54 protein-coding genes and 1 pseudogene (1 of these 55 running past the window's edge) are annotated in these 57671 nt (G+C 58.2%); 45 read left to right on the top strand and 10 right to left on the bottom strand.

Annotated elements, in window-relative coordinates; all coding sequences use genetic code 11:
• From J2D75_RS06780 to wrbA, 22 genes are all read left to right on the top strand, one after another.
• Positions 1-673, top strand: the 3' portion of a protein-coding gene (locus J2D75_RS06780; protein WP_207854022.1) for a hydrogenase small subunit. It extends 407 nt beyond the left edge of the window; only the last 673 of its 1080 coding nucleotides appear in the window; the start codon falls outside the window, past its left edge; the stop codon is at positions 671-673.
• Positions 670-2490: a nickel-dependent hydrogenase large subunit gene (locus J2D75_RS06775; RefSeq protein WP_207854021.1), complete on the top strand. Its 1821-nt coding sequence runs from the start codon at positions 670-672 to the stop codon at positions 2488-2490. Before J2D75_RS06780 ends, J2D75_RS06775 begins: the two co-directional genes overlap by 4 nt.
• A 12-nt stretch (positions 2491-2502) precedes the next feature.
• Positions 2503-3267 carry a Ni/Fe-hydrogenase, b-type cytochrome subunit gene (gene cybH / locus J2D75_RS06770; RefSeq protein ID WP_207854020.1) on the top strand — a complete coding sequence of 255 codons (765 nt, stop codon included), beginning with the start codon at positions 2503-2505 and terminating at the stop codon, positions 3265-3267.
• Between the two features lie 240 nt (positions 3268-3507).
• Positions 3508-4182 carry a HyaD/HybD family hydrogenase maturation endopeptidase gene (locus J2D75_RS06765; protein WP_207854019.1) on the top strand — a complete coding sequence of 225 codons (675 nt, stop codon included), beginning with the start codon at positions 3508-3510 and terminating at the stop codon, positions 4180-4182.
• A 6-nt stretch (positions 4183-4188) separates the two neighbouring features.
• A complete protein-coding gene (locus J2D75_RS06760) occupies positions 4189-4545 on the top strand; it encodes a HypC/HybG/HupF family hydrogenase formation chaperone (RefSeq protein ID WP_207854018.1) in 357 nt (118 codons plus the stop codon).
• Positions 4545-5033 carry a thioredoxin domain-containing protein gene (locus J2D75_RS06755; RefSeq protein ID WP_207854017.1) on the top strand — a complete coding sequence of 163 codons (489 nt, stop codon included), beginning with the start codon at positions 4545-4547 and terminating at the stop codon, positions 5031-5033. The genes J2D75_RS06760 and J2D75_RS06755 overlap by 1 nt, the downstream gene beginning before the upstream one ends.
• A complete protein-coding gene (locus tag J2D75_RS06750) occupies positions 5030-5905 on the top strand; it encodes a hydrogenase expression/formation protein (protein WP_207854016.1) in 876 nt (291 codons plus the stop codon). Before J2D75_RS06755 ends, J2D75_RS06750 begins: the two co-directional genes overlap by 4 nt.
• The gene (gene hybE, locus J2D75_RS06745; protein WP_207854015.1) at positions 5902-6789 is read left to right on the top strand and encodes a [NiFe]-hydrogenase assembly chaperone HybE; all 888 of its coding nucleotides are present in this window, start codon (positions 5902-5904) and stop codon (positions 6787-6789) included. Before J2D75_RS06750 ends, hybE begins: the two co-directional genes overlap by 4 nt.
• Entirely contained in the window at positions 6786-7808 is a 1023-nt protein-coding gene (locus J2D75_RS06740) for a hypothetical protein (protein ID WP_207854014.1), read from the top strand. The genes hybE and J2D75_RS06740 overlap by 4 nt, the downstream gene beginning before the upstream one ends.
• Positions 7809-7811: 3 nt before the next feature.
• The gene (hypA, locus tag J2D75_RS06735) at positions 7812-8153 is read left to right on the top strand and encodes a hydrogenase maturation nickel metallochaperone HypA (protein ID WP_207854013.1); all 342 of its coding nucleotides are present in this window, start codon (positions 7812-7814) and stop codon (positions 8151-8153) included.
• Positions 8154-9194, top strand: a complete 1041-nt coding sequence (gene hypB / locus J2D75_RS06730) for a hydrogenase nickel incorporation protein HypB (RefSeq protein WP_207854012.1) — start codon at positions 8154-8156, stop codon at positions 9192-9194.
• Positions 9194-10705, top strand: a complete 1512-nt coding sequence (locus J2D75_RS06725) for a sigma-54-dependent transcriptional regulator (RefSeq protein WP_207854011.1) — start codon at positions 9194-9196, stop codon at positions 10703-10705. The genes hypB and J2D75_RS06725 overlap by 1 nt, the downstream gene beginning before the upstream one ends.
• A 12-nt stretch (positions 10706-10717) precedes the next feature.
• Positions 10718-11020, top strand: coding sequence for a HypC/HybG/HupF family hydrogenase formation chaperone (locus tag J2D75_RS06720; RefSeq protein ID WP_207854010.1), 303 nt, complete (start codon positions 10718-10720; stop codon positions 11018-11020).
• Positions 11007-12128 (top strand): hydrogenase formation protein HypD, encoded by a 1122-nt coding sequence (gene hypD / locus J2D75_RS06715; protein WP_207854009.1) that lies wholly within the window; start codon positions 11007-11009, stop codon positions 12126-12128. Before J2D75_RS06720 ends, hypD begins: the two co-directional genes overlap by 14 nt.
• Positions 12125-13177 carry a hydrogenase expression/formation protein HypE gene (gene hypE, locus J2D75_RS06710; protein WP_207854008.1) on the top strand — a complete coding sequence of 351 codons (1053 nt, stop codon included), beginning with the start codon at positions 12125-12127 and terminating at the stop codon, positions 13175-13177. Before hypD ends, hypE begins: the two co-directional genes overlap by 4 nt.
• A gap of 1 nt (position 13178) precedes the next feature.
• Positions 13179-14162: a HoxN/HupN/NixA family nickel/cobalt transporter gene (locus J2D75_RS06705; protein WP_207854007.1), complete on the top strand. Its 984-nt coding sequence runs from the start codon at positions 13179-13181 to the stop codon at positions 14160-14162.
• 9 nt (positions 14163-14171) lie between these two features.
• Positions 14172-15536: an RNA polymerase factor sigma-54 gene (rpoN, locus tag J2D75_RS06700; protein WP_207854006.1), complete on the top strand. Its 1365-nt coding sequence runs from the start codon at positions 14172-14174 to the stop codon at positions 15534-15536.
• A gap of 163 nt (positions 15537-15699) precedes the next feature.
• The gene (locus tag J2D75_RS06695) at positions 15700-16317 is read left to right on the top strand and encodes a YceI family protein (RefSeq protein WP_207854005.1); all 618 of its coding nucleotides are present in this window, start codon (positions 15700-15702) and stop codon (positions 16315-16317) included.
• A gap of 4 nt (positions 16318-16321) precedes the next feature.
• Positions 16322-16942 carry a cytochrome b gene (locus J2D75_RS06690; RefSeq protein ID WP_207854004.1) on the top strand — a complete coding sequence of 207 codons (621 nt, stop codon included), beginning with the start codon at positions 16322-16324 and terminating at the stop codon, positions 16940-16942.
• Positions 16939-17505 (top strand): YceI family protein, encoded by a 567-nt coding sequence (locus J2D75_RS06685; protein ID WP_207854003.1) that lies wholly within the window; start codon positions 16939-16941, stop codon positions 17503-17505. The genes J2D75_RS06690 and J2D75_RS06685 overlap by 4 nt, the downstream gene beginning before the upstream one ends.
• Before the next feature lie 298 nt (positions 17506-17803).
• Complete coding sequence (locus J2D75_RS06680) at positions 17804-18238, top strand: DoxX family protein (protein ID WP_207854002.1); 435 nt, start codon at positions 17804-17806, stop codon at positions 18236-18238.
• A gap of 141 nt (positions 18239-18379) precedes the next feature.
• Positions 18380-18979, top strand: a complete 600-nt coding sequence (gene wrbA / locus J2D75_RS06675; RefSeq protein ID WP_141375228.1) for an NAD(P)H:quinone oxidoreductase — start codon at positions 18380-18382, stop codon at positions 18977-18979.
• A 145-nt stretch (positions 18980-19124) separates the two neighbouring features.
• Here wrbA and J2D75_RS06670 read toward each other — a convergent pair whose 3' ends face one another.
• Positions 19125-19559: a hypothetical protein gene (locus tag J2D75_RS06670; protein WP_207854001.1), complete on the bottom strand. Its 435-nt coding sequence runs from the start codon at positions 19557-19559 to the stop codon at positions 19125-19127.
• A 181-nt stretch (positions 19560-19740) separates the two neighbouring features.
• The gene (locus J2D75_RS06665; protein WP_207854000.1) at positions 19741-20703 is read right to left on the bottom strand and encodes a LysR family transcriptional regulator; all 963 of its coding nucleotides are present in this window, start codon (positions 20701-20703) and stop codon (positions 19741-19743) included.
• A 168-nt stretch (positions 20704-20871) separates the two neighbouring features.
• On the opposite strand from J2D75_RS06665, the gene J2D75_RS06660 reads away from it, so the two are divergent.
• Positions 20872-21573, top strand: a complete 702-nt coding sequence (locus tag J2D75_RS06660; protein ID WP_207853999.1) for a pirin family protein — start codon at positions 20872-20874, stop codon at positions 21571-21573.
• 66 nt (positions 21574-21639) lie between these two features.
• Here J2D75_RS06660 and J2D75_RS06655 read toward each other — a convergent pair whose 3' ends face one another.
• A complete protein-coding gene (locus J2D75_RS06655; RefSeq protein WP_207853998.1) occupies positions 21640-22839 on the bottom strand; it encodes an acetate/propionate family kinase in 1200 nt (399 codons plus the stop codon).
• Between the two features lie 41 nt (positions 22840-22880).
• Positions 22881-23867 carry a bifunctional enoyl-CoA hydratase/phosphate acetyltransferase gene (locus tag J2D75_RS06650; protein ID WP_243428566.1) on the bottom strand — a complete coding sequence of 329 codons (987 nt, stop codon included), beginning with the start codon at positions 23865-23867 and terminating at the stop codon, positions 22881-22883.
• 627 nt (positions 23868-24494) lie between these two features.
• On the opposite strand from J2D75_RS06650, the gene J2D75_RS06645 reads away from it, so the two are divergent.
• The 5 genes from J2D75_RS06645 to J2D75_RS06625 are packed head-to-tail and all read left to right on the top strand — an operon-like array spanning position 24495 to position 31491.
• On the top strand, positions 24495-25472 hold the full coding sequence (locus tag J2D75_RS06645) for an HlyD family secretion protein (protein ID WP_265782940.1): 978 nt from the start codon (positions 24495-24497) through the stop codon (positions 25470-25472).
• 6 nt (positions 25473-25478) lie between these two features.
• Entirely contained in the window at positions 25479-28226 is a 2748-nt protein-coding gene (rbbA, locus tag J2D75_RS06640) for a ribosome-associated ATPase/putative transporter RbbA (RefSeq protein ID WP_207853996.1), read from the top strand.
• Positions 28227-28228: 2 nt separating this feature from the next.
• The gene (locus tag J2D75_RS06635; RefSeq protein WP_207853995.1) at positions 28229-29353 is read left to right on the top strand and encodes an ABC transporter permease; all 1125 of its coding nucleotides are present in this window, start codon (positions 28229-28231) and stop codon (positions 29351-29353) included.
• Positions 29354-29359: 6 nt separating this feature from the next.
• Positions 29360-30793 carry a TolC family protein gene (locus J2D75_RS06630; protein WP_207853994.1) on the top strand — a complete coding sequence of 478 codons (1434 nt, stop codon included), beginning with the start codon at positions 29360-29362 and terminating at the stop codon, positions 30791-30793.
• Positions 30794-30822: 29 nt separating this feature from the next.
• Positions 30823-31491 carry a TetR family transcriptional regulator gene (locus tag J2D75_RS06625; protein WP_207853993.1) on the top strand — a complete coding sequence of 223 codons (669 nt, stop codon included), beginning with the start codon at positions 30823-30825 and terminating at the stop codon, positions 31489-31491.
• A 23-nt stretch (positions 31492-31514) separates the two neighbouring features.
• Here J2D75_RS06625 and J2D75_RS06620 read toward each other — a convergent pair whose 3' ends face one another.
• From J2D75_RS06620 to J2D75_RS06600, 5 genes are read right to left on the bottom strand one after another with little or no spacing between them, the layout of a single operon-like run.
• Entirely contained in the window at positions 31515-32600 is a 1086-nt protein-coding gene (locus J2D75_RS06620; RefSeq protein ID WP_207853992.1) for an ABC transporter ATP-binding protein, read from the bottom strand.
• Positions 32593-33201, bottom strand: a complete 609-nt coding sequence (locus J2D75_RS06615) for a cupin domain-containing protein (protein ID WP_207853991.1) — start codon at positions 33199-33201, stop codon at positions 32593-32595. The genes J2D75_RS06620 and J2D75_RS06615 overlap by 8 nt, the downstream gene beginning before the upstream one ends.
• 35 nt (positions 33202-33236) lie before the next feature.
• Complete coding sequence (locus J2D75_RS06610) at positions 33237-34325, bottom strand: ABC transporter substrate-binding protein (RefSeq protein WP_207853990.1); 1089 nt, start codon at positions 34323-34325, stop codon at positions 33237-33239.
• Positions 34326-34355: 30 nt separating this feature from the next.
• Entirely contained in the window at positions 34356-35180 is an 825-nt protein-coding gene (locus tag J2D75_RS06605) for an ABC transporter permease (protein WP_207853989.1), read from the bottom strand.
• Positions 35177-36058, bottom strand: coding sequence for an ABC transporter permease (locus tag J2D75_RS06600; protein WP_207853988.1), 882 nt, complete (start codon positions 36056-36058; stop codon positions 35177-35179). Before J2D75_RS06600 ends, J2D75_RS06605 begins: the two co-directional genes overlap by 4 nt.
• Before the next feature lie 294 nt (positions 36059-36352).
• Here J2D75_RS06600 and J2D75_RS06595 point away from each other — a divergent pair, with 294 nt between their 5' ends.
• From J2D75_RS06595 to J2D75_RS14435, 17 genes and pseudogenes are all read left to right on the top strand, one after another.
• Positions 36353-37792, top strand: coding sequence for an aldehyde dehydrogenase family protein (locus J2D75_RS06595; protein ID WP_207853987.1), 1440 nt, complete (start codon positions 36353-36355; stop codon positions 37790-37792).
• Positions 37792-39081: an NAD(P)/FAD-dependent oxidoreductase gene (locus tag J2D75_RS06590; RefSeq protein ID WP_207853986.1), complete on the top strand. Its 1290-nt coding sequence runs from the start codon at positions 37792-37794 to the stop codon at positions 39079-39081. The genes J2D75_RS06595 and J2D75_RS06590 overlap by 1 nt, the downstream gene beginning before the upstream one ends.
• A 183-nt stretch (positions 39082-39264) precedes the next feature.
• Complete coding sequence (locus J2D75_RS06585) at positions 39265-40392, top strand: glycosyltransferase family 4 protein (protein WP_207853985.1); 1128 nt, start codon at positions 39265-39267, stop codon at positions 40390-40392.
• A 156-nt stretch (positions 40393-40548) separates the two neighbouring features.
• Entirely contained in the window at positions 40549-41427 is an 879-nt protein-coding gene (locus J2D75_RS06580) for an ABC transporter permease (protein WP_207853984.1), read from the top strand.
• Between the two features lie 5 nt (positions 41428-41432).
• Entirely contained in the window at positions 41433-42206 is a 774-nt protein-coding gene (locus J2D75_RS06575) for an ABC transporter ATP-binding protein (RefSeq protein WP_207853983.1), read from the top strand.
• Between the two features lie 50 nt (positions 42207-42256).
• Positions 42257-43408 carry a UDP-galactopyranose/dTDP-fucopyranose mutase family protein gene (locus J2D75_RS06570; RefSeq protein WP_207853982.1) on the top strand — a complete coding sequence of 384 codons (1152 nt, stop codon included), beginning with the start codon at positions 42257-42259 and terminating at the stop codon, positions 43406-43408.
• Positions 43408-44370: a glycosyltransferase gene (locus J2D75_RS06565; protein WP_207853981.1), complete on the top strand. Its 963-nt coding sequence runs from the start codon at positions 43408-43410 to the stop codon at positions 44368-44370. The genes J2D75_RS06570 and J2D75_RS06565 overlap by 1 nt, the downstream gene beginning before the upstream one ends.
• Before the next feature lie 54 nt (positions 44371-44424).
• Positions 44425-46197 carry a glycosyltransferase family 2 protein gene (locus tag J2D75_RS06560; protein ID WP_207853980.1) on the top strand — a complete coding sequence of 591 codons (1773 nt, stop codon included), beginning with the start codon at positions 44425-44427 and terminating at the stop codon, positions 46195-46197.
• A 313-nt stretch (positions 46198-46510) separates the two neighbouring features.
• The gene (locus tag J2D75_RS06555; RefSeq protein WP_207853979.1) at positions 46511-48172 is read left to right on the top strand and encodes a GMC oxidoreductase; all 1662 of its coding nucleotides are present in this window, start codon (positions 46511-46513) and stop codon (positions 48170-48172) included.
• Positions 48165-48572, top strand: a complete 408-nt coding sequence (locus tag J2D75_RS06550; protein WP_207853978.1) for a hypothetical protein — start codon at positions 48165-48167, stop codon at positions 48570-48572. The genes J2D75_RS06555 and J2D75_RS06550 overlap by 8 nt, the downstream gene beginning before the upstream one ends.
• Complete coding sequence (locus tag J2D75_RS06545) at positions 48569-50413, top strand: glycosyltransferase family protein (protein WP_207853977.1); 1845 nt, start codon at positions 48569-48571, stop codon at positions 50411-50413. Before J2D75_RS06550 ends, J2D75_RS06545 begins: the two co-directional genes overlap by 4 nt.
• Positions 50414-50910: 497 nt before the next feature.
• Entirely contained in the window at positions 50911-51285 is a 375-nt protein-coding gene (locus tag J2D75_RS06540; protein WP_207853976.1) for a DMT family transporter, read from the top strand.
• A 1-nt stretch (position 51286) separates the two neighbouring features.
• Complete coding sequence (locus J2D75_RS06535; RefSeq protein ID WP_207853975.1) at positions 51287-52255, top strand: NAD-dependent epimerase/dehydratase family protein; 969 nt, start codon at positions 51287-51289, stop codon at positions 52253-52255.
• A gap of 44 nt (positions 52256-52299) precedes the next feature.
• On the top strand, positions 52300-53184 hold the full coding sequence (locus J2D75_RS06530) for a decaprenyl-phosphate phosphoribosyltransferase (protein ID WP_207853974.1): 885 nt from the start codon (positions 52300-52302) through the stop codon (positions 53182-53184).
• Complete coding sequence (locus J2D75_RS06525; protein WP_207853973.1) at positions 53177-53848, top strand: HAD family hydrolase; 672 nt, start codon at positions 53177-53179, stop codon at positions 53846-53848. Before J2D75_RS06530 ends, J2D75_RS06525 begins: the two co-directional genes overlap by 8 nt.
• Before the next feature lie 42 nt (positions 53849-53890).
• The gene (locus tag J2D75_RS06520) at positions 53891-55936 is read left to right on the top strand and encodes a hypothetical protein (protein ID WP_207853972.1); all 2046 of its coding nucleotides are present in this window, start codon (positions 53891-53893) and stop codon (positions 55934-55936) included.
• Between the two features lie 101 nt (positions 55937-56037).
• Positions 56038-56270 (top strand): annotated as a pseudogene (locus tag J2D75_RS14435) (IS5/IS1182 family transposase); the annotation flags it as partial.
• Positions 56271-56563: 293 nt separating this feature from the next.
• Here the strand turns inward: J2D75_RS14435 and J2D75_RS06515 are convergent.
• Positions 56564-57445, bottom strand: a complete 882-nt coding sequence (locus tag J2D75_RS06515; RefSeq protein WP_207853971.1) for an SDR family oxidoreductase — start codon at positions 57443-57445, stop codon at positions 56564-56566.
• Positions 57446-57671: the final 226 nt, after the last annotated feature.

The raw sequence follows: 57671 nt of genomic DNA, 5'->3' as shown, positions 1-57671 counted from the left end.
CGGCAAGCCGTTTGTAGAGCAGCTCAAGCGCGTGGCGTCCGGGGCGAAAGCCATTATCTCGTGGGGGTCATGCGCCTCTTATGGCTGTGTGCAGGCCGCCCGGCCCAACCCCACACAGGCAACCCCTGTCCACAAGGTCATTCTGGACAAGCCGGTTATCAAGGTGCCGGGCTGCCCGCCCATTGCCGAGGTCATGACCGGCGTCATTACCTATATGCAGACCTTCGACCGCCTGCCCGAGCTTGACCGGCAGGGGCGGCCGAAAATGTTCTACTCCCAGCGTATTCACGACAAATGCTACCGCCGCCCGCATTTTGATGCCGGGCAGTATGTCGAAAGCTTTGACGATGAAGGCGCCCGCAAAGGCTACTGCCTTTACAAGGTCGGCTGCAAAGGCCCCACCACCTACAACGCCTGCTCCACCATCCGCTGGAATGATGGCGTGTCCTTTCCCATCCAGTCCGGGCATGGCTGCATCGGCTGCTCGGAAGACGGGTTCTGGGACAAGGGCTCGTGGTACGCACGCCTGCAGGATGTCAGCGGTTTTGGCATCGAAGCCAACGCCGACAAGGTGGGCATGGTCGCCGCTGGCGCGGTTGGCGCGGGCCTTGCCGCCCACGCAGCCCTAACCGCCCTGAGCCGGGCCCGCCACAAGGGAGATGACGCACAATGACAACAATCCAGACACCCAACGGCTTTTCCCTCGACAATGGTGGCCGCCGGATCGTGGTTGACCCCATCACGCGTATTGAAGGCCATATGCGTGTTGAAGTGAACGTGGATGACCACAACGTTATCCGCAACGCGGTATCCACCGGCACCATGTGGCGCGGGCTTGAGGTTATTCTCAAAGGCCGCGACCCGCGTGACGCATGGGCCTTTGTGGAACGTATCTGCGGCGTGTGCACGGGCTGTCACGCGCTGGCCTCGGTACGCGCGGTGGAAGACGCGCTGGACATCCGCATTCCCACCAATGCCTTCCTGATCCGCCAGATCATGGAAAAGGTGCTGGCCTGGCATGACCACGTGGTGCATTTCTACCACCTGCATGCGCTGGACTGGGTAAACCCCGTCAACGCGCTCAAGGCCGACCCGCGCGCCACGTCAGCCCTGCAGCAGGCGGTTTCGCCCAACCACGCCAAGTCCTCGCCCGGTTATTTCCGCGATGTGCAGAACCGGCTCAAGAAGTTTGTGGAAAGCGGGCAGCTCGGTATTTTCCGCAATGGCTACTGGGATAACAGCGCCTATCTGCTGCCCCCCGAAGCCGATCTGATGGCCGTGACCCACTACCTTGAAGCGCTCGATTTCCAGAAGGAAATCGTCAAGGTACACACCATTCTGGGCGGCAAAAACCCGCACCCCAACTACATGGTGGGCGGCGTACCCTGCGCCATCAATATCGACGGCGACATGGCGGCGGGCGCACCGCTGAACATGGAGCGGCTGAACTTCATCAAGCTCAAGCTGCAAGAAGCCTTCGAGTTCTCGCAGAACGTGTATGTGCCAGATGTGATCGCTATCGGCAGCTACTACAAAAACTGGCTGTATGGTGGCGGCCTGTCCGCCAGCAATCTGATGGATTATGGTGATTGCCCCACCGTGCAGGGCGACCCGTCCACCAACCGTTTCCCCGGCGGGGTAATTCTGGGCGGCAACTGGGAAGAAATCCACCCCATAGACCCGCGCGACCCCGAGCAGGTGCAGGAATTCGTCACCCATAGCTGGTACGAATACGGTGCAGGGCGTGAAGATATCGGCCTGCACCCGTGGGATGGCATGACCGACCCGCATTACGCACTGGGGGCAAACGCCAAAGGCACGCGCACCAATATTCTGGCTGTGGATGAAGCGGCCAAATATTCATGGGTAAAAGCGCCGCGCTGGCGGGGCAATGCCTGCGAAGTCGGGCCGCTGGCACGCTATATTCTGGCCTATTCCAAGGGTGTGCCTTACGTGAAAGCGCAGGTGGATGACGCGCTGGGCCGCTTCAACGCGCTGGCAGGCACCAGCCTGACCCCGCGTGAAGCCCTGCCCACCACCATTGGCCGCACGCTCGCCCGCGCACTTGAGGCCCATTACTGCGCCCAGCAGATGCTCGATGACTACGATGCCCTGATTGCCAATATTGCCGCAGGTGATCTGGCAACAGCCAATGTCTCCAAATGGGACCCGGCAACATGGCCCAAGGAAGCCAAGGGCGTTGGCATTGTGGCCGCACCGCGCGGCGGGCTTGGCCACTGGATCAAAATCCGCGATGGCCGGATCGAGAACTACCAGTGCGTGGTGCCCAGCACATGGAATGGTGGCCCGCGTGACGCCAAGGGCAATATCGGCGCGTTTGAAGCCTCGCTTCTGGGCACGCCCATGAGCAACCCCGAACAGCCGGTGGAAATCCTGCGCACCCTGCACTCCTTCGACCCGTGCATGGCCTGCGCCACCCATGTCATGGCGCCCGATGGAGACGAACTGGCCCGCGTCACCATCCGCTAAGGGAGCAGAGCAATGAGCACACCGCAATCCGGCCCCCTGAGCGATAACGACCTCAAGGGCACCAATCTGGACGGACAGGCCGCCCACACCCTGCGCGCGCGCAGGGTTACGCAGATTTATGTCTACGAAGCGCCGGTGCGGCTGTGGCACTGGCTTACGGCGGCCTCCATCGTGGTGCTGGCAATCACGGGCTACCTGATCGGCTCACCCCCTGCCACCCTGTCGGGAGAGGCGAGCAGCCATTTCCAGATGGGGTGGATCCGCGCCCTGCACTTCATGGCGGCATGGGTGTTCACCATCGGTTTTGGCGGGCGGGTTATCTGGGGGCTGTTTTTTGGCAACGCCTGGTCGCGCGAGCTGTTCTGGATACCGTTCTGGAAAATCGAATACTGGAAAGACCTGCTGGGCGAGGTGCTGGTTTACGCCTTTATCCGCAAGCATGCCAAAACCACCATCGGGCATAATGCGCTGGCCCGCACGGCGCTTTTCTTCTGCTTTACGCTTACGGGGCTGTTCATGATCGTGAGCGGTTTTGCCCTGTATTCCGATGGTACGGGCATGGATAGCTGGGAAGGCCGCCTGTTTGGCTGGGTCATGCCGTGGCTGGGCGGCAGCCTTGGCACGCATTACCTGCACCACTGGGGCATGTGGGTCATTATCCTGTTTGTCATGATCCATATTTATACCGTCACGCGCGAGGACATTACCTCACGCCAGTCGCTGATTTCGGCCATGACCAATGGCTACCGCATTTTCCGCGACGACAGACCCGATTAACAGCGCCCCCGTCAGAAACCGTAAGATAACCTTCCAGATACCATTCAATCTGGAAGGAATCTTTCCATCAAAACCCCGTATCACAGTTGTGTGATCCGGGGTTTTCTGTCGTGGGATGGTTGGATAGCTGCCACTCTGTCAGTTGGCACGGTTTCTGCTTCTTTGTTGTTCGGGGTATCCGTGCACGGTCTCAGACCGCCAGCACAGCCCCAACCCGCCAGCCGGAAGACAGGGCAAGACATGACAGCCAGCACAACGCAACAGGCAGCCCGCCCCCCCGGACGGGTGCTGATACTGGGCATTGGCAATATTCTGTGGGCCGATGAAGGTTTTGGCGTACGCGTGGTGGAATATCTCGCCGCACGCTATCATTTTCCGCCCCCCGCCGAACTGATGGATGGCGGCACGCAGGGTCTGTACCTGCTGCCCCAGCTTGAAGGGCTGGACGGGCTGATTATTGTCGATGCCATTGATTTCGGCCTGCCGCCGGGTGCCCTGCATACGGTGCGCGATGCGGATGTGCCCGCCACCATCGGCGCTCGTAAAATGAGCCTGCACCAGACCGGCTTTCAGGAAGTGCTGGCCCTGCTCGACCTGCGCGGCCATGCGCCCCGTCAGGTAGCACTTATCGGGGTGCAGCCGGTCAACATGCAGGATTACGGCGGCGGCCTGACCCCACCCGTAGCCGCCCGCGTGCCGGAAGTGGCCGAGGCCGTTCTGGCCATGCTGGCAGCGGATTACGGCCTGCACCCCACCGCCCGCACGCCCGCCGCACTAGCGGATGGCACACAGGCGGATGATACGGGCCTGATGAGTGCCGCCGTCACCCGCGAAGCCTATGAAAGCGGTCGCCCGACCGAAGAAGACGCCTGCCGCCACGGCGATGCCCGGGTTCTGGCCCGCATGGGACACTAAGCCGCCATGTGTGTCGGTATTCCCATGACCGTGCAGAGCGTTGAAGGCGCTTTCGCCCTCTGTGCCGCCCGCCTGCCCGATGGCGCGCTGACAGCCCCCCAGCAGGTTGATATGGCGCTGGTGCCAGAGGCCCGCACAGGAGACGATGTGCTGGTTTTCCTTGGCCTTGCCCGCGCACTGCTGAGTGCGGATGAGGCCGCGCGTATCCGCGCAGCGCTTGAATCGGTCGCGGCCCTGTCTGTTGCGCAAGACGGCACGCAGGCCGCCATTATCGCACAAGGCTTTGCCGATCTGTGCGAACAGCCACCCCGCCTGCCCCCCCACCTTGAAGCCGCCCGCCTGGCCGGCCTGAAAGAAGCCTGATGCCAGACCTCCTTCTCACCCCGCCGCTGCAGCGGCTGCAAACCCAGTTTGGCATGCCGGTGCTGGATGAAACCGCCGCCGCAGCCAATGGCCTTGTGCTGCTGTTCCTGCCCAGCCACGCCCGCACCCATCTTGAAACACCCGATATCGCCGCCGTATTGCCTGATCTGGTGGCCCTGTGCGCCGCCCGCATGAACGCAGGCACCGCAAACGGAATCAGCGAGAACGGGGCCAACGTGAAAGGGAGCAGCGTGGAGAGGGCCTGCGCCACCGTGCCGGTTTCGGGCGCAATCGCCACCGCCACACTGGAAGCCCGGCTGGTACGTGAAACGGGTGATCTGTCCCTGCCAGCCCTTGTGCTGCTGCATCAGGGCGGGGTGGTGGGCAACATCGCACGCATGCGCGACTGGGGCGACTACGCCACCCGGTTTGCCACCCTGCTGGCACCCCTGACGCCCCTGACACCCCAGCCGGAGCCTGCTCCATGATCCCGTCCTTTGCGGTGCCGCCCAAGGGGTTTGGCCCCGGTTCCATGACACAGGATAGCGAGGAAGACCTCCAGTATCTGGCCATGCCCTCGGGGGTGAGCGTCTATACGCCCCACCTGCCCGAACTGGATGACGTAAACGCCGCCCGCCCCGCCATCGCTTTCCTTGAAGCCCTGCGCGACACCATGGCGCAGTGGCGCGAAGGCCAGTCCGTGATGATCCGCCCCGATGGGCTGAACCCCGCCAACCGCCGGATTGTGGATGACGCACTGGGCGAAGGCGAGGTTTCCATCGTGCTGGAAGACGCCGCCGGGCGGATAGAAGTGCAGGAAACCGTTTTTGCCGGGCTGTGGGCCATGCGCGCATTTTCGCGCACGGCCGCCGCAGGGGCAGAACCGCGCGAACAGGTTGAAGTCGCGGCCTTTCCACATGTGGTGCTGGCGCGCGCCTTCCCCGCCGTACGCGCCGTGCCCGACCTTGCCGCTAGCGCGGGCGAAGGTGTGGTGAACGCCCCCGCCATCCTGACCGAACTGCTCGATAAAAGTGCGACATGGCAGGCCGGTGCGGTGCCGCATGTGGTCAATCTGAGCCTGTTGCCCCACACGCCAGAAGACCTCGACATGATCGAGCATGTTCTGGGGCAGGGCACACTCACCATTCTCTCTCGCGGGTATGGCAACTGCCGGATTACCTCTACCGCCACCCCGCATGTGTGGCGGGTGCGCTACTTCAACTCCATGGATACGCTCATTCTCGATACGATCGAGGTGACAGGCATACCCGAAGTCGCCTGCGCAGCCCGCGAAGATCTGGCAGATTCCGCCGAACGTCTGGGCGAAATCTGCACCATTATCGCAGAGCCCGCCCCATGACGGCGCAGGCCTTCCACGGGTTTGAAGGCTCGTATATGGGCGATGCCACGCGCCTCACACCCGGCAGCGTGATGGAATGCAAGATCTGCTGGTCGCTCTACGACCCCGCACAGGGCTGCGAAACATGGCAGGTGCCGCCCGGCACCCCCTTTACCGCCCTGCCCGAAAGCTGGCGCTGCCCCACCTGCGATGCCCCCAAGGAGCAGTTCATGGTCGTGCATGAACCAGCCCCGCAGGGTGCCACCACACCGGACACCACGCACCCGCTCCAGAGCACAGGCCAGAGCGCAGCCCCGAACACGGGCGCATCTGGCATGGCCCTGCCCGCCATAGACAACCCCGAACCCGCCACCGCGCAGGCCGCCCCCCCTGCCGCACTCTTTGCCCATCAGCTTGAAGCGACCTTTCGTGACATCCACGCCAACCAGATGCGCGGCGTGCCGCTTGTCAACGCCGCACTAAACGTAAAGGCCGTAGGGTTTCAGGAGCGCGATGGCCATATTCTGGGGGTGCTGATTACCCCTTGGTTTATGAATCTGGTACAGGCTCCCCTGCCGGATGCCGGTGGGCCTGCACGGACTTCGGGCGAAAAGGTGCTGTTGAGCTTTCCTTCGGGGGAATACGAATTTACCGCTGTCACCCGCGATCAGGCAGGCGGGTTGTCGCCCTATCTGGCCTGCTCGCTGTTTTCGCCCATGTTCGACTTCACCACCATGCTTCAAGCGATTGAAACCGCACAGGCCGCCCTTGTCGGGCTGATGGACCCCACCCAGCACCCCGCATACCGCCCGGCCCCCGCCTCCGATACGCCGGTACCCGCGCGTACGGGCCGTCGCGCCCTGCTGACAGGTAGCCAGCCTGGGCCGGATTCCGCCCATCCATGATCGGCCAGCTTGTCCTGTCCGCAGCACGGGCTGGCCAGCCATGGCAGGCCCGCATACAGAACGGCCCGGACATGGCCCGCACCTGCATGGGCCTGCCCCCCGAGGAAGCCCGCACCCGGCTGGCAAGCCTGTTCAGCCTGTGTGGTGCAGCCCACGCCGCCGCCGCAACACAAGCACTGGGTCTGCCCGAACAGGAAAGTCAGGATAAGACAGCCGCCTGCACGCGCGACATCCTGCGCGACCATGCGCTTGACCTGCTGCATACATGGCCGCGCCATCTGGGCCTTGCCCCCGACCGCGCGGCACTGGCCCGCACCCTTGCCGCCACAACCAGCCCACACCACAGTGAACGGGGGCAGACCGCCACCACCCTGACCGGGCTAGAAACACCCCTGCCCCAACTGGCGCTAGCGGATTTTGACCACTGGCTTGAGGCCAGCCGCACAACACAGCCCCCTGCACCACTGGCCGCCGTGCTGGCACCGCTGCAAGCACTCGTTCCCCCCGCACAGGGCCGGGCCGACCTGCCCGCACCGGACTGCGCCGACCTTGCAGCGATCGCCACTGGCGCACAGCCCCCCGCGCGGGACGCCAGTATTCTGGCCGACCACCGCGACACCCCGCTCCTGCACGGTCTGATTGCCCGCGAAGGGGTCAGCCTTTTCGTGCGGGTGGTGGCACGCGCACTGGATCTGCTGGCCGCCCTGTCTGACCCGCTGCGGCTTTTCACGCGCACCCGTGCGTTGGCAGCGCGCCTGCCAACAGAAGCGGGGGCCATGCCGCAGGGGCGTCTGGGTGTGGCGCGGGCCGCGCGCGGGCTGCTGGTACACCACGCCACCATACAAAATGGCCGCGTAAAAGCTTATACTGTGTTTTCCCCCACGGGCTGGCACATGGCACATAACGGGCTGCTGCGCCGCTGCCTGCACAGCCTGCCCACGGTGGACAGCCCGGCTCTGCTGCCCGCGCTGCTGCTATCGGCCATTAACCCCTGCGTGCCAACACATGTGGAGTCCTAAACCATGCACGAACTCTCCCTGTGTGAAAGCCTGCTTGACGTGATTGAAGACACCGCCCGGCGCGAAGGCTTTACGCAGGTGCGCGTGGTGCGGCTGGAGGTCGGGCAGTTTGCGGGAGTGGAACTCTCCGCGCTGCGTTTCGGGTTTGAGGCCGTAAAGCCCGGCACCCTCGCCCAAGATGCCCGGCTTGAAATCGAACAGACACCGGGTACGGCCTGGTGCTTTGACTGCGAAAAAACCGTAACTCTTGAGGATCGGCTCTCGCCCTGCCCGCTATGTGGCGGCGGGCGGGTGCAGCCCTCGGGGGGGACAGACATCAAAATCAGGGATCTGGAGGTACTCTAAATGTGCACGACATGCGGATGCAGCAGCGATGGCGGCGTGACGATAGACCCCGGCCCCCCTCATGATCACGGGCATGGCCATGATCACAGCCACGATCAGGGGCACGCACACCCCCACGGCCAGCCCCACCACGACCATACGCACGCGCAGACCGCAGGCCACACGCATAACCACGGCACGCAGGCACAGGCCGCCCACCAGCACACAGCGCACGGGCATGAGCACGGGCCGGATACAGCCCCCGAAACCGCCCCGGCCCATACCCACGGCCCCGACCACCATGATTACGGCACCGGCCCCGCCCGCTCGCACGCACCGGGGCTGACACAGGCACGCATGGTGGAAATCGAGCGCAATATCCTGTCTAAAAACGATGCCTATGCCCACCAGAACCGCGAGGCTCTGGCACGCAACGGCGTGCTGGCCCTCAACCTGCTGGCCGGGCCGGGCGCGGGCAAAACCACCCTGCTGGTGGAAACGCTCAAACTGCTACAGGGCAGCATACCCGCCGCCGTGATCGAGGGAGACCAGCAGACCAGCAACGATGCCGAGCGTATCCGCGCAACCGGCGTGCGGGCGGTGCAGATCAACACCGGCAAAGGCTGCCATCTTGATGCCCATCAGGTCGGCCATGCGCTTGAACACCTGCCCCTGCCGCCCGGTGGCGTGCTGTTTGTAGAAAATGTCGGCAACCTTGTTTGCCCCGCCGCCTTCGATCTGGGCGAACAGTTGCGCGTAACCCTGCTGTCCGTAACCGAAGGGGAAGACAAACCCCTTAAATACCCGGATATTTTCCATAATGCCGATCTGGTTATCCTGACCAAAACCGACCTTGTCCCCTATCTGGGCACCGATCTGGCGCTGCTGGAAACCAATATCCGCCGCGTGGCCCCCAAGGCACGCATCCTGCATACGGGGGCGCGTACCGGGGCGGGTATGGACACATGGCTGGACTGGCTGAAAACCGAACGCAGCACATGGCTTGGCAGGCTCGCCGCACAGGCCGAAGCCCGTGCCGCAGCACTAAGGGCCGCTGACTGATGGCTGATGTGGACACACGCCCGTCCATTCTCGTGGTGGATGACGAGCCGCGCTCGGCGGAAGTAATGGCGCGCGTCCTGCGCGAGAGCTTTGATGTCCACATCGCCCATAATGCCGATACCGCGCGCGAATGTCTTGAAACCCACTGGATACAGGCCATTTTCTGCGACCAGCGCATGCCCGGTGTAACCGGCACGCGCTTTCTGGCCGAAGTGCGTAACCGCTGGCCCGACATCGTGCGTGTTATTGTCACGGGTTATACCGAACCTGAGGATATGATCGACGCGATCAACGAGGCGGGTATCTACCACTACATTACCAAGCCGTGGCACCCTGACCAGCTTATACTGACCGCCCGCAACGCCACGCATCTGTTCGCCATGCAGCGCGATCACGAACGGCTTTCGCTCGAACTGCGGCTGGCCTCGCCCATTGCGGAAGGGCGGCTTTTGCGCCAGCGCGAACGGGTGCGCGGGCGCTACCAGTTTGATTCCATCATCCGCGCCACCACCAGCCCGCTTAACGATACCTGCAAGCAGGCCGCCAAGGTTGCGGTTTTTGATATCCCTGTTCTTATTCAGGGAGAAACCGGAACCGGCAAGGAGCTGATGGCCCGCGCCCTGCATTACGCCAGCCAGCGCGACAGCGGTACCTTTGTGGCTGTCAACTGCGGCGCCATACCGGATGAACTGCTGGAATCCGAACTGTTCGGCCACCGCAAAGGGGCCTTTACCGGCGCGCACGCCAACCGGCGCGGGCTGGTGGAGGAAGCCGATGGCGGCACCCTGTTCCTCGATGAAATTGGGGATATATCACCCGCTTTTCAGGTCAAGCTGCTGCGCTTTCTGCAAGAAGGCGAGTTCCGCGCCCTTGGCACCAATGAAACAACCCATGCCAATGTGCGCGTGCTGGCCGCCACCCACCGCGACCTGCCAGAAGAAGTCCGCGCCGGGCGCTTTCGCGAAGACCTGTACTACCGCCTTGCCGCCATGACGCTGACCATCCCGCCCCTGCGCGAACGCCCCGAAGATATCCGCGTACTGGCCACCCACCTGCTTGATGAGGCCTGCCAGCGCCACGGCCGCCGCGCGCGCGGGTTCAGCCCGGATGTCATGGCCCTGCTCATGCGCCATGACTGGCCGGGCAATGTGCGCGAACTCCAAAACGAAATCCTGCGTATGTTGGTACTGACCGAAAACGACACGCTGGGGCCAGACCTGCTTTCCCCTGCGTTGCGCTTCCCGCGCCCGGCCCTGCCGCACCATACGGCACACCTCGCCATCCCGGCTGACACCACGCAGGAGACCCCGGCCACACCCCTGCCCGAAGATGGCTCCATGCAGGAAAGGCTCGATACGCTCGAAGCCCGTATTCTGGCCCAGACCATCGCACGCTGCGGCTGGAACAAAAGCCTGACCGCGCGCGAGCTTGGCCTGTCCCGCGTGGGGCTGCGCGCCAAGCTTGAGCGCTACGGCATTGTGCCTGACGCCGCACACCGCCCCCAGCCATAAGGAGACACCGCCATGTGCCTTGGAATTCCCGCCCGGATTACCGGCATTGCCGATGCCGCCGCCATGCTGGCGGAGGTCGATGTCCACGGTGTGCGCCGCGAGGTGGACGTGCTGTGCGTAGCCCCACCCGATGCCCCGCTGGAAGACCTTATAGGCTCATGGGTGCTGGTGCATGTCGGCTTTGCCATGAGCCGTATTTCAGAACCCGAAGCCCGCGCAACGCTCGCCCTGCTGGCCGAAATGGGCGAACTGCATGAAGAACTCACCGCCATGCAGGACACGGGCAAGGCAGGAGGCTCCCATGCGGTTCAGTGAAGCCTTCCGTGATCCCGCGCTGGCTGAAAAACTCTTTACGGAAATTGCCCGCACAGCCGAAACCCTCGCCCGCAGCCGGAAAACCCCTGTTACGGTCATGGAAGTCTGTGGCGGGCATACACATACGATTTTCCGCTACGGGCTGAAAGACCGCCTGCCCGATACGATCGAATTCGCCCACGGGCCGGGTTGCCCGGTCTGTGTGCTGCCTATGGGGCGGATTGATGATGCCATAGCCCTCGCCCGCAGGCCCGATGTCATCCTGACCACCTTTGGCGATGCCATGCGTGTACCGGGGGCGCAGGGGTCTCTCCTTCAGGCGCGCGCCGCCGGGGCGGATATCCGCATGGTGTATTCCCCGCTGGACGCACTGGAGCTTGCCCGTAAAAACCCTGATCGTGAAATTGTTTTTTTCGCACTCGGGTTTGAAACCACCGCCCCGTCCACCGCTCTCACCGTCCTGCGGGCTGCACGCGAGGGTATTCAAAACTTCTCGCTCCTGTGCCAGCATATCCTGATCGTGCCGACCCTGCGCGCCCTGCTTGAACAGCCCGATTTCGCGGTGGATGGTTTTATCGGCCCCGGTCATGTCGCCATGGTTACAGGCACCCACCCTTACGAGTTCGTGGCCTCCACCTTCCACCGCCCGTTTGTGGTGGCGGGTTTCGAGCCGCTGGACATCCTGCAATCCCTGTTAATGGTGCTGCGCCAGCTTGAGGCCGGGCAGGCCCGGGTGGAAAACCAGTACGCCCGCGTGGTGCCGCCCGAAGGCAACCCCGCAGCCCTTGCCGCCATGCGGCAGGTGTATGAAACCCGGCCCGATACAGCCTGGCGCGGGCTGGGTACGATTGCCTTTTCCGGCCTGCAACTGCGCCCCACATGGGCCGCGTTCGACGCCGAGCGCCGCTTTGCGCTGACACCACACACCGTGGCCGACCCCGCCTCCGCCCGCTGTGGCGATGTGCTGACCGGGCGCATACGCCCCACCGCCTGCCCCGCTTTCGGGCGGGACTGCACACCGGATGCCCCTCTGGGGGCACTCATGGTATCATCCGAAGGCGCATGTGCCGCATGTTACGATTACGAGGGGGCGAGGCAGGTCGCATGAACAGCATACCCGGCATTGGCACTGGGGGGCGGATCACCATGGCGCATGGGGGCGGCGGCACCGCCATGCGCGCCCTGATCGACACGCTTTTCCTTGAAGCTTTTTCCGCCACACCCCACACCGCACAGGAAGATCAGGCCCGCCTGCCGCTGGCCCCTCTGGTGGCGGGAGGCGACAGGCTGGCTTTCACCACCGATTCTTTTGTGGTGGAACCACTGGAGTTTCCCGGTGGCAATATCGGCACGCTGGCCGTATGCGGCACGATCAATGATCTGGTGGTGGGGGGCGCCCGGCCTGTAGCACTTTCCGCCGCGTTCATTCTGGCTGAAGGGCTGGAACTGGCCTGCCTGCGCCGTATCGTGGCCGCCATGGCCGACTGCGCGCGTGAGGCCGGGGTGCGGATTGTCACCGGCGATACCAAAGTTGTACCCAAAGGCGCGTGCGATGGGCTGTATGTAACCACCTCGGGGGTGGGCGTTATTCCCGCAGACCGGGCCATCAGCATTACCGCCGCCCGGCCGGGTGATGTGGTGCTGGTTAACGGCACGCTGGGCGACCACGGAGCCGCCATTCTGTGCGCACGGGGCGATCTGGCGCTGGATGTAGCCATTGCCAGCGACTGCGCCCCCCTTGGCGGGCTGGTGGAAGCCCTGCTGGCCGCTGCCCCCAACACCCGCAGCCTGCGCGATGCCACGCGCGGCGGTGTGGCAGGCGTGCTGAGCGAACTAGCCGAGGCCAGTGCTGTCAGCCTGACACTGGACGAGACCGCCCTGCCCGTGCGCCCCGAAGTGGAGGGCGTTTGTGATATTCTGGGGCTGGAGGCCCTTTTTCTGGCCAATGAGGGCAAGCTGGTGGCTGTGGTGCCGCAGGCCGAGGCCGAAGCCGCGCTTGCCGCCCTGCGCGCCCACCCGCTGGGCCAGCAGGCCGCTCTTATCGGCACGGTGGCGGAGGCCGGGCCGCATGGCCCCTCCGTGGTGGTGCGTAATGCGTTCGGCGGACGGCGCACTGTCACCATGCCATCGGGCGAGCAGTTGCCGAGGATCTGCTGACATGGCGCGCGGGCGTTCATCCCTTGCACTGATGGCGGGTCTGTGCGGGCTGAACGCCGCGTTGTGGAGTGTGGCCGCCGCTATCGGCCTGCATGCGCCGGGCCTGCTGGCCCCCGCTTTTGTGGCCTGGACATTCGGCCTGCGCCACGCGCTCGATGCGGATCATATCGCTGCAATCGATGTCGTCACGCGCAGGCTGCTGGCCCGTGCGCATAAACCTATTTTTGTGGGTCTGTTTTTCTCGCTCGGCCATTCCACCGTGGTGATTGTGGCCACCTATGCGCTGCTGCATCTGCCCGTACACACATGGCTGGAAAACTGGCACCTTGTAGGCGGTCTGGTAGGGGGCGGCATTTCCATTGCCTTTCTGCTGGTGATGGCGCTGCTCAGTGCCCTTGCCGCCAGAACCCAGTGGGTAAGTCTGAAAACCGGGCGCCCCGTAACCGCCCGCCCCGCCGGGGTGCTGATGCGCCTGCTGGCCCCCTTAACCGACATGATCCGCCACGAACGCCAGATGTATTATCTGGGCTTTCTGTTCGGTCTGGGTTTTGACACGGCAACGGAAATTGGCCTGCTGGGGCTGGCCACATCCAGTCAGGCCGCTGCCCCTACATGGGCGCTCATGTTGCTGCCGCTGCTGTTTACCGCCGCCATGATGCTGATGGACAGCCTCGATACGGTTCTGATGATCCGGGCATGGACATGGAGCGCACACTCCGCCCGCCGCCGCGCGCATTATACAATTTCGGTTACGGCGCTTTCAGCGGCGGCGGCTTTTGCCGTTGCCCTGCTTGAACTCGCGCAGATGCCCGGCATAGCCGAGCGGGTGCCACGCTGGGCCGCTACCGTAGCAGATGCGGCAGACGCGCATTTTCCACTCCTTGGCGCTGGTCTGGTTTTTCTGTTTCTGGGTCTGTGGGGCGTTACCGCCCTGCGCGGGGCGCGGGATAGCAAAACTACGCGACACGCCAGCCCACGCTGCTAGCCGCCCGCCATGGTTGTGGCTCTTGGGCACAAGGTCGGGCAGAACCAGCGCCTGTCGCTGACACCGGGCATGAAGGAGTCTCTCCAGCTTCTGAAAATGCCTTTGCCAGTGCTGCTGGATTTCATAAACCAGAAAATAGCCGACAACCCGTTTCTGGACTGGAAGGACGGCATGCCGCCCTCTGCCCTCACCCGGCTGAGTGGCTTTACACAGGATGCCGCCGATACGCTGGAGGCGGCCCCTCCATCCACCGCCTATAGTCTGCTGCACCAGCTTGCAGCCCAGACTGCCAGCCCGCTGGAACAGCGCTGTGCGCTGGCCATTCTGGATGCGCTGGACGAGCAGGGCCGTCTGTCCATGCCCCCGGCGGAACTGGCCCGCCAGACCCACCTGCCCACCGGCCTGCTGGAACATGTGCGCCAGCGCCTGCTGCGGCTCGAACCCTGCGGAGTAGCCGCACGCTCACTGGAAGAATGCCTGCGCGTGCAGCTTGAACAACAGGGCGCAGTCACAGCCGACATGCTGGCCCTGCTGGCCCACCTGCCCCTGCTGGCCCGCCGGGGTGTCGCCAGTGTAGCCAGTGCGGCCGGGCTGTCGGTACAGACTGTTACAGAACTACTGGCCCGCCTGCGTGGCCTAGACCCCTTTCCGTGGCGACAGGCCGAAGGCGTGCTACCCACGGGCATCCGCCCCGAACTCGTGGCCAACAAAACCGAAACAGGCCAGTGGGCCATAACCCTGTCCGATACGCCTGAAGACGCCATCCGCCTCGAAACCGCGCTGATCACGCGCATACGCCGCAGGCCCGCCACCGCTCAGGCGGCGACCGCCCCCTCTGGCGCGCCTGCTCAAACCGATACCCCCGATAAGATCGCACACTGGCTGGCACAGGCCCGCTGGCTTATGCGCGCCCTCCCCCGGCGCAGCCACAGCCTGCTGAGTGTGGCGCGGCATGTGCTGCATTATCAGGCCGACTGTCTGGAGCATGGCCCGCAGGCTCTGCGCCCCCTGAGCATGACGCAGGTGGCCCACGCGCTCCGGCTGAATGACAGCACCATCAGCCGGATTGTCGCGCATAAATACGTGCAGACACCCCGTGGCACGCTGCCGTTGCGGGATTTTTTTTCCGCCGCACTGGGGGCGGACGAAGATACCGCGCAAGCCAGCGGTGCCGCGCGGGCCTGCCTTTTGCACCTGCTGCAAAACGAGACCGCCCACAGAGTCCGCTCCGATCAGGATTATGCCGAAGCCCTGCGGCAGAAGGGGTTCAGTCTTTCCCGCCGCACGGTGGTCAAATACCGCAGAATGCTGGGCATTCCCTCATCGTTTGTACGGATGCAGGCCCAGAAGGCAGGGGGGGGGCCGCCCGCATAGGCGTAAAATATGGAAATATTATCTTTCCATTGTTGTTGTTTATTCCCCCCATCCGCCCCGGTATTCAAAGCGTTAGACGGAACGCCATCGTGCCTTTCCCCCACGGGGGAGCAAAGCCCGCAGGCCCGTTCCAGAAAAGCTTATCAACCGGAGTATCCTGACCATGAAGCTCAGCCTGTTTTCTGTTTCCGCCATAGCGCTCACCCTCGGCCTGCTGGCTGGCAACCCGGCCTCGGCACAGGTTGTCACCAACGCCGCTCAGGCCGAATCCGGCACCTATGACGTAGAACCCGGCCACACCCAGGTTGGTTTTTCCGTCCTGCATTTTGGCTTTACCAACTATGGTGGCGTTTTCTCCAACGTAACCGGCACCCTGAAGCTGGATGCAAAGAACCCCGCCGCTTCCAGCCTGTCCGTGACCATTCCGGTGGACTCCGTGCAGACCACCAGCGCCAAGCTGGATGAAGAACTCAAGGGCGACCAGTGGTTCGATGCCGCCAAGTTCCCCAAGGCCACGTTTGAATCCACCTCCGTGCGCCTGACCGGCCATAACGATGCCGTTGTCACCGGCAACCTGACCCTGCACGGCGTTACCAAGCCCGAAACGCTGAAAGTGCACTTTGTCGGCGCAGGCGTGAACCCGATGGACAAGAAATACACCACCGGTTTTGAAGCCACGACCACCATCAAGCGCAGCGATTTCGGCGTGAAGATGTATGTCCCTTATGTTGGCGACGATGTGCACCTGCGCATTGCTGGCGCTTTCGAACGTCAGGGCTGACACCATGTCCTCGCCCGCCAGCACAGCAAGCGGGATCACGCGGTACACAACAGTTGCGATCATCCTTCACTGGATGATCGCACTGGGTATCCTGACGCTGCTCATCATGGGGCTGGTCATGGATCACCTCACTCTTGATCCGATGCGCGTTTTCCAGCTTTACCAGCTCCATAAATCCATTGGTATCAGCGTTCTGTTTCTTGTCACCCTGCGGATTGGCTGGCGGCTGACACACACAACACCCCCCCTGCCCGCAACCATGAAACCGCTGGAGAAAAAGGGGGCGCACATAGCCCATCTTGCCCTGTACGGGTTGCAGGTTGTGCTCCCGCTCAGCGGGTGGGCAATGGTGTCGGTTTCCGTTCTGGGTATCCCTACGGTTCTGTTCGGCACCCTCCCCTGGCCCGACCTGCCCGTGCTTTCAACCCTGACAGACAAAGCCCCGGTTGAAGCCGCACTCAAGAGCTTTCACCACTGGGCGGCATGGGGGCTTCTGGGGCTGATTATCCTGCACATAGCCGCAGCCCTGCGCCATCGTTTTGTTCTGCATGACACTGTTCTGAGCCAGATGCTGCCTGTTGCGGGTGGCGTATCTCCATCACGCCAGAAGGGAGAAACCCCATGACGGTTTTGCACAAGATTTTACCCGTTGCCACAGTAGCGGGCCTGCTGCTCGGCACCCCTGCTTTTGCCGCCGACTGGACACTGGCGGCAGGCAACGGCACGCTGGGTTTTTCCGGCACCCAGACCGGCAAGACGTTTGAAGGCCATTTTACGAAATATGATGGTACAATCTCGTTTGATCCGGCCCAGCCTGAAAGCGGCCATGCAAAGATCACCATCGATATGGCCAGTGCGACAACAGGCGATGCCCAGCGCGATGGCGCCCTGCCCGGCCATGACTGGTTTGATGTCAAAACCTTCCCCACCGCCGTATTCGAGGTGAAGGACTTCAAGGCCAAAGGGGGTAACGCGTTTGATGCCGAAGGCACGCTCACCATCAAAGGTGTCAGCAAACCCGTAACCCTGCCGCTCACCATCGAGACAACCGGCGCCACCCTGCATGCCAAGGGGCACCTGCCGCTTGTGCGCTCCGTTTTCAATGTGGGTTTAGGCCCGTGGTCCACGGGCCAGTGGGTTGCCCTTGAAGTAGGCGTGGATGTGGATGTCACGGCAAAAGGCGCCTGACACACCGGGGGTTTTCGCACGCCTGCCCGGTGCTGACAGCAACTCCGCCGTGGCAAGAGCAGGGTAGAGTGTCCCTGCCCATGACACGACCCGAAAACCGGCGGCGGGAGCCTCTCCCTGTCGCCGGTTTTGCTATGGGGCATAGTCTTTGCAGCCCTTCCCGTCTCACATTGAATAAAAAATAGAAACTTTACATTTATACCATTTCTATTTTTTATCACGATCATCCTGCGTAAACAGAAAGGCATCGGCAGCCCGACAAGACAGGCCGCCCCCTTCTGAAGAAAGATACGCTGTCATGAACGCCACCTTTTTACGCGATACGGTTCTCCTGATCTCCCGCCTGCTGCTGGCCGCCCTGTTTGTTATGATGGGCTGGGGTAAACTGACGGATTTTTCAGGTGCTATCGCTTATATGAGCGCTACGGGCGCACCCTTGCCCTCGCTTTCCGCCGTGATTGCCATTGTTGTCGAACTGGGCCTTGGCCTGCTGCTGGCCTTTGGTGCGTTCACAGCCCCCATTGCCCTCCTGTTTGCTCTCTACACCATCGCAACCGGGTTTATCGGCCATCATTACTGGACGTTTTCGGGCATGGAGCGGTACGATATGTGGATTCATTTCTACAAAAACTTCGGTATTGCCGGTGGTTTTCTTGCACTGGCCAGTGCAGGGCCGGGGCGCTTCTCGCTCGATACGCTGCTCAATGCAACCATCCGCACGCATCGCTCGTAATATCCCAAGATCAGATCATGCCAGAATCAGAAACAAAGCATTTCCGATTTTGGCGTATCCCTCTGTCATACAGGAATTATCGTCATGGGGTTTCTGAACACCCTACGGAAACTGTTTTCAACACCAGTGGAAGAAACAACAATGCCCAAGGTTCTCGTTCTTTATTATTCCTCCTACGGCCATATTGAAACCATGGCCAACGCCGTAGCCGAAGGTGTGCGCGCCGCAGGCCTGAGCGCCGATGTAAAGCGTGTGCCCGAACTGGTGCCCGAGGATGTGGCCAAGGCCCACCATTTCAAAACGGAGCAGTCCGCCCCGCTGGCTACCCCGGCTGAACTGGCCGATTACGACGCCATTATTCTGGGCGCCCCCACGCGCTTTGGCCGCCTGCCTGCACAGATGGCCAATTTCTGGGATCAGACGGGTGGCCTGTGGCTTCAGGGTGCGCTGATCGGCAAGGTGGGGGCGGTGTTTACCTCCACCGCATCGCAGCATGGCGGACAGGAAACGACCCTGTATTCGCTCATGTCGAACCTGATCCACCACGGCATGGTTATCAGCGGCCTGCCCTACAGCTTTCAGGGCCAGCTCAAGCTTGATGCCGTAACCGGTGGCTCACCCTATGGCGCCACCACCATTGCCGCGGGCGACGGCTCACGCCAGCCAGACGCCAACGAACTCGAAGGCGCAAAATTCCTCGGCCAGCATGTAGCGGGTATCACCAAAAAACTCGCTGCCTGAAAATCATAGGCCCGAACACAAAGACCACCCGCCCGCCCTATACTCAGCGGGTGGGTGATCTTTTTTTGGGCAGGGGTGCGGAAGGTCGGCTCTGGCAGACCCGCCGAACGTTATGGTGTGGCAGGATCGCCCGATGCAAAGATCGTCACCTGCGATGATGCTGTTTCGGTTGGCACGATGGGAGGTAGACACCCGCCGTATCTTCAAAACGGTCCGGACGCGCCGCAAGAGGCATGGACACAACATCGTCGCTCCGATGGTCAGCATAGACGAACGTCAAATAGTAAGACCGGTCGTCGCTCGAAGGATCGCCATCAAACATCTTGTCCCATTCCAGCAGGTCGCGCCGCAGCGGCGACCCGACATCGCCGCTGCGGGTCCAGACCGCCGAAACACAGGCCGAAACACGCGCGACACGCACGATCAACCGCCCATTGAGAAACGCCTTTCCATCAAGCTCGTCATTGAACCTCGCATTGAGATTGTAGGTCAGTTTCTCCAAAGATTCCGGCCTGGCGTCCGCGTGTGCGGTGCCGCCGAGACAGATGGCGCAAATCAGGCTTAGGATAGCGCGGAGCATCAATATCGTCCTTCCAGCAGCAGCATGGCCTCGTCGTGCCATCTCCTGACCAGACCACACAAGATCTTGCCTTTCGAGCGCACCTGCTCCTCCATGATTCTCACAGCCTTGCGTTTATCGCCGCTGTTGATAGCAGTGCGGACACGCGGCCAACCTCTGCACAGCATAGATCATTCTGCCATCAGACGGGGGTGGCCGTGCCAGAACCCGCCACGGGAGGGTGCCCCTTACATGGTGTGGCCCAGGGCGATTGCTCAAATGCCTTGACCAGATAATCCAACAATGCGGTAACGCGCGTGGGCCGTACACAGCTCGCCGGTGTCACAAGATACAGGCTGATAAGCGGGCCTTCCCATTCTGGCAGGATCCGTTCGAGCCGCCCGTGGGCCAGCCCTTCCCACACCATGAATTCAGGAAACACCCCGTAGCCTAAACCCGCTTCCAGAGCGGGCAGGAAAGCCTCGGCATTATCCGCCTTGAAACGGGCTGTCTGGCTTAAAACATATTCCTTGCCAGACTCCTCCCTGCGTAAACGGATCATGCCCGGTGCGCTGCCGTTTGTGTAAATAAAGCTCTTATGCGGCTCAAGCTCGCGCGGGTGGCTTGGCCTGCCCACACGATCCAGCCATGATGGAGCCGCCACCAACAGCAGCCGCAGGTCGCACAGCTTTCTGGCCCGGAGCGAGGAATCCGCCAGGGAGGCAATACGCAACGCAACATCGTAACCAGACGCCACAAGATCCACCAGCGCATCGCTAAAGTCTATGGTCAGGTCTATTTCAGGGTAGCGTTCCAAAAAGCCGGGCAGAACCGGGGCAAGATGCCGTATGCCAAAGGTCATGGGGGCAGCAATGCGCACACGCCCCGAAGGGCGACGCATGTCGCCGCGCGCCTCGGTTTCGGCGGCTTCGGCTTCCATCAGCAGGCGGTTAGCATGCCCAAGCAGGGCGCGGCCGGTTTCGGTTAAGGACATATGGCGCGAATTGCGGTTGAAAAGCGCTATACCGAGCGACTGCTCAAGACGGCTGATCGCTTTTGAAACGGTTGGTTTGGAAAGCTGGATTTCCTCCGCAGCACGCGCGAAGGAGCCAAACTCGGCCACTTTTGCAAAAATGGCCCATGCTTCAAAATCTGGCAGGCGCATGGTGTTTTCTCCTCCGTCATGGGGCGGTGTTGTTCTGCTATAGCGCCGAATGCCCTAACAGCCAACAAACGGAAACGATACCTTTCCATGATTGCCATATACTGATGACTACCCCCTCCGTTACCGTGTCTTCACGAACCAAGACCCTTACAGAGTGGAGAAACGACAATGATTGAAGTCAGGCCTTTTGATAAACTCGGCCATGCCAATCACGGCTGGCTGGATGCCCGGCACCATTTTTCCTTCGCCAGTTACTACGACCCCGCACGGATGCACTGGGGTGCGCTGCGCGTATGGAATGATGATGCCATAGCCCCCGGCACGGGCTTTGGCACCCACCCGCACGACAATATGGAAATTATTACCTATGTGCGGGAAGGGGCCATTACCCACGAGGATAGTCTGGGCAACCGGGGCCGCACGGGTGCGGGCGATGTGCAGGTCATGTCGGCAGGCACGGGTATCCGCCACAGCGAATACAATCTGGAAGATGAAACAACCCGCCTGTTCCAGATCTGGATTCTGCCTGACCGGGCGGGCCATGCGCCCTCATGGGGTACGCGGGCCTTCCCTCGGGGGGAGCGGGCGGGCCAGTTTGTGGTGCTGGCCTCTGGCCAGCCGGATGCGGATGATGCCCTGCCTATCAACACCGATGCCCGCGTGCTGGGGGCAACGCTGAAGAAGGGCGAAACCGCAGAATACAGGCTCGGCACGGACAGGCTTGGTTATCTGGTCGTGGCCAAGGGGTCTGTTGAAATCGAAGGCACAACCCTGAACGAACGCGATGGCGCCGCCATTTCCAAAACCGATGTGCTGTCGGTTCTGGCCCTTGAGGATACGGAAGTGGTGCTGGTGGATACCGTGCCTTAACCCTGTCGCCACAAAACAGGTTGGGGTGGCGTAACACCCACCCCACAGCAGGCTGCCCGCAATAGGCTAAGCCTGCTGTGGCGTCATAAACGCCAGCACATCGCGCATGATCACGGCCTCTTCATCCGTGGGTTCAACCCGCACGGTTACGGCACTTTCCGCCGTGCTGATGATAGAAGCATGGCGGGCATTGGCCTGCGCATCCAGTTTCACGCCCAGCCAGCCCAGCTTTGCGCACACATTGGCACGCAATACGCTGTCATGCTCCCCAATTCCGGCAGTGAATACCAGCCCGTCCAGCCCTTCCATAACAGCCGCCAGCGCACCGATTTCCTCAATAACCCGGTATTCAAACAGGCTTAATGCCTGCGAAACAGTTCTGATAATTTCAGGGTCTTTTTCATCCAAAAGCCTCTTGCGCAGCAGCCGCATGTCAGATGAAACACCCGAAACCCCCAGCAGGCCGGACTGGCGGTAGAGCACATCCACCAGCGTACACCAGCCCGCCCCTTCCTCCTGCATCATATAGAGCAGCGCACCGGGGTCTATCAGCCCTGCGCGCGTTCCCATCATCAATCCATCAAGTGCGGAAAACCCCATGGTTGTTTCAAGGCTTTTTCCACCCTTGAGCGCACACAGGCTCGCGCCACTCCCCAGATGCGCAATAAGCGTGCGCCCCGCATACAGCGCCGGGTCGCAGGCCTGTAACCGCTGCGCAACCCATGTATAGGACAGGCCGTGAAAGCCGTAGCGCCGTACGCCTTTTTGCTCATAACGGCGCGGGAGCGGCAGCAGCCGCGCCATTTCAGGGATGGTGTGATGAAACGCCGTATCAAAACAGGCAATCTGGAGCAGGTCGGGTCTGTACCGCGCAATAGCCCGTGCGGGGGCAAGGGTTGCAGGCTGATGCAGCGGCGCAAAGGGGGTAAGGGCTTCAAGCCGATCCATTACCGCAGGCGTGATCTTTACAGGGGCTGAAAAATCCGCGCCGCCATGCACGATCCGGTGCCCGACACCCAGCAGGGTGCGCCCCTCCGCATGGGCTGAAAGCCATTGCAGCAGATGGTCGAGCGGATGCGGGTCGCTGGTGGTCATGCGCTCATCCACACAACGCGCACCCGTGCGATCGTTTACATGAAAACTGAAGCCATCGGTATGATGTTCAATTTCGCCATGCAAAAGCCGCTCAGGCTCTGCGGCCACATCGAACACCGTAAACTTGACGCTGGACGAACCCACATTAAAAACAAGGATTACACCAGCCATACCATCACTCTTTCACAAAAAACCCTCACAGCCAGAGCGCGTTATACGCATACAGGCTGTGTTTTAAGATAGCGCGCATACAGCGCCCCCACAGCAGCAGAGGCCAGACGCGCCTGCACACTGTCCGCCCGGCTGGTCAGCAGCACAGGCACTTTCGCCCCCATGACAATACCCGCCGATTCAGCCCCTGCCATGAAAATAAGGTTCTTGGCCAGCATGTTCCCGGCCTCAAGGTCTGGTGTCACGAGAATTTGCGCCCGGCCCGCCACGGGCGAGACAATGCCTTTGATCCGCGCGGCCTCGCCATCAACCGCGTTATCCATCGCCAGCGGGCCATCCAGCACACCGCCGGTAATCTGCCCCCGCTCGGCCATTTTGCATAGGCAGGCCGCATCCAGCGTGCCCTGTATCTTGGGGTTAACCGTCTCCACCGCCGAAAGAATGGCCACACGTGGCGCACCCAGCCCGAGGCCCAGATGCAGGTCTATGGCGTTTTGGACAATATCGCGCTTGGTCTCAAGGTCAGGCACGATATTGATGGCGGCATCCGTCACGAACAGCAGCCCATCATAAGCCGGGGCCGCAATCAGAAAGATATGGCTCATGCGGCGGGCTGTCCGTAGCCCGCTCTGGGGGCCAACCACCCCGTGCATGAGAATATCCGTATGCAGGCTGCCCTTGATCAGCCCATGCACCTCGCCCGCATGCACAAGGGCTATGGCCTGCTCAACCGCTGCGGCAGCGGAGCAGGCCTCCACCAGCCTCAGCCCACTAATATCCAGCCCGTTTTCGTGCGCACAGGCGGTTATGGCAGCACGATCGCCCACCAGAACGGGGGCCAGAATACCCCGTGCCGCCGCATCCACCACGCCGTGCAGGGCATGCTGTTCGCACGGCCACACTGCCGCATACGGCACTGGCCCCAGTTTGGAAGCCTTGATGACAAGATCAGCAAACAGTGCATGCTGCCTCTGCTCTCTGGCGGAACCGATTTCCATCGCCTCGCTGACTGACGAGACACGCGGCATATCCCCCCCCATCCTGCTCTCCTTCCCTTATGCGGCCATTGCCCGCTCGACGGGCACTGTCATCAGCCGGTTGTTTTCGCGCCGCATAGCGGCCCTGCAAATCCGCAAAGGCTCTGCCATCCACCTCAGCAGGCCCACAAACAGGCAGCACGCCCCAGCCTGCTACAAGACTGCCCGCCTGGCGGAAAACAGGAAAGCCACATCACTGTCAGGTTAAGTTCAGCGGGGCTCAGACTAAGCCGCTCATCAGGTTCCAGCGTCCTGCATCTGGCCCAGAGCATGGCGTTTCAACGATATAGGCGCGCGTTATTTTCTCGACACATATGTCAAAATTTTATTCGCCTCAATGATCTCAATCACGAGGAAAAGGTTACCAAATCCGTAATAAATAACGAAAAATAACTTACCAATACTATGTTAATGCGTCTTAAATGTCTGTTATATATTTTTGACATACGTATCACGAATATGCTAACCGCCCCCTCCGCTGCCACAATCTGTCTGATACGCTCAGCCAAGGCAGGCCAGAACCCTACGCTGTTCCGCTGACCAGACACTGGAAAGACGCAGAATGACCCTTCTCCCCCACTGCCCGGCCTCTCTTTTTTCCTCTGCGGGGTGCGCACTGTGAAGGGGATTGCGCGAGTAGCCCTTATAGGGGGGCTGGCGGTGATCGCCCTCGCCGGTGGGCTGTTCTGGCGGCATCAGATGGCGCTGAACGCCCTGCCCGCTGGCATTCTGCACGGCAATGGGCGGCTGGAGTTCACACGGGTGGATGTCGCGGTGAAATACCCCGGCCGGGTTATCCAGCTTATGGCGCGTGAGGGCGATACGGTCGCGGCAGGCCAGATCATGGCCCAGCAGGACACCACAACCGTACAGGCCCAATATGCACAGGCCGAGGCCCAGCAGGCACGCGCCGCCAGCGCACAGGCCCGCATGCAGGCAGAGCTTGACGCCCGACAGGCCGCCCTGAAACTCGATCGGGACGAGCTGCGCCACGCCATCAGCATGCAGGCCCGCAGCCTGATTTCAGACATGGAAACCCAGCGCCGCCGCACAGCGGTAGAGGCCGCACAGGCCGCCGTAACCGCCGCCACACAAGCCGTGGATGAAGCCGGACACGCAGCACAGGCCGCTGCGGCACAAGTGAACGAGGTTCATGCCGCTCTGGATGAGCTGACCATAACCGCCCCGGTGACCGGGCGGGTGGAATACCGGGTGGTGGAACCGGGCAGCGTGCTGCCCGCAGGCGGGCGCGTTTACGCCCTGATTGATCCGGTTGATCCGTACATGACAGTCTTTTTCCCGACAGCACAGGTCATGAGCCTGAAAACAGGCGATCAGGCCCGTATTGTTTTCGATGGCCTGCCCAGCCCCGTTGCCGCTGAAGTCTCCTATATCGACAGCAGTGCGCAGTTCACGCCCAAATATGTGGAAACCGCCACCGAGCGCGAACAGCTTGTCTATCGTGTTAAACTGCGTGTGACACAGGCCGAGCAGGCCCGCTACGGCAGGTTGCTCAAGGCGGGCATGACGGGCGAGGCCTATATCCAGTCCAGCCCCGATGCGCCGTGGCCCGCTGTCGTGGCCACGGGCCGGTAAGCCAGAATGAGCGCCCCCGCAGCCGGGCCCACAACCGGGATAGAGGTCTCCGGCGTTTCGCACCGCTATGGGGGCGAAACCGTTCTGCACGACATAACGCTCAGCCTGCCAGCAGGACAGACCATTGCTCTGGTAGGCCCAGACGGGGTGGGCAAGTCCACGCTGCTGGGGCTGATTGCGGGGGTGCGTAAGCTCCAGAGCGGGCAGATCAGCACGCTGGGGGTCAATATTGGCAACCGTGCGGCGCGTGAGCAGTTTCTGCCGCGTCTGGCCTTTATGCCGCAGGGGTTGGGCAAGAACCTCTACCCCACCCTGTCCGTGCGCGAAAATATTGATTTTTTTGGCCGACTTTTCGCGCTGAATGCCAAAGCCCGCGCCAGCCATATTACCCATCTGCTCAACGCCACAGGCCTTGCCCCCTTTCCCGACCGCCCGGCCGGAAAGCTCTCTGGTGGCATGAAGCAGAAACTCAGCCTGTGCTGTGCACTGGTGCATGAACCCGACCTGCTGATACTGGACGAACCCACAACCGGCGTAGACCCGCTCTCACGCAGGCAGTTCTGGGCGCTGGTGGATCAGATGCGCAGCGAACGCCCCGGCATGACCGTGCTGGTTTCCACCGCCTATATGGATGAGGCCGATCGTTTTTCATGGCTGGTGGCCATCAATGACGGGCATATTCTCGCCTGTGATAAAACCAGTACGGTTTTGGAAAAAACCGGCACCACCAGTGTGGAGGCCGCCTATGTCTCCCTACTGCCCGCAGCCGCCCGGCAGGGTGTCAGCACCTTTACCATTCCCCCATATGTGGATGACGGAACGCCCCCTGTCATCGAGGCCGAAAACCTCACACGCCAGTTTGGCTCCTTTACGGCGGTGGATCATGTCAGCTTCCGTATCCGGCGCGGAGAAATATTCGGTTTTCTCGGCTCGAACGGCTGCGGCAAGTCAACCACCATGAAAATGCTCACGGGGCTTCTGGACATTAGCAGTGGCAGCGCCACCCTGTTTGGCCGTCCTGTCAGCGCGGGCGACATGAATACCCGTATGCGGGTCGGCTACATGTCGCAGGCATTCTCGCTGTATGAGGAGCTGAGCGTACGCCAGAACCTGATGTTACAGGCACGCCTTTTCCGGCTTTCTGCCGCGCAGGCAGCCGAACGTGTCAACACCATGCTGGCAGATTTCGAACTGACCGCCCATGCAGATGAGCGCCCCACGGGCCTGCCGCTTGGCTATCGGCAACGGCTCCAGCTTGCTGCGGCCTGCATCAATAATCCCGATATCCTGATACTGGACGAACCCACATCCGGGGTCGATCCCGCAGCCCGCGATATGTTCTGGAAACACCTTGTCAGCCTCTCGCGCGATGCAAAGGTGACTATTTTCGTTTCCACCCACTTCATGAACGAAGCCATGCGCTGCGACCGCATTTCCTTAATGGACAAGGGGCGCGTGCTGGCCATGGATGCCCCGGCTGCCATTATCGCACAGGCAGGTGCTGCCTCTTTGGAAGATGCGTTTATCGCCTGTCTGGAAAAAGCGGGTAACACCGTAGCGGTTTCGGACAGCGCCAGTGCAGGGATAGCCGCACCACAGACCGCAAAACCCGTGCCCCCTCTCATGCGCTGGCTTTCGCGGTTCTGGGCCTTTGCCCAGCGCGAAACGGTGGAGCTGCTGCGCGACCGCCTGCGCCTTGCCTTTGCCATTCTCGGCCCGGTCAGCCTGCTGCTGATTGCCGCTTATAGCGTGTCGTTTGACATCAATACCATTACCTACACGGTGGTGGATCACGACCGCTCGCAGATCAGCCGCACACTGGCTGAGCAGTTCAGCGGGTCGCGCTATTTCCGCCAGACATCCCCCACCCCCGACCTGCATACGCTACAAACCCGCCTGCGGCATGGCGAGATCGCACTCGGCCTTGATATTCCGGCCAATTTCGGCCGGGACATGCTGGCGGGCAGAAAGCCCGAGCTGGATATTATCATTGATGGCTCCATGCCGTTTCTGGGGGCCAATATCCGCGCCTATGTCGAAGGCACGCTGGTGCGCTATGCACAGGAACTGGCGCGCACCAGCCCCATACCTGCGGGGAATACGGCGCAGGCTTTCAGCATCGTGCCGCGTTTTGCCTATAATCAGGAGTTCCGCAGTATCTACGCCATAACGCCGGGCGTGATCATGCTGGCACTGATCCTGATCCCCACCATGCTGACAGCACTGGGCGTGGTGCGCGAGAAGGAGATTGGCTCCATCATGAACCTGTATGCCTCGCCCGCCAGCACGGGGCAGTATCTGCTGGGCAAACAGTTACCTTATGTGGGGCTGGCCATTCTGTCTTATCTCGCCCTTGTCTTTCTGTCCGTCACTCTGCTGGGCGTGCCGCTGAAAGGCTCTTTTGTGGGGCTGAGCCTTGGAGCGCTCTTCTATATTCTGGCCAGCACCGGCTTTGGTCTGCTGATATCCACCTTCGTGCGGTCGCAGGTGGCGGCCATTTTCGGCACGGCCATTATCTGCCTGATCCCGGCCGTCAATTTTTCCGGCCTATTATATCCCACATCCACCCTTGTGGGCATACCCTATTATTTTGGCGAGGCTTTTCCCGCCACGTGGTTCCAGCTTATCAGCCTTGGAGCCTTTACCAAGGGGCTGGGCGTGCGGTTTTTCATACCCATGTATGCGGCCCTGCTGGGCTTTGCCTGCCTGTATATCGGCAGCGCGTGCCTGCTCCTTCGCAAACAGGATGTCTGAGCATGCGCTGGCTGATTAATGTCGCCCTACTGAGTGGCAAGGAGTTCAGGAGCCTTGTGCGGGATTTCATCCTGTTCGGGCTTATTCTTTTCGCTTTTTCCTTTGCCGTTGTGATCGTGGCGGACGGGGTAAAGATTGATGTCTCCAACGCCACCGTGGCCTTTATTGATGAAGACCACTCTGCCCTGTCGCGCGAACTCAGGGCCGGTGTGCTGCTGCCCTACTTCAAGCCCCCTGTCCTGACCGACCGCACAGCCGCAACGGCGGGTATGAACCACGGCACCTACAACTTTGTTATCGATATTCCGCCACGCTTCGAAGCCGATGTGCTGGCCGGGCGCAGCCCCGCCATACAGGAGCGGATTGACGCCACCGCCATGACACAGGCCGGGCTGGGTGATGTGTATCTGCAACGCATCTTTCTTGCCCAGATCAACCGCGCCCTGCACACCCCCCCGGCCGAGCAGTTGCTCCCTTTCAGCACGCAAAGCCGCATCCGCTTTAACCCCAACAGTGAGTCGTTCTGGTTTACCTCCGTCATGCAGGTCGTAACCGATGCCACGGTGCTCTCAATCATTCTTGTGGGGGCTGCGGTTATCCGTGAGCGTGAGCACGGCACCATCGAGCACCTTCTGGTGCTGCCTGTCTCGGCCAGCGAAATTGCGGTGGCCAAAATTCTGGCTAATGGCGCGGTTATTTTCGTCGCCAGCATGGCCTCGCTATGGTGTGTGGTGCATCTGTGGCTGGGGGTACCCATTGCGGGGTCGCTGCTGCTGTTTGCCGCCTGCCTTGTCATCTATCTTTTCTCGGTCACATCTTTAGGCATGGTGCTGGCTATTTTCGCACCCACCATGCCGCAGTTCGGCCTGCTGGCCGTGCCGGTTTACGCCATTGCCTACCTGCTGTCGGGTGCTGCCACCCCAATCGAGAGCATGCCCGACATCATGCAAATGGCCGTGCGCGTGCTGCCCACCACGCAGTTTGTCAAAATCTCGCAGGCCATTCTTTACCGGGGTGCGGGGGTTGAAACCATCTGGCCCTCCGTCGTGTCCATTCTGTGCGCCTCAACGCTGTTTCTTGCCCTCGCCCTCCTGCGCTTCCGCTCCATGCTCGCCCGTCAGGACTGATCCGACATGTCTGCTCGCCCTCTCCCCCTTCGTGCGGTCGTCCTTACCCTGCCGGTTCTGCTGGCCGCGTGCTCGCCGTTTCATACGGACATCCCCCCCTCGCACGTAACCATACCGGCGGGCACAGTTGCCGAGGCCAGCGCAGGAACAGTGGATCTCACCCACTGGTGGACAGACTGGCACGACCCGTTGCTGACACAGCTGGTGGAAGAAGCCCTGACCGCCAACCCCGAACTACGGCAGGCGCGCGACAGGGTGGCGCAGGCCCGCGCCTATACAAAAATCGCAAAATCGACGCTGTACCCAACTATTGGCGCTACGGGCGACATTACAGGCGGCGGCATGAACTGGCGACAGGCCACCCCGCCTCTGGCCAATAGTGTCGCCCCCAATCTGGGCGACCCCATGACTGACGGCCATCTGGCAGGGGTAGGCATTGCATGGGAGCCGGATGTTTTTGGCCGCAACACCGCAACGCTCAAAGCCAGCCGCGCCGTAGAACTGAGCGCACAGGACATGCTGCACGCCACGCACATGACCATTGCCGCCGATGTGGCCGCCAGCTACCTGAGCGCACTCGGCACAGCCCAGCGCATTGCCCTGCTCGACCGCTCCGAGCAGACCCTGCAAAGCCTGCTGAACTATGCCACCGCACGCTTTGAGGCCGGGCAGACCAATCAGGCCGACCTTGAGAGCATCCGGGCACAGATCGAAGCCCTGCGCGGCAACCGGCCGGTGCTGGTGGCAACCTATGATACCTTCCGCCGCAGGCTGGCCATTCTGGCCGGGCGCACACCCGATAACGCGCCCGACCTGTCCGGGCATGACACATTCAGTATCCCCGCGCCCCCACGGGCCATGCTGCCGAGCACCATCCTGAACAACAGGCCCGATGTGCTGCTGCGCCGCCATATGGTGGAGGCAGCGGCGCAACGTCTTGTAGGCGCCAAAACCGAACTGCTGCCCCGCTTCGGGCTTGAGTTTTTCGGGGGCGATGGCCGCCTGCGTTTTGATGGCATACCCGGTCTTTCAGGCTCGGGCGGGCTGGCGGCCTTAACCGCCACCCTGCCCATTTTCACCGCCGGGCGCATTCACGCCCAGATTGCCCAGGCCGACAGCAGGCTGGATGAAGCCGTAGCCGCCTATGATCAGACCCTACTGACCGCTCTGGCCGAGATACAGGACGCCAGCGAACAGCGCGCACAACTGGACACCAGTGCTGACACCCTGAGCACCCGCGCCAACACCGCACGCAAGGCCGCAGAAATGAGCCACGGCCTGTTTGAAGGCGGACAGGTTACCCTACAGGATGTGCTCAGCGCACGCCTGCGCCTGATTGAGGCGCAGGATGAGCTGGTCAAAACCCAGACCGCCCGCGCCCTTTCCACAGTCCGGCTGGCCCGCGCCCTTGGGGGCGGCTGGTCTGCCCAAACACCGTAAGCCCCGCCCATTCTGTCAGGAACACGCACGTGCCTTCACGCAACAGGGCAACACCCGGCGAAACCCGGCCCCCCGCCCCCTCACGCACCAAATACCGTGTTTCTGAAAAGCGCGAAGCCGCGCGGCGCATGAAAAAACAAGAGTTCGAGCGTGCCGCATGGCAGGTGTTTTCCACCGTAGGGCTGGATACCGCCACGGTGCGGGATATTGTAAACGCCACCACGCTCTCGCCCGGCAGCTTTTACAATTATTTCAAGACCAAGGAAGTCATTTTCGATACCCTGCTCGATCGGGTCGTCGCCCGCGCCAAGGACGCCATCCGGCTAAGCCGTTCGGATGCGGATGATATCGAAACCATGCTGACCAAAGGCTACACGGCCTCTTTCCGAGAATTACTGAGCCTGCATGGTGCAGCGCAGTTTTTTGAACTCAACCAGCATCATATCCGCGCAAGGCTGTTTGGCTCCACTGCGGCAAAAGACATGACGGACGACCTGAAAACCCGCCTTCAGGCCCGTATCAGTTCATCCGCCATTACGCCTGACAGGCTGACACTGGCTGTGTCGATTATTTTTACCGCCGGACTGGAAAGCCTTTTATATATTTCAAAAAACCCGTTCAGCGATATTGAAGAAACCGCACGCTTTACCACAACGCTGTTCACATCCGGCCTGCTGCGCAGTTTTTGCGAAGCCTGAACCCACCATAAACCCTGCCTGCTTCAGTTTACAAAAACAGGGGGGTGGGCCTCTTTTTTCAGAGCGAGGCCAATAGCCTGCCCCGGCACAAGGCGTTGCTGCTCTCCTTCACGCGGGATGTCGGCAAACAGGCTCTGCCCACCGGCGGCCTCTACCTGCACACGGAAGGAGCGCCCGTGAAACGCAACGGACACAACGGTCGTATTCAGAACCTCTGCCCCTCTGTGCTCGGTCAGCACCAGATCTTCGGGACGGATACCCAGTGTTACCGGCCTGTCGGGCGGCAGAAGCGTGGTGCCGTCGAGCGTTATGGCCGGTTGCCACTCCGGCCCGATAGCAAAGCGCGTGCGTCCATCCTGCTGTGAGCCGGGGCGGGCACTCAGCAGGTTCATGGTGCCAATAAAACTGGCGACAAACTGCGTGGCAGGGCGGTCATACAGCACATCGGGTGGGGCTATCTGCTCGATCCGTCCGGCATTCATCACCACAATCCGGTCGGAAATGGACAGGGCCTCCGTCTGGTCATGGGTGACCATGACAAAGGTTGTGCCAAGCTCTTTTTGCAGGCGTTTGAGTTCAGCCTGCATATGCTCGCGCAGGCTGGCATCAAGGGCTGAAAGCGGCTCATCCAGCAACAGCAGCCGGGGCTGGCAAACCAGAGCGCGCGCCAGCGCCACGCGCTGTTTCTGCCCCCCTGACAGGCTGCCAACACGGGCCTGCGCCTTGTCTGGCAGGCCCACCAGTTCCAGCACGTCCTTAACCTTACGCCGGGTTTCCGCAGCGCTGACCCTGCGCAACGACAGGCCAAACGCAATGTTCTGGCTGACATTCATATGCGGAAACAGCGCATAGTCCTGAAAAACCGTGTTGATAGGCCGATCAAACGGGCGCAGGGCTGTCATGTCCTGTCCATCCAGCAGCACGCGCCCCTGTGTGGGACTTTCAAAACCTGCAATCACCCGCAGGGTGGTGGTTTTGCCGCAGCCTGAAGGGCCGAGCAGGCTTAAAAATTCGCCCTGTGCAATATCAAGGTCGATCGCGTCCAGCCCCTTATGCCCTCCGGCAAAAACCTTGCTGACATGATCGAGCCTGAGCAGTGCTTCAGCCATCGCGGCTTTCTCCCGGTTTGGTGGTGTTGACCCACAGGATCTGGGCAGGCTCCTGCCCCGGATTGGAAAAAGCGTGGTCCAGCGTGCTGCGAAAGGCAAAACTGTCCCCCGGCCCACACTGGTAGGAAACGCCATCTATCGTCAGTTCAAGCTGGCCACTCAGCACGTAGCCGAACTCATGGCCTGCATGGGTGTAACTGCCTGCCGTAGTGCCACCGGGCACCACGCTGACAAGAATGCCCGTCAGGCTGGCGCCGGGGGGCGAGAGCAGCCATTTTTCAATACCATCCGAATGTACGGGCAGGCGTTTACGGGCCTTGGACGAAACACAGTAAAGATCGCTCTGTTTCTGCCCTCCCTCGCCTAAAAGGGCGCCGGGTTCAACATTGAGTGCTGCGGCCAGCGGCCACATGACCTTGATCTTGAGCGAGGAAATACCCCGCTCGATCTGGCTGAGCGCACTGACGGAAATGCCAGCCCGGCTGGCAAGGTCCATAAGTGACATGTCGCGCTCAAGCCTGAGGGCACGCAGCCTGCGGCCAATCAGCACGTCAGCATCCGGCGCCATGCCCTGTGCTGCCATGTCTGCTGATGTGCTCACTCCCCCACTCCTTTCGCCTTGCGTGCTGGTGTCATTCAGCCACCGGCCTTGATTTTTTCAAGCAGTTTGCCAAGTTCTTCCGCCTGTTTCATCGGGCCGGTGAAAACGGTTTTCTTCAGCATCACTTCCGGGTCTGCTGGCAGTTCAAGCTCCTTGAGCTTTTCCGCCGGAACCGCCGCAAAAGCCGTGCTGGTGGAGGCTCCATATCCGTTATTTTCAATCAGATGCTGGCCAGAAGACGGAGCAAGGCGGCTGTTGATGAAATCATAGGCCAGATCCTTGTTTTTTGTGCCCTTGATCATCACGAAACCGCAGCTCCATGTCAGCATGCCTTCCTTGGGCTTCATGAACGCCACCGGCACGCCCTGCTTACGCAGCGCCACAGCCGAGGCATTCCATGTCATGGCCGCTACCAGCGCACCACTCGCCAGAGACTGCTCAACCGAGGTCATATCCGTCGTATAAGAGGCCATAAGCGGGCGCTGTTCGCGCATTTTAGCGGCGACTTTTTCCATATCGGCAGGGCTGAGATCAAACGGATTAACCCCCGCCACCAGTGCCGCGACAATGGGGGTATCGTGCACCGCGTCGATGGTGGACATGCGCCCGGCATATTGCGGGTTCCACAGCAGGTTCCAGCTCTGCTCCACATCCTTGGGCAGCAGGTCGGTACGATAGAGAATGGAGGTATTACCCCAGTCCCACGGCACCATCCATACCTTGCCATCACCCGCCTGAATATCAGGCAGATTGCGGAAAATAGGAAAAATCTGGTTCCAGTTGGCAATGCGGCTGGTGTCGATCGGCTCGATCAGCCCTGCCTTGTTCCAGCGCTGGATTTTGTCATAGCAGGGGTGGGCGACATCGGGGCGGAAACCGGCCTTGAGTTTGGTAAAGGCATCGTCATCATCACCAAAAACGGAAATATCTACCGCACCGGGATGTGCCTTCAGATAGGCCTCGTCATATTCGGGCAGTTCGTAACCTGACCATGTAAGGTAGGTAAGCTTTCCCTCCTCGGCACGGGCGGGTGCTACGGGAGCCAGAATGGACGCAGCCACGGCCAATGCCAGAGCCTGTGTGGAAAGCTTTTTGACGGTGGAAGATTTTTCTCTACATGTCATAGCAGGATACTCCACGGTTGCACGTCAGGATCAGGCCTGACGCTCTGTCATTTTTCCCCGGCGGCGGATGAATTCAGACGCCGCCGCGATAACGATACTGACCGCCAGAATCAGGCTGCCCAGCGCCATTACCAGCGGCAGCGAGCGCGGAAAGCGCAACTGCCCCCAGATATAGACAGGCAGGGTCGGTTCTGAGCCGGTCAGGAAAAAGGCAATGATGAACTCATCAAAACTGGTCAGAAATGCCAGCATGAAGGCCGAGCCAAGGGCCGGGATAGCCAGCGGCAGGATAATGCGTGCAAAGGTTGTCCATTCCCGCGCACCAAGGTCTTGCGCCGCCTCGGGTATGGAGCGCGAAAGCCCCGCCAGCCGCCCGTGCAGGATCATGAACGTGGTGGGCAGGCCCACCAGCATATGGCCACACACCAGTGCTACGCGCGACGGCCCAACCCCGATCACGTTGACCACAATCAGCATGGCAATACCCACAATCACGCCCGGTATCAGCAATGGCAACTGGCACAGGCCGGATAGCAGGGTGGTCAGGCGTGAGCGCATGAAAACCCGCGCATAGGCCAGTGTCAGGCCACATAGTGTCGCCAGAAAAGCCGAAACACTCCCCACTTCAAGGCTGGTCAGCAGGGCGCGGCGCACGCCGTCATTATGGAGCAGCGCCCTGTACCAGTTGAGTGTAAAACCCTTGAGCGGAAACGCCGCCTGAATGGAATCATTGAACGAAAAAAGCGGAATAAGGCAGACAGGCAGATACAGAAAAAACAGGTAAAGCCCGACATACACACCCAAGCCCACACCGGGTGATAACGGTTTTTTGTAAAAGGGCAGAAGGGTTTTCATGCGGCTTTCTCCCCCCGCCGGTCTGCCTGTCGCAACAGCCCGATAACAAAGGCAATCAGCACCATGACCGCCACCGACAGCGCTGCACCAAACGGCCAGTCATTGGCCCGGCCAAACTGCACCTGAATAAGCGAGCCAATCATGATACTGTTTGGCCCGCCAACCAGAGCCGGAGTGACATAATCCCCCACTGTCGGGATAAACACGACCGTAACCGCCGCCAGAACGCCTTTTATGGAATACGGCAACACAACACGGCGAAAGGTTGCAAACGGCGGGGCGCCCAGATCAGCCGCGGCCTCGAACAGTGAGCGCGGCATGCTTTCCAGCGCGGTAAAAATCGGCAGGATGGCAAACGGTGCATACGCATGCGCCAGTGTAACCACCACAGCCGCTGGCGTATTAAGGAACGCAAGCGAGGGTGATGATAAAATGCCTGTTCCTGTCAAAAAGGAATTCAGCACACCATTATACGCCAGCACGATTTTCCATGCGAATACGCGCAGCAGATAACTGGTCCAGAAAGGCAGTGTCACTAGAAACAGGATAATGGCGCGGTATCGCCCGGCGTGAAATGCCAGAAAATAAGCCACCGGATAGGCTGTCAGCACCGTGGCGGCCGTAACCAGCCCGGCAATAACCAGAGAGCGCCCGGCCACCCGCGCATAAAGCGGGTCTTGCGCGAGGGTTACGAAGTTATCCAGTGTCAGTCCGACACCCAGTAGCGAGCCATCGTTATGGCGCAGGGACAAGAAAACCAGCAGCCCGAGCGAAAAAACAATCAGCCCGCACCCCAGCAGCCCGCCCGGCACCAGCATGAGCGCACGGAAGAGCCATCCGTTAAGGCCTGTTTTCTGAGATGACGGTGCGAAAGGCATGCGGTGCGGCTTCCGAAACGTGAAATATGACTCTGTTTTTTCACACTTGAATAATTTACGTCAACGGAATATTTTGGAATTGCAATAAAAAGAACGTCAGCCCTCCGCATATCACAACGAAACCGCAGGGGGCGGATGCGCGTAGAAAACACTTGAAAACAAAAAAGAGTTTTGTGACGATAAAAAATCGAAACAGACTCTTTCCCGGCGGCTTTCCGCCATGTTGTGGTTGCAGACGGCACAGGACACGGCAGCACGCGGGGTTTCAACGGCTTTCAATGTTCAGGAACTGACATGACTGTTTCTTCACACGCACTCGAATTCTACATCAACGGCCAATGGTGTGCGCCCGCAGGCAGCGAACGGCTTGATGTCATCAACCCCGCGACAGAAACCCCCTGCGCCACCATTGCCATGGGAAACGCGCAGGATGTTGACAAGGCCGTGGCGGCGGCACGGGCGGCGTTTCCTGCTTGGTCGGCCTCATCCAAGGAAGAGCGCATTGCCCTGCTGGAAAAGGTGATCGCCCTCTACCAGAGCCGTTCGGAAGAAATGGCGCAGGCCATCTCGCTTGAAATGGGCTCGCCCATTGCCCGTGCGCGCGACAGTCAGGCCTGGTCGGGCTATGGCCACATGCAGGAAACGCTCGACGCGCTGCGCGCCTTCTCCTTCGATACCGTGCGCGACGATATGCTGCTAACGCATGAAGCCGCAGGCGTGGCCGGGCTGATTACCCCATGGAACTGGCCCATGAACCAGATTGCCTGCAAGGTGGCGCCCGCCCTTGCCGCAGGCTGTACCATGGTGCTCAAACCCAGCGAAGTGGCCCCGCTCAGCGCCCTGCTGTTTGCCGAAATCATGGACGAGGCCGGGGTTCCCGCAGGCGTATTCAACATGATTAACGGCAACGGCCCGGAAGTGGGCGAGGCCCTGGCCCGCCACCCGGATGTGGATGTCATGTCCATTACCGGCTCCACCCGCGCAGGGGCGGCCGTGGCCCGTGCATCGGCCGATACCATCAAGCGTGTTCTGCAGGAACTGGGCGGCAAATCGGCCAATATCATCCTGCCCGATGCCGATTTTCAGGCCGCTGTCAGCGATGGTGTGCGCCGCTGCATGGGCAATTCAGGCCAGACCTGCGATGCCCCCACCCGTATGCTGGTGCCGCAGGCCCGCATGGCCGAGGCCATGAACGTTGCGCAGGCCGTATTGTCCGAACTGCGCGTGGGCAACCCGGCGGATGAAACCACCGAATACGGCCCCGTTGTCAGCGCTCTACAATTCGAGCGCATTCAGGCTTTGATTGCCAAAGGGATCGAAGAAGGCGCAACGCTGGTGGGCGGTGGCACGGGCAAGCCAGCCGGGCTTGAGGTTGGCTACTACGTCAAACCCACCGTGTTCGGGCAAGTCAGCCCCGACATGACCATCTCGCGTGAGGAAATTTTCGGCCCCGTTCTCTCCATCATCGGCTATGCGGATGAAGAAGACGCCATTCGCCTCGCCAACGACACGGTGTACGGGCTGGCAGCCTATGTGCAATCCTGTGATCTGGCTCATGCCCGGGCCGTAGCCCGCAGGCTGCGCGCGGGCAATGTCACGCTCAATCAGGGCGCATGGACGGTCAAAGCCCCCTTTGGCGGCTACAAGCAGTCCGGCAACGGGCGGGAATGCAGTGTTTTCGGCCTGCTGGACTTTCTCGAACTCAAGGCCGTCATCGGCTACGGAGAAGCCTGATGGCGGGGCCATCCGGCGCGGCCTGCGGCAGTCTTTACGAAGCGCAAGCCCCCGCCGCACCGGACTGGCCCGTTCTGACACAACGGGTCGAGGCCGATGTTCTGATTATTGGCGGGGGGCTTACAGGCCTTTCCACCGCCCTGCATCTTGCGCAGCAGGGTGTCAGAACCGTCGTGCTCGAAGCCCATGCACCGGGCTGGGGTGCCTCTGGCCGCAATGGCGGGCAGGTTAACCCCGGCCTGAAGCCCCCACCCGATACAGTCGAGGCTGATTTTGGCCCCGAACAGGGTGCCCGGCTGGTACAGATGGCCTGGCAGGATGGGCCGGATCTGGTGTTCGATCTGATCAAACGCTACGGCATTAACTGCGATGCGGCGCGTGGCGGCACCCTGCGCGCGGCTACCGCCACCGGCCAGCTTGGCCCCCTGCGGGAACTGGAGCGGCAATGCCGGGCGCGGAACTGGCCCGTACACTGGCTTGACCGCAACGCCATAGCCGCACGCACCGGCCACAGCCTGTATTGCGGCGGCCTGCTGGATATGCGCGGCGGGCAGCTTAACCCACTGGCCTATACGCAGGGTCTGGCCCACGCCGCCCGGCAGGAAGGGGCAAGCCTGTTCTGCCGCAGCCCCGTTCTGTCGCTCAAACGCACAGGAGGGCGCTGGCTGGCCCAGACCCGCACCGGCTGCGTGGTGGCCGAGCGGGTGGTGCTGGCTACCAATGGCTATACGGATAGTCTGTGCAACCCCCTGCGCCGTTCTATCGTGCCGGTTTATAGTGGCATTGTTGCCAGCGAACCGCTGCCCCCCTCCCTGCGCCGCGCGATCCTGCATGACCGGGAATCCCTTTACGAACTGGGGCAGATCACCACCTATTATCGCGTAGACGGCGCGGGCAGGCTGCTTATGGGCGGACGCTCCTTTTCCCACCCGGCTCAGGGGGCTTTGGCTTTCCCCTATCTGGTCGCACGGGCGCAAAAAGTCTGGCCCGCCCTGCGTGGCATCGGGTGGACACAGGGCTGGAACGGCCAGCTGGCCGTAACACTGGATCATTACCCACACTGGCATGAGCCTGAACCCGGCCTGCTGGCCATGCTAGGCTATAACGGGCGCGGGATCGCGCTGGCCACACTCACCGGGCGCGAGATAGCCGCCTATCTGGCACAGGGCAGCGCACCGCTGTTTCCGCTCATGCCTATCCGGCCCATTCCGTTCCATGCTTTCTGGCGGGCGGGCACCTACGGGTGTATTTTATGGGGGCGGCTGCAAGATGCTCTGGGCCTGTCATAACTGACCATGCTGTCAGATAGGGCCTGAAACGCCCGCTCCACCCACACAGAGTCGTAAGCCATTTTTCACGCGGCCCGTCTCTTGCATGGTGATCGTATTAGGTGGCAGTAAAGTAGCACTTTTGATTCCCGCATGATGCTCAGCCTCATGGGACAACAGTGCAGGCGCTACGGTAAAATTCTGATGCCAAAGATTCTGTATCTTATTGCCGAAGACTGGTTCTTCTGCTCGCATTTTCTCGCACGCGCACAAGCCGCCCAGAAAGCCGGATTTGAGGTTGTGGTCATGACCCGTGTTGGCACACATGCCGACACCATACGCAGCCACGGCCTGCGCGTGCTGCCGTGGAACCTTGACCGCCGCAGCCTCAGCCCCATAAGCGCACTAAAAAGCATCTTTCAGGTCTGGCGTATCTACCGCTCGGAGCGACCTGCGCTCGTGCACCATATCGCGCTCAAACCCCTTCTGTACGGATCGCTCGCCGCGCGACTTGCGGGGGGGGTAAAAATTATCAATGCCCCGGTGGGGATGGGCTACATTTTTTCCTCCAGCGACTGGCGTGCCCGCCTCCTGCGCGCACCCATCCGACTAGCCCTGCGCCTGCTGCTCAACCCGCCGAATAGCAAGGTCATTTTTGAAAGCCCGGATGCAGAAAAAGCTTTTGTCGAAGAGCACACAGTACGTGCCGAAGATGCCCGGCTAATCCGGGGGGCCGGTGTCGATCTGGCTCTGTTTACACCCACCCCCGAACCGGACGGCGTGCCAACGGTTGTTCTGCCAGCCCGCATGCTATGGGATAAAGGCATAAAGGATTTTGTAGACGCCGCACGCCAGTTGAAGGCCGAAGGCGTGCAGGCCCGCTTTCTTCTGGCTGGCGCCCCCGATACCGCCAATTTTGCCGCTATTCCTGAAGAAACACTGCATGCATGGGCAGAGGAAGGCAGCATAGAATATCTTGGCTTCCGCTCTGATATTCCCGACCTGATGAGGCAATGCGCCATTGTCTGCCTGCCCTCGGCTTACAGGGAAGGCTTACCAAAAGCCCTGCTGGAAGGGCTGGCCGCCGCACGCCCCATTGTAACAACCAATGTCGAAGGCTGCTGCGAGACTGTTATTGAAGGCGTCAACGGGCTGATGGTGCCCCCCCGCGACCCTGCCCGTCTGGCCAATGCCCTGCGTACACTGCTTGCAGACCGCCCCAGACGTATTCTTATGGGACAGGCCAGCCGCAAACTGGCCGAAACCGAATTTTCGCAGGAAACGGTTATTGCTCAAACACTGGCCGTTTATGCCGAGTGGCCGGGCACATAGCTTCTATGCAAATCAGAACAGGCCTGATATCGCAATCCTTAGTCGTTCAACAGATCACGCTCGGGCAGGCCCGGTACGGCTCACTTGCATCTTAATCGCATTCGATTAGGTAAGGTGGACAAAAAATGACGCAGCATTCTGGAGGCTCATCTTGCCATGACTGAACTCGCGCGGCCTAAGATACACCAAAAATCTTCCGCCAAGAATCGTTACAAGCTAGCGGCGGATAATGGCTGGGCGCAAAGGTTTCAGTTGGTCATAGATGACTTTACCCAAGGGGCCAAGCTTTACAGGCTGATTTGGTCTCTGGCCTTTTCGGATATAAAGCTGCGGTATCGGGGGTCGCTCATCGGCCCTTTCTGGCTGACCATTTCAACCGCCATACAGATCGGCGCAATGTCGTTCCTGTATGCGGATCTGCTCCAGACAAATATTCACACCTATATTCCTTTTCTGACGGTCTCCCTTATTCTGTGGGGGTATCTCAGTTCAATCATTAACGATGGCTGCACCTGTTTCAGTGCACATGACGCGTTGATCAAGGGAACACGCATGCCTTTTGTGGTGCATGTGGTCAGGAGCGTCATACGGAATACAATCATCTTGATGCACAATGTTATCGTGATTGTAGTCGTGTTTGTTCTTATGGATGTACACCCCAGCCTTTATATGCTGGCGGCTATTCCGGGGTTCCTGCTCTGGCTGGTTGACGGGGTTGCCATATCGATTTTTCTGGGCATTCTGTGCGCCCGTTTCAGGGATATTCCGCAGATTATTGCAGCAATTATACAGGTTGCATTTTTTGTTACCCCCATTATGTGGCAGGTGGCCACGCTCAAGGGGCACCCGGGTACAGAAAACATTATTCTGTATAATCCCTTCGTCTATATTCTTGGCATTGTTCGCAATCCAATTTTAAATGAACCACTTGATATTGTTTTTATTACAAAAGCACTCATCATTTCTGCAGTCGTCATACTTGTTTCACTGTTTAGTTTTGCCCGTCTCCGCGGCCGCATTGCATTTTGGGTTTAAGCGACATGACGTATTTAGAAGCATCCGGCATCTCCATTGATTTTCCTCTGTATCATGCGGAAAGTCGGTCGCTTAAGAAAGCTCTGCTGGGTAAGGTTTCCTCGCGTTTCAGTGTCGATCAGAAAAGCCGTCCGGTTGTACAGGCGCTCAGAGATATTTCCTTCTCCCTTAAATCGGGTGACAGGCTGGGTCTTATTGGTTCCAATGGTTCTGGCAAAACAACACTTCTGCGCGCCCTATCCGGCATTTACCAGCCAACAGCCGGCACCTTATCCATGGAAGGCAAGCTGATCTCCCTCCTTGATCCCGGACAGGGCATGAACAAGGAACTGACAGGCCGGGAAAACATACGCCTACGGAGTTATTATCTGGGCCTTTCCAAAGCCAAAAGTCAGGCGTTCGAGGCCGATGTCATTGACTTTACCGACCTGAAAGAATTTCTGGATATCCCCGTTCGCAATTATTCCTCCGGCATGGTGGTGCGTCTGGCTTTTGGTATGGCCACGGCTTTCCCGCCTGAAATCCTGCTGATGGACGAATGGATTCTCGCCGGAGACGCCGCGTTCATGGCAAAAGCCAAAAAACGGGTGGAGGGTATGGTGCAGCATGCAGATATTCTGGTGTTGGCGAGTCATTCTCCGTCTATTCTGGCAGAGTGGACCAACCGGCTGATCTGGCTTGATGGAGGCCGGATTGTCGCTGATGGCGCGCCAATGGAAGTGTTTAAGTCTTATTTACCCCGTCATGATTTTGAGGAACTGCTCAGAGCACGATCCTGATGGGGCCATATCTGCTATTCTCTAATTAAAGTGGTTGAAAGTTGGATAAAATGCAAAAAATAGCGGTTGTCGGTGCAGGATTTTCTGGCAGCACCATCGCACGGGAACTGGCCGAACGCGGCTATGAGGTAGATGTATTCGATACCCGTGCGCATGTAGCAGGGAACTGCCACACCGAGCGTGATGCGCAGAGCGGCATCATGGTTCATGTTTATGGGCCTCATATTTTTCATACCAGCAATGAGCGTGTCTGGGAATATGTGCGCCGGTTTGACCGATTCATGCCTTTCATCAACCGGGTCAAGGCGCATGCGAACGGGCAGGTTTTTTCCCTCCCGATCAACCTGATGACGATCAACCAGCTGTTTAACAAGCAGTTCTCGCCCGCAGAGGCCCGCGAATTTATCGCCGGGCAGGCCGACCACAGCATTACTGAGCCGCGTACATTCGAAGATCAGGCGCTGGCTTTTGTCGGACAAAAAATTTACGAAACTTTCTTCCGTGGCTACACGCGCAAGCAGTGGGGGCTGGAACCGTCTGAGCTACCCGCCAGCATTCTCAAGCGTCTGCCGGTGCGCTTTAATTATGATGACAACTATTACGGCAGCAAATTTCAGGGTATTCCTGAACACGGCTATACTTATATTGTCGAACGCATCCTTGATCATGCCAATATCCGCGTGCATCTCTCCACCAGCTTTGCCCGCGCACAGGCGCAAGACTATGCGCATGTCTTCTACAGCGGCCCGATCGACGCATGGTTCGGTCATTCCGAAGGCCGCCTGAGCTACCGGACACTGGATTTTGAGGTCGTGCGCGGAACGGGTGATTATCAAGGCAACCCGGTCATTAACTACTGTGACGAGAGTGTGCCCTGGACCCGCGTGGCCGAACACAAGCATTTCACGCCGTGGGAGGAGCATGAGGAGACCATTCTGTTCCGCGAGCACAGCCGCCTGTGCGAAGAACAGGACACCCCCTATTACCCGATCCGCCTCGTGCACGACAAAGCCCGTCTGCAGCGTTACATTGATCTGGCGAAATCCGAACAGGGCGTGACGTTCGTGGGCCGTCTGGGAACCTATCGCTATCTCGACATGCACATCACCATTGCCGAGGCGCTGACCGCGGCGGAACGCTTCCTCGAAGCACAGGACGCAGGCACGGCGCCTCCTGCTTTCTGCGTTGATCCGTTGGCATAATGAGCCCTCCTCCCGCCCGCCTGGACGTCACCGCAGTGATCGTCACCTGTAACCGGCTCGAAAAACTGCGTCTGACACTCCAGGCCACGTTGGCTCAGGCGTTCGCGCGGGTGATTGTAATCAATAACGCATCCAATGACGGCACGGAGGCGTATCTGCGGGGTCTCGAGGACGAACGGCTCGAGATTGTGCATGAGCCCGTCAATACTGGCGGCGCGGGCGGCTTCAAACGCGGGTTTTCCCTCGCCGTAAAAGGGGAGGCCACGGAGTGGCTTGTCTGCTTCGACGACGATGCCTTCCCGGCGCCGGACGCGCTCGACCGGTTCACGGCTCTGAGGCCCGATGCGGATGTCGGCGGCGTTGCAGCCGCCGTATATTTCCCCGATGGCCGGATATGTCCGATGAACCGCCCGGGCATGAATATTTTCCACTCACCGCGCAGGCTTCTGAAGGCCGCTCTCAACCGGTCTGGCACGATAGGGCTGGGAGACGCCGCATATGCCGGCACGGAGCCGGTCTCTGTCGCGTTTTCCTCCTTCGTCGGCCTGTTCGTGCGGTGCGCCCTCGTACGCGGCACGCTGGGTCTGCCCCGGGCTGATCTGTTCATCTACCGCGACGACTCACTCTATACCCTGTCGCTAACGCGGGCGGGCTATCGTCTGCTTTTCGCGCCCGGCGTCCGGTTTGTGCATGACTGCTCCACCCCGTCCTCGGGCAGCCGCGTCTATAAGCCCTTGTGGAAAGCCTATTACATCATCCGGAATGACATGCCTTTTTTCCGCATGCTGTCCGGCCCGTATTTCTTTCTGATCCTGCCCTTCCTGATCGGCAAATTTCTTATAACAGTGCCGTATTATGACAATCCCGTCCTGTTTCTCAGACTGCTCTGCACCGCACTTTCCGATGGTCTGCGCGGGAATTTCACAAAGTTGCACAAGGATGTCGTAAGGCGCTTTTCCTGACAGAGATATGTAGCCGCCCTGCCCGTCTTTCCGATCTGATATTCTGGAGCGCATATGACACAGACATCAGTCGTGCAGCGTCTCGTTCTGCCGGGCACCGGTTTTCCAGTTCCGGAGGTTCTCTGCGTCCGTCTGGGCAAGGGGAGCACCATAGACCGGGAAACGGAGCGTCTGATGCTCCCGAAGGGCGGAACGGTCTCATTCGATACATTTTACAACGGCCTGTCGCCCGAAGCGTGGAAGCGGATGACAGTAATCGACACGCTGGCCTTCTGCCTGCGCGGGCACGGCAGCTTTCGTCTGGAGGTTCGGCTGCACAGAGCCGGGCAGCCGGATCTGCTGCTGCTTGGGCAGGAGGTCAGGCCCGAGTGCAAGGACGGCGTTACCACGGAACTGCCTTGGGCGCAGATCAATGACGGGCTGCTGTATATCCGTCTTGAGGCTCTGACTGATGCGGTGATCGACGGTGGAGAATTCACGACACGGACGCCAGCCGCGCGGGATGTTCGTCTGGGGATCGTGATCACGCATTTCAACCGAAAACCCTATGTCCTCCCCGCCATCCGCCGTATCCGGGAGGGGCTTCTGAACAGTCTCGACTATGCGGACAAAATCAGTCTGATAGTCGTGGATAACTCCCAGACCCTGACCCCGGAGGAGACGGAAGGCGCCATCCTGCTTCCAAACCGCAATCTGGGCGGATCAGGCGGGTTTGCCCGTGGGCTGCTCCGTTTGAGTGATGACGGACAGTACACGCATTGCCTGTTCATGGACGACGACGCCTCGTGCGGGATCGAGTCCATCCGCCGCGCCTTTGTTCTCCAGACCTTCGCGCGGAATCAGGAACTGGCCATCGCCGGCGCACTTCTGTCGGAGACCGATCCCTGCCTCCTTCTTGAAAAGGGCGCGACCTTCACGCGCGGATGCGCCCGGCCCCTGCATTTTATGCGCGACATGAGCCGTGTCGATGATCTTTTGGCCACAGAAAGAACCGGCGAACCGCCCGGCTATGGCGCCTGGTGGTTTTTCTGTTTCGACATCCGGAAAGTCCGGGCCTTTCCCTTCCCATTCTTTGTCCGGGGAGATGATATCCTGTTCGGTCTGACCAACGATTTTCAGATTGAGACACTCAACGGCATTGCCTGCATGGGAGAGGATTTCCGGTTTAAGGAAAACCCTACAACCCGGTATCTTGGGCTGCGAAGCGCGCTCGCTATCGCCCTGATGATGCCGGACGTCACGCGGGTGCAGATCGTCAGGATGATGCTCGGATGGATGCTTTCATCCCTGCTTTCCTACAATTACGGCAGTGCGCAGGCCATTCTCAACGCCATCCGTGATGTGATGAAAGGCCCCTCTTTCTGGTTGGCGGACATGGATGCCGCTCTCGCCAGAGCTGAGCTGGCGCCGCTGAATGCCATGGAAAAGCTGGTTCCCGTCAGTCTTCCGGCGGATTTTTCCGTGGCAGCGGATGAAAGGGAGAGCCGCCTTCGCCACCTGACACGCATTGTCACGCTCAACGGTTTTCTGCTGCCCGGATTTCTGCTGCGTGACGGAAGCCCCGTCACCGATGAGAAATCGTTCCACGGCACATACAGCCGCATCTTTCGTCACAGAAAAGTGCTGTATGTCTGCGCGCCTGCCGGAACAGGATATGTGGCCGTATATGACAGAAAGCGCTTCTTCCGCCTTCTGGCAGCGTTTCTGCGGATCTTTTTCCTGTTCATGCTGCGTGAGAGCGCATTGCGCCGATCCTATCGGAAGGCGCTGCCGGATATGACGGCAAAGGCGTTCTGGCGGCGGATATATCCCGGTTCTTCCGCCTGACGGGACGTACATTACACAATATTTTGAAATACAAATATACCGGAAAAGGCTTTATTGCATAAATCTGAATAACCTCTTTATTTGAATGGAGAAAAAAACCATTCCCCATCTTGAAAAAACATTGTTTTTCAAAGCGCTATCGGTATCTTTGCAAAAAAATCATCGGAATATAGGAGACAGGTATCATTATGTATGGTGCTAAAATGACAAATTCATGACATGAGAATTGTCAGGTGTACGGAGGGAAATCAGTTTTGCGATCCCGGTTGAGTGTTTTCCGGGAATGAATATGTATTTCTGATATGGCGAGTAGATGGAACATTTCGACGTCTGTATTATCGGGGCTGGTTTGACGGGCCTTTTATCTGCACGAAAATTTCTCAAAGAAGGCAAAAAAGTCCTTCTTGTGGAACGAGGCAGTGAATATCGCCCGTCTATGGATGACCGTGAAACCTGGTGGCAGGAATGTGTTACGTCCGATGAGATGTCCAAGGACGGTCGTATCCTGACCAGAAATACGTTTCCCGGAAGCGAGGAAAAATTTCCCGATCTAGTGTCGTGTGACACGCGGAATGCGCCGTGGAATTTTCAGTACAATATGTGGCACGGGATCGGCGGCAGCGCGCAGATGTGGTCGGGCATGTCGTGGCGGCTGGCGCCTCATGATTTTCGCCTGAAGGAAATTTTCGGCCACGGAGAAGACTGGCCAGTATCTTATGAGGAACTGGCACCGTTCTACGATGAGGCAGAGACACTCATGGAGGTGTCGGGGCCATCACCTGATGAGACCAGCTCCTATCGCTTCTGGCCATGGAAAAACAATTTCCGCTACAAACCGTTCCGACTGAGCTACCTTGATCGCTGCTTTCAGGACAGCATCGGCGATATCGGACAGCTTGTCATGCAGCCACATGCTGTCCGCAATCTTCCCGCCGAGGAGGGAGGCTGTGTGGGCGCCAAGACATGCGTGTCATGTTGCCCCACAGGTGCGATCTTCAAGGCGCGGGAGCGTCTGTTCGATGACATCGTGATGGACGATAATCTCGATCTCAGGGTGGAAACCTGCTGTGTGCGTCTGGAATGGGATACCGCTGCGGGAAAGATCACAAAGGCCGTTCTTCGCGAAAAAGACAGCAAAGAAGAATACGCGGTCTCAGCATCTCTATTTTTCCTGTGCGCCAACGCGCTTGAGAACATCACGCTGATCCAGAGATCGGAAGTGATGAACAATAAGCGTTTCGGACGCTCCGCCGATATGGTGGGCCGCTATTTTTCCTCTCACGGCGCCTTCACATGGTCCGTCCTTATGGAAAAACCTGTCTATCCAACACGCGGACGCCCCACGCACGGAAGCATCATAGAATGGGTGGAGCGGCAGGCGGAAGACCGGCGAAACGGCGTTCTCATGGAAGTCTGGCAGAGCGATTTTTTCCGCGGGTATCACCCCAAGGAGCATTTCGAAAAGGATGTCGCCGCAGGGCACTGGGGGGGCACGCTCTTCAAACGTCTTTCCGATTTTGAAAGACGATTTGCCATATCACTTATTTTTGAAACGGATATGTCTCACACAAAGGCCGTGACGCTGTCGCCCGATCATGTGGATCATTATGGGCTTCCGGTTCCACTGGTATCTCTCAGCCTGAACGATCAGGATGAACGGACCATTCGTTTCGGACTGGGGAAAGTAGATGAGATTTCAGCATGTGCCGGAATAGACTCACTTGAGCCAATCGGGTATGGCTTCAACGGGAATCATCCTCTGGGAGGTTTGAGAATGAGTGACAGCCCGGAGACCGGCGTTGTTGACCGTTTCGGCCGCTCTCATGACTTCCAAAACCTCTATATTCTCGGTGGTGGCATGTTCTGCTCGACAGGAAGCTTTAATCCAACCCTGACGATCGCGGCGCTCACACTCCGTACGCTGCAGGATGATCCACGCCTGCAGGATTCTGACGCGGAAGGGAGCAATGGCTGAAATACCTCTGCCGCCCGATGAGATGGATGTCTGTCAGGCAACACGAAAAATCGTGGATATCCTTGTTCCGCCGGAGGTTGCTAGGAGGGATGGCAAAATCCGGGCGGCGGCTGAACGCTGTGCAGCCTCCGTGGAAATCCGGGACCTAGTCGCCAGATGTCTGCCATTTCGTCATGAAAACGAAGAATACGCCTCTCTGGTCGAGCGCCTCTTCATTCAATCCTCTCAGGATATGCACAGGATCAGATCACTGATCTATAACGATATCCTCTCAACATGCGATTTTTCGGAATTAATCGGACGCACACTGACAGCCGGCGTGGAACAGTGTCCGTTCTGGGATAGTTATGAAACCGCTCCGGTGCCGGTTAACGGTTCAATTAAAGCAAGCACAAAATGATCGATCAAAATAAAGAAAATACGCCCGTCGCGCACACCCTTCAGACACTGGTGATGCCCGGAATTCATGTCGATTCAGATCTGTATTTCCGCACGAATGACAGGGCTGATTATTTTTTATCAGATAATGTTATTCGCTTCCGGAAAGGCGGAACGGCTTCAACAGAGACATATTTCAATTATCTCTCCCTGAGGGTGTGGAGAAAATATTGCGGCCTTAAGGATATTTCGCTCGTTCTGCAGGGGCATGGCCGGTTCGAGGTATCAATAGGATGCCATCGGGCCGGATACGTCCATAAATGGATGTCTCGCACGATAATTACTCTTGCATCCGGCGAGAAGGAAGGGGACATCAGTCACCCTGATGAAGCCCGTATCTGTATCCCGCTCCCGGAAAATATGACGGACGGAACGCTGTATTTTCACATCGAGTCACTTTCCTCGACAGGATGGATTTCCGGCGGACGGTATGAAACGACAGATCAGCCCCGGCGCCCTGTAAAGGTCGGTGCTGTCATCACGCATTTCAACCGACAGAATTATGTCCTCCCGGCCCTGTCCAGAATACAGAATGAGCTGCTGTCCGATCCGTACTATCAGGACAGATTTTCTATTTATATCATTGATAATTCACAGAATCTTCCGTCATCCGGGACGGAGTGCGCCACCGTCATAAAAAACAGAAATCTCGGCGGATCGGGCGGGTTTGCGCGCGGGCTGCTTGAAGTCACGAACACGCCGGGCTTCACGCATTGCCTGTTCATGGACGACGATGCGTCCTGCGAGACGGATGCGTTCCGGCGGACGATTGCGCTGCTGCAGTTCTGTGAAGATGAGAAAATGGCTGTTTCCGGGGCTCTCATGAAGGAGGAGCAGCCCTGGTGTATGTACGAAAAGGGTGTCCGCAAAACAGCCGATGGCTTTGCGCCTATGTGCCACGGCATGGATATGCGCCGGATTGAGGCCGTTGTGATCTCGGAAGCCGAGGACCAGCATCCGGCATACGGGGCATGGTGGTTCTTCGCGTTTCCTCTCAACGCAGTAGAGGAATGGCCCTTCCCGTTCTTCGTTCGTGGCGATGATATGCTGTTCGGCTTGATGAACTCATTTAGCATCATCACGATTAACGGTGTCGCATGCTGGGGCGAGGATTTCCGTTTCAGGGAAAGTCCCATGACACGCTATCTGGCCGTGCGTAGCAATCTCATGATCTGGCTGACGACCACAGAACTCACCGGAAAAGAGATAACGCAACGGATCATGAAAATCTGGCTGCGACCGGCGGTCTCCTCCCGGAACTATGAAAGTGCTGAAGTCATAGAGCTTGCAATGCAGCATGTGATGGAGGGACCTGATTTCTGGCACAGAAATATCGATATGACCGATGTACGCAAGCTCATCGGCAGTATGGTCGATATCGAGAAAATGCGCCCGGTCGATCTTGGGTCCCATCATTTCGTCAGCAGGAAACCACGGCATCAGGAAACACGGACGCGCAGGCTGCTCCGGCAGATTTCTCTGAACGGACTTCTTCTTCCGAAGGCGGCTCTCAGGAAGGGCGTTATCTATGCGGAAAAAGGATTTGCCGGAGACACCGCGCAGATATTCGGCGTGGATACAGTCCTTTATTACAATCCGCATAATAAAACAGGATATTACGCACGGATGGATACACCCCGTGCACTACAGATACTGAAAAAGTTCTCAGACCTGTCGAAAAAACTGGAATCTGAAACTGAAAATCTTAGGATTCTGTACAAAAAAGACGTGAAACAGACAACGACAAAAAGTTATTGGGAAAAGAATATTCATTCCTACGAAGCATCATCAGTTAAGTCCTGAACATATGCCGTGAGGGGCGTAATTTCTGTAGCGTTATGGTGACAGTTTGCTCGGTTTTGAAGGAGGCGGCGCTGTGGCCTACGTGACGACCAGTGGGAATGGATAAAGGATCTTTTTCCCGGTCGGGCGGGTCATGTTGGCGGCACCGCCGCAGACACCCGCCTTCTCGTAGAATCTGTGCGGTGTTGCTACCACGCAGCCGCTCCATGGCGTGAACTTCTGGCCTGCTGAAGGGTGTCCTCTCTGCCGGTGGCATTGCCTCAACACGAAGCAATGCACTATTCAGAGCGCCGCCTGCCCCAGAACAGTCACCCAATTTCAACCATGGCGCCCGGCACGCATGCCGTCAGGTAAGAGTAAAGCCCTAAAAGGATCCTGCACGCTTATGGGTTGAATTGTGCAACGAAGCCTAACAAAACCGTAGTATATCGAAAAGCGCAGCCACGTGCTAGAATCCGCAACCAACTCGAAGATTCAGTTTTCCTGAAAGACGCACCATGAATCCTTCCCTGTTTATACTTGCAGTTTTCAGCGTGACATTAAATGCATTCGCCCAGATTTTTCTCCGTAAGACGATGTTAACAATCGGAGAAATTCCGTCCTCTGCTTCGGGAATTCCGGCTTTTCTTTTATCCATCGGACTCAACCTCTGGTTTATCGGCGGCATGGCCTGCTATGTCCTCAGTATCGGGGTATGGATGGCAGTCCTTCGGAAAACTGAAGTCAGTCTGGCCTACCCTCTGCTTTCCATCGGATATCTCATCACAGCTGTTATTGGGTATTTCTTTATGAGCGAGCATGTAAATGCCACCCGCGTAGCAGGAATTGCCATCATATGCTGTGGAATTATTGTCATATCGAGAAGTGCGTAACATGCGGCATATCATCACAGGCGGAAACGGGTTTACCGGTAAGGTTCTGACACGCCAGCTTCTAGAGCGTGGGGAAGAGGTTATCAGTTTTGATACACGCTCCTCTTCCGATCCGGCTATCGCGGCCAGAGTACCTCAGATCACGGGTGATGTCCGTGTCCCTGATGACCTGAAGCGTCTGGAACTGAAGCCGGATGATGTTGTGTATCATCTCGCGGCCAGGCAGTTCGCGGATGCCGTTCCCCGGCAGGGACGTGATGCGTGGTTTGAAGAAGTGAACGTGGCCGGCACACGAAATGTCGTGCAGGCAATGCAGGCTGCCGGCACACGCGGACTGGTATTTTTCTCGACGGACATGACTTATGGCCGGCCGGGCATCTGCCCTATTCCGCCTGACTGCCCACAGAAGCCTCTGGGACCGTATGGACGCAGCAAGCTTAAGGCTGAACAGGTACTGAAAAATGCCGAAGGCATCACGCCTACGATTTTCCGTCCCCGTCTCATCACGGGTTATGGTCGACTGGGCATTCTCGGCAAGCTTTTCGAGCTGATCCGCAAAAACCTGCCCGTACCCATGATCGGCAACGGACATAACCGGTATCAGATGGTCAGTGTTGAGGATTGCGCCCGGGCTGCCATTCTGGCTGCGGAGAAAGGATGCCCCCCGGGGCCCTTTAACCTTGGATCGGAAAGTCCTCCGACAACCAGAGAACTTCTGAGTGGTATCGTACGCCATGCCGGGTCTCACTCGCTTCTGATTCCGACACCGGCAGCCCCCCTCAAGATTCTTCTGGGCCTTCTGGATAAGGCAGGGCTAACTTTGCTTTATCCAGAACAGTTTGGCATTGCCGATGCGGACATTCTTCTGGACACGACACGTACCCGCCAGGAACTCGGGTGGGCACCGGCTATGGACGATATTGACATGATGAACGCTGCCTACGATGCTTTTCTGGCAACAAAAAACTGAATCGTCAGGCGTGATGGTCAGTCAAAATAGGATCTCAGGTCAGTATGCGTTTTAAAGACATAGTGGCTGAGTGCCGTCCGCATCAATATCTCAAAAACGGCTTCGTTGTTGTCGGTCCACTGTTCTCAGAACAGTGGACGCTGGATCTTCTGATCCGTACGATAATGGCTTTCGTGGCGTTCTGCGCGATAGCCAGTGCTGTTTACTGTTTCAATGACATTCTCGATGTCGCGGCTGACCGTCAGCATCCTACGAAATGCCGACGGCCTATCGCCAGCGGTGCTATCCCGGTTCGCTTCGCCTGGTTATTGGCGTCGGCACTTGCTTGTGTCGGCCTTACCATTGGGTGGCTGGTCAGCCCGTGGGTGTTCGCGTTTGTTCTGGCCTATGCGATCATAAATCTCTGTTATTCTTTTCTGTGGAAGCATGTTCCTGTTATTGATGTATTTCTGATCTCTGCCGGGTTTATGTTGCGGTTGCTGACCGGAACTCTTGGTTTAGGTGTCACAACATCAGACTGGCTGCTGCTCTGCGGTCTTATGCTGACCATGTTTCTTGGTTTTGCCAAAAGATATGCTGAACTCCGGAGTGTATCCAGCGATTCTACCAAGAACAAAAAAACGACAAGAAAGGTTCTTGATAGTTATACATCAGATATGATATCGCAGTTTATGACAATAAGTGCATCATGCACTATTATTTCATATAGCCTTTATACAGTTTCGCCTGAAACAATCTCAAAGCATCACACAAATTATTTAATAATTACAGTCCCTGTCGTCATATACGGGATTTTTCGTTATCTGTTCCTGCTGCATAAGCGTGGCGGGGGGCAGGATACGGCCCGGGACGTCCTGTTCGATTCACATATGCTGGTAACCGGAGGAATCTGGTTCATCATCACCCTTCTGGTTCTGATCAATGCCTGAATCAGATTTCGTTGCGGACGTTCCGCCTGGCACGCTCGTTCTGTTCGATTTTGATGGAACACTGAGCACAAAGGACAGCCTGTTTCCTTTCCTGCGTTTTGCGCTCGGAACAGCAGGCCTGATCCGGACATGCGTGACCGCCTCCCCCTGGCTTATTGGCTATGGCCTGCGCTTGATCTCCAACAATGCAGCGAAGGAACGCCTGCTCAGCATTGCCTTCCGGGGAGAAGAACTCTCCTCTCTCCAGGAAAAAGGACGGGAATTCGCCCGGACAATTCTTCCTCATATGCTGCGCCCTGACATGATGGCACGGCTGGCCCAGTATCAGAAAGCCGGATGCCACTGTGTTCTCGTCAGCGCATCGCTGGATCTGTATCTTCAGCCATGGGCCGGAATGGTCGGAATAGACGAGGTGCTATGTTCGTCATTATCCCGGAACGAGGCTGGGCAGGTGACAGGCAGATTCCATGGCTTAAACTGCCATGGGGAAGAAAAAGTCCGCCGGATAGAGCAATTTCTGGAAGCGCAAGTCGCTGACCGACCGTCTGCTATTCTGGCTTACGGAGACACACGGGGAGATATCCCCATGATGAAACTGGCTGATCGGGCCTGGTGGGTCAGACCGCACAAGATTGAACCTTTTGAGAATTCCGCACCCAGCTAAGAGGCATATCTGTCAGGTGTCTGCAATCTGTGAGACTTCAAAATGAATTCTATATACCCTTCGGTTATTATTAGTCTGTCGAGTGCATTTATATTCCTTGTTTTTTGTTTTATTAATGGAAACATCTGGGGGAAATTGTTTTCTTCCGAGACTTTCCTAGGACGTTTTTTTTTCAGCCCAGCTCTGGGACTTGGAGTAATTTCCACATTCTTTTTCCCATGGTCATGGCTTTTTGGGTTTGGTGCTCTTCAGAGCTGGACGGGACTGCTTGCTGTATCCGCAATCAGTAAGGGAATTTCGCGGAAATTTTTTTCCGGTCTCTCTCTTCCATCGAAGGAATGGTCTGAAACTGTTCCCGCTCTTTTCTGGACCATCATATCTGCATGCGTCATAAGTTTTTTAATGTGTTCTGTCGACATCATAAAATTTCGTGATCATGGAGAGTTTTTCCAGCTAGCGGCTCCCATTACAGATCATGTAAAAATAAATATTGTTCAAAGTTTTATAAATGAGGGATTTCCTCTTCAAAATCCATTTTCAGGTGCAGGCGGAGAAAGGTCTAATTTTTCATATTATTTTCTATGGTACATGGTAGCTGCAGTCGTATCCTGTCTTTTCGGTAATTTATCCTTGCCGTGGGATGGTGATATAGCGCTGACTTTTATTACATCACTTGTTTCACTTTTTGTCATTATGGGGCTGTCCATCAGCCTTTGTCGCGACAGAACGGAAGGATTGTCAGCTGCCCGATGGAGTGTGCTCCTCTCTCTGGGTGGCCCCATTGTTCAGATCGTCTCCATGGTGGTTAGCCCACCTACTATGCTGCGGCTGTTTGGCCGGGGTCATGGCCTTGAAACATGGGTTTTTCAGGCGGCTTGGGTTCCTCAGCACGTGCTGTCCGGAACGATTGTCGTGCTGGCTCTCCTGCTCCAGCAGGAACTCCTTAAGAAAAAAACTCTTCTGCTGCAGGGAATGACAATCTTTCTTGTAGCAAACCTGATTGCGGCCGGATTTGGCATGTCAGCATGGGTTGGAGCAGTTTCCTTCCTCCTGTGCGCCGCAGCGATCACTTTCTGGCAAATTGCTTCTGCAGAGGATCGTCCATCTGCCTTCAGAATTATATTTCTATGGCTGGTGACTGCGTTGGCATCAGCTATCATGTCCTTACCCTATGTGGTTTCTCAGCTGGGTGCAGCAGCCGGGCATACCCATCCTATAGGAATAAGACCCTGGCAGGTTCTTGCATTTGTTTCATCGGGAAATGTATTAAACTACATAGCATACTGGATTATTTTTCTTCCTCTGCAGGTTGGATGCATTTATATCCCGTTTATACTGTCTATACGCAGTCAACTAAGAACAAAAATTTTAATTTCAGCTCCTTGTATTCTAATATCTTTAGCATCTTTGACAGCAAGCTGGCATTTTGAGAGCAAAATAGCAAATAACGACCTCGGATGGCGCGCAGTAATACCAGCGTTGATAACAATGACTGCTCTCTCTGCCGCTTGTATAGCGCGAGGAATTTTTAATGATTTTTCAAAAAAATCATCTGTTACATATCAAAAGATGGTCTTTATTTCAGGAATTATGCTGATTGCTATTTCGCTTCCCTCTGGATTATGGAGTCTAAAGCGGAATTATCTGGGCGACAGCATTCTTCAGAAGAAACTTGTAGAGGATGCCTACTGGCTGGCACTCCGTGATACAACACCGGTCAGCGGTCGGGTTCTGACATTCCCGGATCTCTACAGATCTGCTGAATCATGGCCTGTAAATATTGGAGGCGGTCTCCTGACGCAAAGGAAATCATGTTATCTTTCTCGTGAATACATTAGAGCATTCTCTGGAGGGGTATCACAAAACTCTTCGGATGAAGCTAATAATATTATAAATAAATTCTATAACGGCTCAGCAACAACAGAAGACGTAATATTTTTATTAAAAAAATTACATTGCACAACAATAGGAATTACAGAAAACGAAAAAATATGGAAGTTAATATCATCTGGAAATTACAAAGTTCCATTTTATAATGTTGTTCATTCAGAAAAGAAATGGATGATACTTTCATCGTATGCCAACTAGCCTATCTTATTCACGACCTTGAGTATTTTTCGTGGATTTTTTTGCTTTTGGGTTTGTGCGCGTGGGATTGCACCGTGTTGAGCCGATGTCATTTGGAGAGAGTGGTAGCGGCTCCGAAGCGGCGCAATACCAATGCGAAGAAAGAAGATCTGCGTGAAGGGCAGACACACAGGACTGGCAGGACAAGCCTTACAAGCTATCCTACAAAGCGGGTATCTGCATCGACCGGAAATTTCGGCTGATCCGCAAATAGCAGACGACAGATGCCGCCTCCGGTGATGGCTCGCGCTTGAGAGAGCGCCTGTTTGAGAAAAGCAATACAGCCTCAACGGTCTGAGCAGACGAGGATCAGGGCTGGCCAATATCATCTATAATATGCGCCGCTTTCTGCTCCGGAAGCGGATTAACACCGCCACGTAGCATCCCAGATGCATGCATTCGTCACTCTGCTCAAAACCCAGAGTAAAAGTCAGGCCTGAGAAGTAGCCGTCAACACGCTAAAAACCCGAAATCAGGTGCAAGAGCAGTCAATCAAAGGTTCTGTGAACCCTCCATGGTCTCAATGCCAAGAGGTTCTTAGAGCATTACAGATCGAATAAAAAATATATCTAAAAAAATCAGACCACTTCACCGATTGCTAAATAATTCTCTCAGCCCCTTCTCGAAAGAAATTGGCTCTATATTTAGTTTTTCTTTCATTTCATTTGTATTGAAGTTTTTATTTTCTGCCAATCTGCGCACTTCATCCGCTTCAATACGCGGAAGACCCGGTATAAACCGCATAACACAGGATGCAGCCAGCAGCAGCCAGACCGGAACGGTAAAGACAGGCCGCGACTTCATGCCGGCAAAACTGACAATCATACGAATAAACGTGCTGTATGTGATCGCCTCCTGCCCGGCAATAACGATACTTTCCGGCCTCTTTATTTTCCCTGCCACCATAAGCTCTACAGCAGCGACCAGACTGCGAGTAACATCACTCTGGTTGATAGGCTGCACAAGAAAACTGCCCCCATTAGGCAAAGGCACGCAGGGAAGTTTTTTAAGAAGAGCCGCCAGACGCTGCACATTGTTTTCGCCCTGTGCACCATAAATCATGGTCGGATGTAAAATCACAGAAGGCCGACCATCCTGTTGTAGCGCTTCCTCCCCCTTCATCACCCCCATCCCATGAGCATCAGGCCAGCGGGTAAACTTGCGGGTGCTGCCCAAAGCAATAACAGGGGCGGCTGTTGCCGCCAGAATGGCAGGCAAAAAGCGGGCATGGGCTGTGTTAATAACGAGGTTGGCTCCCTGCAGGGCTGCACCAAGAGTATCCTGTTGCGTCAGATCCGCCTGTCGTACGGCATAGCTCTGCCGGGCGATATCAGATTCAAGTGTCTGCGTGTTTCTGACTACCGCAATAACCCGATAACCAAGCCCGAGAAGAGCATAACAGAGAACCCTTCCAGACCGCCCATTCGCGCCTATGACAGCAATCACAGCATCAGAAAGGGCAGGCGGCATCAAGCTGAGCTCCTAGTGACCGGACGGAATAGTTGTGAAGAAACCGCCACAAAGCGATTTCTTATTTTATTTTACAACAACCTCGAGCATTAAAATCATCCATAAAATCAATGGGGCTAGAATTTTTTATGCAAACGCGCGCACAGCGCAGCCGAAAACATGCAGGCACCTAGAACGGCCTGCTTTCCGATTACATCCCGCGTGTTTCCTGCGGTGGATTTTAGTC

The organism is Acetobacter suratthaniensis, assembly GCF_017377745.1.
Taxonomy (GTDB): Bacteria; Pseudomonadota; Alphaproteobacteria; order Acetobacterales; family Acetobacteraceae; genus Acetobacter; species Acetobacter suratthaniensis.
This window is presented reverse-complemented; position numbering and strand designations above follow the sequence as displayed.

Excerpts from the sequence above, each read along its gene's own strand:
- J2D75_RS06775 (WP_207854021.1), top strand. The coding sequence starts at position 670 with ATGACAACAATCCAGACACCCAACGGCTTTTCCCTCGACAATGGTGGC.
- cybH (WP_207854020.1), top strand. The coding sequence starts at position 2,503 with ATGAGCACACCGCAATCCGGCCCCCTGAGCGATAACGACCTCAAGGGC.
- J2D75_RS06765 (WP_207854019.1), top strand. The coding sequence starts at position 3,508 with ATGACAGCCAGCACAACGCAACAGGCAGCCCGCCCCCCCGGACGGGTG.
- J2D75_RS06760 (WP_207854018.1), top strand. The coding sequence starts at position 4,189 with ATGTGTGTCGGTATTCCCATGACCGTGCAGAGCGTTGAAGGCGCTTTC.
- J2D75_RS06755 (WP_207854017.1), top strand. The coding sequence starts at position 4,545 with ATGCCAGACCTCCTTCTCACCCCGCCGCTGCAGCGGCTGCAAACCCAG.
- J2D75_RS06750 (WP_207854016.1), top strand. The coding sequence starts at position 5,030 with ATGATCCCGTCCTTTGCGGTGCCGCCCAAGGGGTTTGGCCCCGGTTCC.
- hybE (WP_207854015.1), top strand. The coding sequence starts at position 5,902 with ATGACGGCGCAGGCCTTCCACGGGTTTGAAGGCTCGTATATGGGCGAT.
- J2D75_RS06740 (WP_207854014.1), top strand. The coding sequence starts at position 6,786 with ATGATCGGCCAGCTTGTCCTGTCCGCAGCACGGGCTGGCCAGCCATGG.
- hypA (WP_207854013.1), top strand. The coding sequence starts at position 7,812 with ATGCACGAACTCTCCCTGTGTGAAAGCCTGCTTGACGTGATTGAAGAC.
- hypB (WP_207854012.1), top strand. The coding sequence starts at position 8,154 with ATGTGCACGACATGCGGATGCAGCAGCGATGGCGGCGTGACGATAGAC.
- J2D75_RS06725 (WP_207854011.1), top strand. The coding sequence starts at position 9,194 with ATGGCTGATGTGGACACACGCCCGTCCATTCTCGTGGTGGATGACGAG.
- J2D75_RS06720 (WP_207854010.1), top strand. The coding sequence starts at position 10,718 with ATGTGCCTTGGAATTCCCGCCCGGATTACCGGCATTGCCGATGCCGCC.
- hypD (WP_207854009.1), top strand. The coding sequence starts at position 11,007 with ATGCGGTTCAGTGAAGCCTTCCGTGATCCCGCGCTGGCTGAAAAACTC.
- hypE (WP_207854008.1), top strand. The coding sequence starts at position 12,125 with ATGAACAGCATACCCGGCATTGGCACTGGGGGGCGGATCACCATGGCG.
- J2D75_RS06705 (WP_207854007.1), top strand. The coding sequence starts at position 13,179 with ATGGCGCGCGGGCGTTCATCCCTTGCACTGATGGCGGGTCTGTGCGGG.
- rpoN (WP_207854006.1), top strand. The coding sequence starts at position 14,172 with ATGGTTGTGGCTCTTGGGCACAAGGTCGGGCAGAACCAGCGCCTGTCG.
- J2D75_RS06695 (WP_207854005.1), top strand. The coding sequence starts at position 15,700 with ATGAAGCTCAGCCTGTTTTCTGTTTCCGCCATAGCGCTCACCCTCGGC.
- J2D75_RS06690 (WP_207854004.1), top strand. The coding sequence starts at position 16,322 with ATGTCCTCGCCCGCCAGCACAGCAAGCGGGATCACGCGGTACACAACA.
- J2D75_RS06685 (WP_207854003.1), top strand. The coding sequence starts at position 16,939 with ATGACGGTTTTGCACAAGATTTTACCCGTTGCCACAGTAGCGGGCCTG.
- J2D75_RS06680 (WP_207854002.1), top strand. The coding sequence starts at position 17,804 with ATGAACGCCACCTTTTTACGCGATACGGTTCTCCTGATCTCCCGCCTG.
- wrbA (WP_141375228.1), top strand. The coding sequence starts at position 18,380 with ATGCCCAAGGTTCTCGTTCTTTATTATTCCTCCTACGGCCATATTGAA.
- J2D75_RS06670 (WP_207854001.1), bottom strand. The coding sequence starts at position 19,559 with ATGCTCCGCGCTATCCTAAGCCTGATTTGCGCCATCTGTCTCGGCGGC.
- J2D75_RS06665 (WP_207854000.1), bottom strand. The coding sequence starts at position 20,703 with ATGCGCCTGCCAGATTTTGAAGCATGGGCCATTTTTGCAAAAGTGGCC.
- J2D75_RS06660 (WP_207853999.1), top strand. The coding sequence starts at position 20,872 with ATGATTGAAGTCAGGCCTTTTGATAAACTCGGCCATGCCAATCACGGC.
- J2D75_RS06655 (WP_207853998.1), bottom strand. The coding sequence starts at position 22,839 with ATGGCTGGTGTAATCCTTGTTTTTAATGTGGGTTCGTCCAGCGTCAAG.
- J2D75_RS06650 (WP_243428566.1), bottom strand. The coding sequence starts at position 23,867 with ATGCCGCGTGTCTCGTCAGTCAGCGAGGCGATGGAAATCGGTTCCGCC.
- rbbA (WP_207853996.1), top strand. The coding sequence starts at position 25,479 with ATGAGCGCCCCCGCAGCCGGGCCCACAACCGGGATAGAGGTCTCCGGC.
- J2D75_RS06635 (WP_207853995.1), top strand. The coding sequence starts at position 28,229 with ATGCGCTGGCTGATTAATGTCGCCCTACTGAGTGGCAAGGAGTTCAGG.
- J2D75_RS06630 (WP_207853994.1), top strand. The coding sequence starts at position 29,360 with ATGTCTGCTCGCCCTCTCCCCCTTCGTGCGGTCGTCCTTACCCTGCCG.
- J2D75_RS06620 (WP_207853992.1), bottom strand. The coding sequence starts at position 32,600 with ATGGCTGAAGCACTGCTCAGGCTCGATCATGTCAGCAAGGTTTTTGCC.
- J2D75_RS06610 (WP_207853990.1), bottom strand. The coding sequence starts at position 34,325 with ATGACATGTAGAGAAAAATCTTCCACCGTCAAAAAGCTTTCCACACAG.
- J2D75_RS06605 (WP_207853989.1), bottom strand. The coding sequence starts at position 35,180 with ATGAAAACCCTTCTGCCCTTTTACAAAAAACCGTTATCACCCGGTGTG.
- J2D75_RS06600 (WP_207853988.1), bottom strand. The coding sequence starts at position 36,058 with ATGCCTTTCGCACCGTCATCTCAGAAAACAGGCCTTAACGGATGGCTC.
- J2D75_RS06595 (WP_207853987.1), top strand. The coding sequence starts at position 36,353 with ATGACTGTTTCTTCACACGCACTCGAATTCTACATCAACGGCCAATGG.
- J2D75_RS06590 (WP_207853986.1), top strand. The coding sequence starts at position 37,792 with ATGGCGGGGCCATCCGGCGCGGCCTGCGGCAGTCTTTACGAAGCGCAA.
- J2D75_RS06585 (WP_207853985.1), top strand. The coding sequence starts at position 39,265 with ATGCCAAAGATTCTGTATCTTATTGCCGAAGACTGGTTCTTCTGCTCG.
- J2D75_RS06580 (WP_207853984.1), top strand. The coding sequence starts at position 40,549 with ATGACTGAACTCGCGCGGCCTAAGATACACCAAAAATCTTCCGCCAAG.
- J2D75_RS06575 (WP_207853983.1), top strand. The coding sequence starts at position 41,433 with ATGACGTATTTAGAAGCATCCGGCATCTCCATTGATTTTCCTCTGTAT.
- J2D75_RS06570 (WP_207853982.1), top strand. The coding sequence starts at position 42,257 with ATGCAAAAAATAGCGGTTGTCGGTGCAGGATTTTCTGGCAGCACCATC.
- J2D75_RS06565 (WP_207853981.1), top strand. The coding sequence starts at position 43,408 with ATGAGCCCTCCTCCCGCCCGCCTGGACGTCACCGCAGTGATCGTCACC.
- J2D75_RS06560 (WP_207853980.1), top strand. The coding sequence starts at position 44,425 with ATGACACAGACATCAGTCGTGCAGCGTCTCGTTCTGCCGGGCACCGGT.
- J2D75_RS06555 (WP_207853979.1), top strand. The coding sequence starts at position 46,511 with ATGGAACATTTCGACGTCTGTATTATCGGGGCTGGTTTGACGGGCCTT.
- J2D75_RS06550 (WP_207853978.1), top strand. The coding sequence starts at position 48,165 with ATGGCTGAAATACCTCTGCCGCCCGATGAGATGGATGTCTGTCAGGCA.
- J2D75_RS06545 (WP_207853977.1), top strand. The coding sequence starts at position 48,569 with ATGATCGATCAAAATAAAGAAAATACGCCCGTCGCGCACACCCTTCAG.
- J2D75_RS06540 (WP_207853976.1), top strand. The coding sequence starts at position 50,911 with ATGAATCCTTCCCTGTTTATACTTGCAGTTTTCAGCGTGACATTAAAT.
- J2D75_RS06535 (WP_207853975.1), top strand. The coding sequence starts at position 51,287 with ATGCGGCATATCATCACAGGCGGAAACGGGTTTACCGGTAAGGTTCTG.
- J2D75_RS06530 (WP_207853974.1), top strand. The coding sequence starts at position 52,300 with ATGCGTTTTAAAGACATAGTGGCTGAGTGCCGTCCGCATCAATATCTC.
- J2D75_RS06525 (WP_207853973.1), top strand. The coding sequence starts at position 53,177 with ATGCCTGAATCAGATTTCGTTGCGGACGTTCCGCCTGGCACGCTCGTT.
- J2D75_RS06520 (WP_207853972.1), top strand. The coding sequence starts at position 53,891 with ATGAATTCTATATACCCTTCGGTTATTATTAGTCTGTCGAGTGCATTT.
- J2D75_RS06515 (WP_207853971.1), bottom strand. The coding sequence starts at position 57,445 with ATGCCGCCTGCCCTTTCTGATGCTGTGATTGCTGTCATAGGCGCGAAT.